The 57,671-nt window shown below is 69.6% G+C and carries 49 protein-coding genes and 1 pseudogene (1 of these 50 running past the window's edge); 40 read left to right on the top strand and 10 right to left on the bottom strand.

Annotated features, from left to right (window positions below; translation table 11 throughout):
* A protein-coding gene (locus D5S19_RS13975; protein ID WP_120023775.1) for a fibronectin type III domain-containing protein crosses the window boundary here: on the top strand, nt 1-51 show its end. It extends 1,608 nt beyond the left edge of the window; only the last 51 of its 1,659 coding nucleotides appear in the window; its start codon lies off the left edge, out of view; it ends in the stop codon at nt 49-51.
* Nucleotides 48-905, top strand: a complete 858-nt coding sequence (locus tag D5S19_RS13970) for an alkaline phosphatase family protein (protein ID WP_199730491.1) — start codon at nt 48-50, stop codon at nt 903-905. The genes D5S19_RS13975 and D5S19_RS13970 overlap by 4 nt, the downstream gene beginning before the upstream one ends.
* A gap of 25 nt (nt 906-930) precedes the next feature.
* On the opposite strand, the gene D5S19_RS13965 is transcribed toward D5S19_RS13970, so the two are convergent.
* From D5S19_RS13965 to D5S19_RS13955, 3 genes are all read right to left on the bottom strand, one after another.
* Nucleotides 931-1,587, bottom strand: a complete 657-nt coding sequence (locus D5S19_RS13965) for a LuxR C-terminal-related transcriptional regulator (protein ID WP_120023774.1) — start codon at nt 1,585-1,587, stop codon at nt 931-933.
* Nucleotides 1,584-2,240, bottom strand: coding sequence for a sensor histidine kinase (locus tag D5S19_RS13960; protein ID WP_120023773.1), 657 nt, complete (start codon nt 2,238-2,240; stop codon nt 1,584-1,586). Before D5S19_RS13960 ends, D5S19_RS13965 begins: the two co-directional genes overlap by 4 nt.
* A 177-nt stretch (nt 2,241-2,417) precedes the next feature.
* The gene (locus D5S19_RS13955) at nt 2,418-3,263 is read right to left on the bottom strand and encodes a hypothetical protein (RefSeq protein WP_120023772.1); all 846 of its coding nucleotides are present in this window, start codon (nt 3,261-3,263) and stop codon (nt 2,418-2,420) included.
* Between the two features lie 139 nt (nt 3,264-3,402).
* On the opposite strand from D5S19_RS13955, the gene D5S19_RS13950 reads away from it, so the two are divergent.
* From D5S19_RS13950 to D5S19_RS13885, 15 genes are read left to right on the top strand one after another with little or no spacing between them, the layout of a single operon-like run.
* Nucleotides 3,403-4,185: a response regulator transcription factor gene (locus D5S19_RS13950; RefSeq protein WP_120023796.1), complete on the top strand. Its 783-nt coding sequence runs from the start codon at nt 3,403-3,405 to the stop codon at nt 4,183-4,185.
* Between the two features lie 9 nt (nt 4,186-4,194).
* Nucleotides 4,195-5,550, top strand: coding sequence for a GumC domain-containing protein (locus tag D5S19_RS13945; RefSeq protein ID WP_120023771.1), 1,356 nt, complete (start codon nt 4,195-4,197; stop codon nt 5,548-5,550).
* Nucleotides 5,540-6,499 (top strand): glycosyltransferase, encoded by a 960-nt coding sequence (locus D5S19_RS13940; protein ID WP_120023770.1) that lies wholly within the window; start codon nt 5,540-5,542, stop codon nt 6,497-6,499. The genes D5S19_RS13945 and D5S19_RS13940 overlap by 11 nt, the downstream gene beginning before the upstream one ends.
* Nucleotides 6,496-7,671 carry a DegT/DnrJ/EryC1/StrS family aminotransferase gene (locus D5S19_RS32480; RefSeq protein WP_199730490.1) on the top strand — a complete coding sequence of 392 codons (1,176 nt, stop codon included), beginning with the start codon at nt 6,496-6,498 and terminating at the stop codon, nt 7,669-7,671. Before D5S19_RS13940 ends, D5S19_RS32480 begins: the two co-directional genes overlap by 4 nt.
* Nucleotides 7,672-7,674: 3 nt before the next feature.
* Nucleotides 7,675-9,168, top strand: a complete 1,494-nt coding sequence (locus tag D5S19_RS32475) for a nucleoside-diphosphate sugar epimerase/dehydratase (protein WP_199730489.1) — start codon at nt 7,675-7,677, stop codon at nt 9,166-9,168.
* Entirely contained in the window at nt 9,168-10,145 is a 978-nt protein-coding gene (locus tag D5S19_RS13930) for a hypothetical protein (protein ID WP_120023769.1), read from the top strand. The genes D5S19_RS32475 and D5S19_RS13930 overlap by 1 nt, the downstream gene beginning before the upstream one ends.
* The gene (locus D5S19_RS13925; protein WP_120023768.1) at nt 10,142-11,302 is read left to right on the top strand and encodes a glycosyltransferase; all 1,161 of its coding nucleotides are present in this window, start codon (nt 10,142-10,144) and stop codon (nt 11,300-11,302) included. Before D5S19_RS13930 ends, D5S19_RS13925 begins: the two co-directional genes overlap by 4 nt.
* Nucleotides 11,293-12,732 carry an RtcB family protein gene (locus D5S19_RS13920; protein ID WP_120023767.1) on the top strand — a complete coding sequence of 480 codons (1,440 nt, stop codon included), beginning with the start codon at nt 11,293-11,295 and terminating at the stop codon, nt 12,730-12,732. The genes D5S19_RS13925 and D5S19_RS13920 overlap by 10 nt, the downstream gene beginning before the upstream one ends.
* Complete coding sequence (locus tag D5S19_RS13915) at nt 12,729-13,958, top strand: phosphotransferase family protein (protein WP_120023766.1); 1,230 nt, start codon at nt 12,729-12,731, stop codon at nt 13,956-13,958. Before D5S19_RS13920 ends, D5S19_RS13915 begins: the two co-directional genes overlap by 4 nt.
* Nucleotides 13,958-15,268, top strand: coding sequence for an O-antigen ligase family protein (locus D5S19_RS13910; RefSeq protein WP_120023765.1), 1,311 nt, complete (start codon nt 13,958-13,960; stop codon nt 15,266-15,268). The genes D5S19_RS13915 and D5S19_RS13910 overlap by 1 nt, the downstream gene beginning before the upstream one ends.
* On the top strand, nt 15,265-16,581 hold the full coding sequence (locus D5S19_RS13905; protein ID WP_147397388.1) for a lipopolysaccharide biosynthesis protein: 1,317 nt from the start codon (nt 15,265-15,267) through the stop codon (nt 16,579-16,581). Before D5S19_RS13910 ends, D5S19_RS13905 begins: the two co-directional genes overlap by 4 nt.
* The gene (locus D5S19_RS13900; RefSeq protein ID WP_120023763.1) at nt 16,578-17,849 is read left to right on the top strand and encodes an Ig-like domain-containing protein; all 1,272 of its coding nucleotides are present in this window, start codon (nt 16,578-16,580) and stop codon (nt 17,847-17,849) included. Before D5S19_RS13905 ends, D5S19_RS13900 begins: the two co-directional genes overlap by 4 nt.
* A 17-nt stretch (nt 17,850-17,866) precedes the next feature.
* A complete protein-coding gene (locus D5S19_RS13895; protein WP_158605535.1) occupies nt 17,867-18,889 on the top strand; it encodes a methionyl-tRNA formyltransferase in 1,023 nt (340 codons plus the stop codon).
* Nucleotides 18,886-19,551, top strand: a complete 666-nt coding sequence (locus D5S19_RS13890; protein WP_158605534.1) for a PIG-L deacetylase family protein — start codon at nt 18,886-18,888, stop codon at nt 19,549-19,551. Before D5S19_RS13895 ends, D5S19_RS13890 begins: the two co-directional genes overlap by 4 nt.
* On the top strand, nt 19,552-20,184 hold the full coding sequence (locus D5S19_RS13885; protein ID WP_120023760.1) for a sugar transferase: 633 nt from the start codon (nt 19,552-19,554) through the stop codon (nt 20,182-20,184).
* Between the two features lie 93 nt (nt 20,185-20,277).
* On the opposite strand, the gene pcaD is transcribed toward D5S19_RS13885, so the two are convergent.
* Nucleotides 20,278-21,069, bottom strand: coding sequence for a 3-oxoadipate enol-lactonase (pcaD, locus tag D5S19_RS13880; RefSeq protein ID WP_120023759.1), 792 nt, complete (start codon nt 21,067-21,069; stop codon nt 20,278-20,280).
* A gap of 178 nt (nt 21,070-21,247) precedes the next feature.
* Here pcaD and D5S19_RS13875 point away from each other — a divergent pair, with 178 nt between their 5' ends.
* The 14 genes from D5S19_RS13875 (at nt 21,248) to D5S19_RS13810 (ending at nt 35,543) form a co-directional block, all read left to right on the top strand.
* Nucleotides 21,248-22,123, top strand: coding sequence for a LysR substrate-binding domain-containing protein (locus tag D5S19_RS13875; protein ID WP_120023758.1), 876 nt, complete (start codon nt 21,248-21,250; stop codon nt 22,121-22,123).
* On the top strand, nt 22,120-23,223 hold the full coding sequence (locus D5S19_RS13870; RefSeq protein ID WP_120023757.1) for a mandelate racemase/muconate lactonizing enzyme family protein: 1,104 nt from the start codon (nt 22,120-22,122) through the stop codon (nt 23,221-23,223). Before D5S19_RS13875 ends, D5S19_RS13870 begins: the two co-directional genes overlap by 4 nt.
* A gap of 22 nt (nt 23,224-23,245) precedes the next feature.
* Nucleotides 23,246-24,091 carry a catechol 1,2-dioxygenase gene (catA, locus tag D5S19_RS13865; RefSeq protein ID WP_120023756.1) on the top strand — a complete coding sequence of 282 codons (846 nt, stop codon included), beginning with the start codon at nt 23,246-23,248 and terminating at the stop codon, nt 24,089-24,091.
* Between the two features lie 5 nt (nt 24,092-24,096).
* Nucleotides 24,097-24,381 (top strand): muconolactone Delta-isomerase, encoded by a 285-nt coding sequence (gene catC / locus D5S19_RS13860; protein ID WP_120023795.1) that lies wholly within the window; start codon nt 24,097-24,099, stop codon nt 24,379-24,381.
* Nucleotides 24,382-24,611: 230 nt separating this feature from the next.
* Nucleotides 24,612-25,376 (top strand): IclR family transcriptional regulator, encoded by a 765-nt coding sequence (locus D5S19_RS13855; RefSeq protein ID WP_158605533.1) that lies wholly within the window; start codon nt 24,612-24,614, stop codon nt 25,374-25,376.
* Between the two features lie 38 nt (nt 25,377-25,414).
* Nucleotides 25,415-26,332, top strand: coding sequence for an acetamidase/formamidase family protein (locus D5S19_RS13850; RefSeq protein ID WP_158605532.1), 918 nt, complete (start codon nt 25,415-25,417; stop codon nt 26,330-26,332).
* Complete coding sequence (locus D5S19_RS13845; RefSeq protein WP_158605531.1) at nt 26,332-27,588, top strand: Rieske 2Fe-2S domain-containing protein; 1,257 nt, start codon at nt 26,332-26,334, stop codon at nt 27,586-27,588. Before D5S19_RS13850 ends, D5S19_RS13845 begins: the two co-directional genes overlap by 1 nt.
* On the top strand, nt 27,585-28,175 hold the full coding sequence (locus D5S19_RS13840; protein WP_120023752.1) for a nuclear transport factor 2 family protein: 591 nt from the start codon (nt 27,585-27,587) through the stop codon (nt 28,173-28,175). The genes D5S19_RS13845 and D5S19_RS13840 overlap by 4 nt, the downstream gene beginning before the upstream one ends.
* Before the next feature lie 6 nt (nt 28,176-28,181).
* On the top strand, nt 28,182-29,189 hold the full coding sequence (locus tag D5S19_RS13835; RefSeq protein WP_199730488.1) for an ABC transporter permease: 1,008 nt from the start codon (nt 28,182-28,184) through the stop codon (nt 29,187-29,189).
* Entirely contained in the window at nt 29,186-30,064 is an 879-nt protein-coding gene (locus D5S19_RS13830) for an ABC transporter permease (protein ID WP_120023751.1), read from the top strand. Before D5S19_RS13835 ends, D5S19_RS13830 begins: the two co-directional genes overlap by 4 nt.
* Nucleotides 30,061-31,923: a dipeptide ABC transporter ATP-binding protein gene (locus D5S19_RS13825; RefSeq protein WP_120023750.1), complete on the top strand. Its 1,863-nt coding sequence runs from the start codon at nt 30,061-30,063 to the stop codon at nt 31,921-31,923. Before D5S19_RS13830 ends, D5S19_RS13825 begins: the two co-directional genes overlap by 4 nt.
* 15 nt (nt 31,924-31,938) lie before the next feature.
* Nucleotides 31,939-33,552 carry an ABC transporter substrate-binding protein gene (locus tag D5S19_RS13820; protein ID WP_120023749.1) on the top strand — a complete coding sequence of 538 codons (1,614 nt, stop codon included), beginning with the start codon at nt 31,939-31,941 and terminating at the stop codon, nt 33,550-33,552.
* Nucleotides 33,553-33,586: 34 nt separating this feature from the next.
* The gene (locus D5S19_RS13815; RefSeq protein ID WP_120023748.1) at nt 33,587-34,549 is read left to right on the top strand and encodes an alcohol dehydrogenase catalytic domain-containing protein; all 963 of its coding nucleotides are present in this window, start codon (nt 33,587-33,589) and stop codon (nt 34,547-34,549) included.
* Between the two features lie 22 nt (nt 34,550-34,571).
* On the top strand, nt 34,572-35,543 hold the full coding sequence (locus D5S19_RS13810) for a PDR/VanB family oxidoreductase (RefSeq protein ID WP_120023747.1): 972 nt from the start codon (nt 34,572-34,574) through the stop codon (nt 35,541-35,543).
* A gap of 253 nt (nt 35,544-35,796) precedes the next feature.
* Here D5S19_RS13810 and D5S19_RS13805 read toward each other — a convergent pair whose 3' ends face one another.
* From D5S19_RS13805 to D5S19_RS33565, 3 genes and pseudogenes are all read right to left on the bottom strand, one after another.
* Complete coding sequence (locus D5S19_RS13805) at nt 35,797-36,624, bottom strand: class I SAM-dependent methyltransferase (RefSeq protein ID WP_120023793.1); 828 nt, start codon at nt 36,622-36,624, stop codon at nt 35,797-35,799.
* A 138-nt stretch (nt 36,625-36,762) separates the two neighbouring features.
* Nucleotides 36,763-36,990 (bottom strand): hypothetical protein, encoded by a 228-nt coding sequence (locus D5S19_RS13800; RefSeq protein WP_120023746.1) that lies wholly within the window; start codon nt 36,988-36,990, stop codon nt 36,763-36,765.
* Nucleotides 36,964-37,020: pseudogene (locus D5S19_RS33565) on the bottom strand (hypothetical protein); the annotation flags it as partial. The gene D5S19_RS13800 and the pseudogene D5S19_RS33565, both read right to left, overlap by 27 nt.
* Before the next feature lie 26 nt (nt 37,021-37,046).
* Here D5S19_RS33565 and D5S19_RS13795 point away from each other — a divergent pair.
* Nucleotides 37,047-37,697 carry an outer membrane protein assembly factor BamB family protein gene (locus tag D5S19_RS13795; protein WP_233573890.1) on the top strand — a complete coding sequence of 217 codons (651 nt, stop codon included), beginning with the start codon at nt 37,047-37,049 and terminating at the stop codon, nt 37,695-37,697.
* 67 nt (nt 37,698-37,764) lie between these two features.
* Here D5S19_RS13795 and D5S19_RS13790 read toward each other — a convergent pair whose 3' ends face one another.
* A complete protein-coding gene (locus D5S19_RS13790; RefSeq protein ID WP_120023744.1) occupies nt 37,765-39,975 on the bottom strand; it encodes a protein kinase domain-containing protein in 2,211 nt (736 codons plus the stop codon).
* 68 nt (nt 39,976-40,043) lie between these two features.
* The gene (locus D5S19_RS13785) at nt 40,044-41,762 is read right to left on the bottom strand and encodes a SulP family inorganic anion transporter (protein WP_120023743.1); all 1,719 of its coding nucleotides are present in this window, start codon (nt 41,760-41,762) and stop codon (nt 40,044-40,046) included.
* Between the two features lie 439 nt (nt 41,763-42,201).
* Between D5S19_RS13785 and D5S19_RS33125 the strand changes: the two genes are divergently transcribed.
* The 8 genes from D5S19_RS33125 to D5S19_RS13745 all read left to right on the top strand — a co-directional run bounded on the left by D5S19_RS33125 (nt 42,202) and on the right by D5S19_RS13745 (nt 56,886).
* Nucleotides 42,202-43,578, top strand: coding sequence for an MFS transporter (locus D5S19_RS33125; RefSeq protein ID WP_233573885.1), 1,377 nt, complete (start codon nt 42,202-42,204; stop codon nt 43,576-43,578).
* 320 nt (nt 43,579-43,898) lie between these two features.
* Nucleotides 43,899-44,306 (top strand): hypothetical protein, encoded by a 408-nt coding sequence (locus tag D5S19_RS31670; protein ID WP_147397387.1) that lies wholly within the window; start codon nt 43,899-43,901, stop codon nt 44,304-44,306.
* Nucleotides 44,306-44,911, top strand: coding sequence for a DUF3558 domain-containing protein (locus D5S19_RS34140; RefSeq protein WP_120023742.1), 606 nt, complete (start codon nt 44,306-44,308; stop codon nt 44,909-44,911). The genes D5S19_RS31670 and D5S19_RS34140 overlap by 1 nt, the downstream gene beginning before the upstream one ends.
* 1,070 nt (nt 44,912-45,981) lie before the next feature.
* Nucleotides 45,982-46,173, top strand: coding sequence for a hypothetical protein (locus D5S19_RS13765; RefSeq protein WP_120023741.1), 192 nt, complete (start codon nt 45,982-45,984; stop codon nt 46,171-46,173).
* A 13-nt stretch (nt 46,174-46,186) separates the two neighbouring features.
* Nucleotides 46,187-46,960, top strand: a complete 774-nt coding sequence (locus D5S19_RS13760) for an ESX secretion-associated protein EspG (protein WP_120023740.1) — start codon at nt 46,187-46,189, stop codon at nt 46,958-46,960.
* A gap of 173 nt (nt 46,961-47,133) precedes the next feature.
* Nucleotides 47,134-47,685, top strand: a complete 552-nt coding sequence (locus D5S19_RS13755; RefSeq protein ID WP_233573884.1) for an MFS transporter — start codon at nt 47,134-47,136, stop codon at nt 47,683-47,685.
* Between the two features lie 343 nt (nt 47,686-48,028).
* Nucleotides 48,029-55,273, top strand: a complete 7,245-nt coding sequence (locus D5S19_RS13750) for a type I polyketide synthase (protein WP_158605529.1) — start codon at nt 48,029-48,031, stop codon at nt 55,271-55,273.
* Between the two features lie 5 nt (nt 55,274-55,278).
* Entirely contained in the window at nt 55,279-56,886 is a 1,608-nt protein-coding gene (locus D5S19_RS13745) for an aldehyde dehydrogenase family protein (protein ID WP_147397386.1), read from the top strand.
* Here D5S19_RS13745 and D5S19_RS13740 read toward each other — a convergent pair.
* On the bottom strand, nt 56,883-57,527 hold the full coding sequence (locus D5S19_RS13740; RefSeq protein WP_120023737.1) for a hypothetical protein: 645 nt from the start codon (nt 57,525-57,527) through the stop codon (nt 56,883-56,885). The genes D5S19_RS13745 and D5S19_RS13740 overlap by 4 nt on opposite strands.
* Between the last annotated feature and the right edge of the window lie 144 nt (nt 57,528-57,671).

Below are 57,671 nucleotides of genomic sequence, written 5' to 3'. Positions count from 1 at the left end.
GCCACCGGATCGGACTGGTACGCACTGTGTGCCGTTTTCCAGTCCGGGTGACCGGCGGCCTGGCACTGGTCCTCGCCGGGGTGCTGATGGCGGCGTGCGCATCGCCGGCCGGGCCGGCGCCCGCGGCGCCCGGGCCGGCGCGGGCACTGCCGACCCCGGACCACGTGGTGGTCGTGGTGCTCGAGAACCACAACGCCGAGGAGATCATCGGTGCCCCGGACGCGCTCTATCTTACGTCGCTCGCCCGGCAGGGCGCCGTGTTCAGCGACTCGCACGCGATCACCCATCCGAGCCAGCCCAATTACCTCGCGCTGTTTTCCGGTGACACGCAGGGAATCGCCGACGACTCCTGCCCGCACTCCTTCGCCACGCCCAATCTCGGCACGGAACTGGCCGCCGCGCATCTCGGCTTCGCGGGTTACTCCGAGGACCTGCCCGGCACGGGGTACGCAGGGTGCTTTCCGGGTCACTACGACCGTGATCACGCCCCGTGGGCCGACTTCACGAATCTGCCGGGATCGGTGAACCTGCCGTACACGCAGTTCCCGGCCGACCCCGCGCGGCTGCCCACCGTCTCGTTCGTGATCCCCAACCTGTGCAACGACATGCACAGCTGCGATGTGTCCACTGGAGACGCGTGGCTGCGCACGAACATGGTCGGCTACGTCTCCTGGGCGCACGCACACAACAGCCTGCTCGTCATCACCTTCGACGAATCGGAGGACTCGCCGTCCAACCAGATCGCCACGATTGTGGCCGGCCCGATGGTGGTGCCCGGTGACTACGGCGAATACGTCGATCACTACCGGGTGCTGCGCACGCTGGAGGAGATGTATCGCCTGCCTCCGTTGGGGCAGAGCAGGCGGGCGGCCCCGATCGCCGATATCTGGGCGGGTCCACGGTAACTGTGCGAGCACGTGCTTCCGAGACTCATCCCCTTGACGCGCTCCGGTCCGGGCTGTCGACAAGATCGTGGCGGACGGCGCACGAGGCCGCTTCGAGGCGCGAGTGGACCCCGAGTTTGGTGAGCAGGGCCTGCACGTGACTGCGCACCGTCGTGGTGGAAACGCCGAGCCGGCGCGCCATATCCTCGGTCCGGAGGCCGTCGACGAGCAAGGCGAGGCATTGCCGCTCGCGCACGGTCAGGTAGCGCGCGAGCAGCCGTACGTCCCGGTCCGCTTCGGTATCGTCACGGCGTGACCGGGTGGGCAGGTCGGTCGCCAGTTCACCCCGCATGACCTTCTCGATCGCGGCCACCAGCCCGTCGCACCCGCGCGATTTGTGGACATAGGCCGCCGCCCCGTCCTCCACGGCCGCGACCATCGACTCGATCGTCGGATCGGCGGTGAGCACCACGATCTTGGTGTCCGGGCTCGCGGCTCGCACGGCCGCGATGCCGTCGTGGCGGTCGTCGCCGCCGAAGCGCAGGTCCAGCAGGCAGATATCCGGCCGGTGAGCCCGCACCGCCGCGAGAACATCGGGAAAGCGGTGCGCCGAGGCGACGACGTCGATGCCGTTGCGCTTGAGCTTCGGGACCAGCGCCTCGACGAGGATGGCGTGGTCGTCTCCGAACACCGCGGTGATCATGCGCCTTCCCTTCGTGCGGACCGCGCGGACGCGGGAACCACCACGCGCGCCACCGTGCCGGTGGGGGTCCGGCGCTGGAATCCCACGGCCACGTCGAAGGTCTCGCTCAACGTCTTCACGGTGGACAGGCCCAGCGATGCCCAGCCGGGTTCACCGGCACCGAATCCCGGCCCGTCGTCGGCGATCCCGATCACGATCGGCGCCACGTCGCTGATCGTGACCGTGACCGTGCCACCGCGCCCCGCGGCGCGGACCGCGTTGCCGAGGAGGTTGGACAGGATGCGCCACAGCACCGTGGAGTTGATCTCGGCGGTGGGCGAGGGTCCGTCCACGAGTACCACCCGCGCCTCGCCGGTCGCATCCGCTTGCGCGCACAGCTGGGCGAGCACCGGCCGCAACGCGACCGGTTCGCACCCGCCGGAAGGCTGGACCGCTCGCTCGAGCAGCGTGCTCAGCGTGCCGGTCTGGGACCTCGCCAGGTCGAGCTTTCGCCGCGCCGTCGCCGCGGAAGGTTCCGACAGTGCCGCATCCACCAGCATGCGCACCATCGCCATCGCGTGCCCGATGTCGTGCAGGAGTGCCCTGAGTTCGGCGCTGTCCCGGTCGGTATCTCGGCGGCCGGTGTTCCGCCGCCGCTCGGGAACCGTAGTCATGTCTGCTCCTCGTGCGCAAGGGCGGCCGAGCACCACGAGCGGCTCGCACGACAGTTCCCCGGCCGACCCTTCATTTGCCGTCACCCTGCTGTTCTGGTGGTCGAAAGAGACGGCGAAAGCGTTACACCCCGCGATCTCCCCGCAAGGCACGATAAATCGGACAAAGCGGGACGGATATCATGGTTGCGGGAAAGGGAAGCGCGGATCTTCATTGACTTGTCGCAGGACCGACAACAAATCGGGATGCTCGCTGAGATTTCCCCCCGCGTAGGTCCAGGAGAAGGTGATTTCGCCACTCCAGGACGATCTCTGCCATTGAGCGATCATGTTCTCCAGTTCGCCCGCGGTGGGCCAGCGCCACGGGCCCCCGCGGAAAGCCTGGAGCACCGGGATGTACCGCTGCACGCCGGCCGCCCGCAAAGCCGCGATGTATCGCGGAATCAGCGTCCAGTCGCACGGCCGGCCGGTCCGGCACGGGTAGGGATCGGTGCCGAGGACATCGACGGTGTCGCGGAAGGCCCGGAATTGGGTGGGGTCGTCGATGTTGGCGAAGGTGAAATGCCGGGTATCGGAATCAAGCGAACGGACGAGCCGGGCCCGGGCCCGCACCTGCCCGGCCGCGGCCGGGCAGGCGCGGGTTGTGTTCGGCTCGTCGGCGATGAAGTACCCGGCTGTCCGCGGGGTGGCGACGTGGTACTGCGAGAAAAGAGCGACGATCTGCGCGTCGCTCCACGACCAGCTGCAGGTGTTGTCGTCATAGCCACCGAGCCACACGAACGCCTGCTGCGCGCCGTGGACCGAGGCGATCTCGGCCGGGGTGACATCGACGAGCGCGTACCCGAACCGGGTGGTGTCCGCGACACCGGCGTTCAGCATGGCTGTGACGAAGGGGGCGGCCGGAGCCGGGGGCGCGGGAGGCGCGGGCGCGGGCGCCGCCGGGGTGCAGGCGCAGAGCGCCGCGGCGCCCAGGGCGCCGAGAAAACGTTTGCCACACAAGCGAAACATAGTGCTCACACGGTCCATGGCCGATCCACGCCGGGTAGTCGTTCGGTGCCGATGCCAGCATGCCGTCCGCGCCGGCGGTGGTACTCGTGCGTTCGGGGGAGACCGGCACCCTCAAATGCGGGAGGACAGCGGGGCGCCCGGTACCGACGATATTCCGATGGAGCGGATCCGCGTCTTCCTTGTGGACGACCATCAGATGCTCACCGAAGCGCTGGCCATTCTGCTGCGCGACGACCCGGCGGTGTCGGTGGTCGGCCGGGGGGCCAGCGACGACCCCCACCTGACGGCGACCGTTTCCCGCCTGCTGCCGGACGTGATCACCGTAGAGGTCGCCGCGGAGGGATCGCATTCCGGCAGGCTCGTCGAGCGGTTGATCGGTGCCGCGCGGGACACGCACGTCGTCGTGCTGACTTCCTCCCGCGATCCGCGGCAGGCCGCCGATGTGGTGCGCGCGGGCGCGGCCGCGTGGGTGAGCAAGCAGTGCTCCGCGCAGTATTTCGTCACGGTGGTGTGCGGAGTGTGCCGCGGTGAGGCGTTCTTTCCCGTGGACCTGCTCGGCGACGTCCTGCGCGAGCTGCGCGAGGACGCCGGCCTGGCGAGGCGGCACAATGTCCTGCTCGATGTCCTGACCACGCGCGAATGCGAAATTCTGACCGGCATGGTCGCCGGGTGGTCCAGCGCGCGGATCTCCGGCGAGCTGGCGCTGTCGCCGCACACCGTGCGCAGCCACATCCGCGACATTCTGGGCAAGCTCGACGTGCACAGCCGGCTCGAAGCGGTACAGAAGGCGCGGGCGGCCGGGGTCGCGCCGGCCGGGGCCGAGGCTGTCGATCCGCGGAATTGTCACCCGGCATCCGAGGTAACGCATCTACCAGTCGGGAAGAGCCGCGGCGCGAAACCGGCGCACCGCGGCAATCGCTCGAACCGGACTCCGAGTTGAGGTGCTCGAATGGAGCTGAACGAAGCCCTGCACCGCACGATAGCCGGCCATTGGCGGCTGCTGGTCTGCTGCCTCGCGCTGCCGTTGCTGGCCGTTGGCATCCTGCACGTCGTAGCCACGCCGACCTATGTGGCGACCGGACGCCTGCAGGCGTCGAGCACGCCGCCGGGCACGGACACCGAATCCGACGCCGTGCTCAACCGCGTCGCGGGGGTCGCGACAAGCCCCGGCGTGATCACCGACGCGCTACGGCAGGCCGGCATTACGAACCGCAACGCCGACCAGCTGGCGGGTAGAGACGTCGCGGTGGCGCGGCTGGGCAGCTCTGCCGTGTTCAACCTCAGCGTCACCGACCCCAGTCCCCAGATCGCTACCGGCCTCGCGGTCGCGCTGACCAATCGCGTGGTCACGTTCCTGAACGGTTCGGGGGATCCGCAGGCCAGCGCACTGATCGGTCAGCTCACGGCGCAGCAGAACAGCTTGCTGACCCAGCGCCAGCAGGTCGCGGCAAGACTGGGCGTGGCCTCCGGTTCGGCCGACACGGCGAGCCTTTCCGCCCAGTTGTCCACTTTGGATCAGCAACTCAACGATGTCAGCTCGGCGCTGCGCCAGTTGCAGAGCACCTTGATCACCAATGGCGGCTCCGCCGCGGTGATCTCGCTGCCGTCCGGCGCGACGCCCACGCCGTCCCGGCTGGCTACCGACCTCGGCCTCGCCGGTGTGGGCGGCCTCGTGGCCGGGCTGCTGGCCGCGACCGTGCTGGAACTGCTGCGGCCTCGGGTCGCCAACTCCCGGGCATTCGCGCGGGAGCTCGGCACGGCGTCCCTCGGCCGGCTGGTGCTTCCCGGGTCCGACGGTGCGGCCGCCCAGCCCACGATGGACGTCGGGACGTCGGTGCGGCTGCGTGAGACGCTCGCGCTGCGGGGTGTGGACGTGGCCGTGGTGGCCGGGCCGGTGCCCCAGGCGCAGCTCTCCGCGGTCGCGACGGTGCTGGCCGATCGCTTGTCCGTGGACGCTCGCCCGGTGGCGGAGCGGAGACCGTCGCCTGACGGCACGTCCGGGCCGGCCGGACCCGGTCGCGTGGTGCCGCTCGGCCCTGCCCTGGATGTGCTGCCGGACCACCGGTTCGCGACACTCCGGGTGCGGACTCTGTCCACTGTGGATGACCGGTCCGACGCCGGCCGCCGCGGCCTGCTCGTCGTCGTGCGCGACTTGACGCCTTACCGCGAGGTGGAGGAGATCCGCACGCTGGCCGCCGCGACCGGCTGGGTCCTGCTCGGTGTGCTCGGTGTGGCCACGCGAGGGTCCCGCCGGGGTGCCCAACCTCGCGAGAGGAGGTCGGGCGGTGACCGCAATGCCCGGTGACTCCCCCCAGGTCCGTCTCGAATGCGCGGCCACTGCCGACGGCTTCGCGACCGTCCTGGAAGGCGCACTCGAACTGCTGGCGGACGCGGGCCGGATCGGGCTGGCGGGTGCGGACGAGCCCGCGGACATCCTCCACACCGTCGGCGACGTCCCGCCGCTTCGCTACCCCCGCACCGCGCGTCGCGTGCACACTGTGGACCGCGTCGCCCTCGGCCGCAGGGGCCTCACCGCCGCGACCGGCTGGGCTCGTAGGCAACGGCGTTTGACGGGGGACGTCGTGACCTGGCTGGTCCACGGTCGTACCGCGGGGCAGGTCCTGGTCGCCTCGGGCGTAGTGCCGGGTGACCGGGTGCACGCATTGCCCGTCATGGCCCCGCCGCGCAGCGCGGCCGGCGGTGGCATGCACCGGTCGGCCGCCCGCGAACGGCTGGGAATCGCGCCCGGTGTCGGGCTGATCGTGGGCTGCGCACCGAACCGCGGGCAGGCCGTGCCGGGCTGGCCGGACGCGATCCGCGGTACCGGCCGGACCGACGTCGCGGTGATAACCTGCCCGGCGGGCCGGCCGGGTGAGGCCGGTCGCCAGGGGGAATTCTCGCTCGCCGACCTGCTGGCCGCCGCCGACCTCTTCGTGGCGGCCGGCCTCGGGCTTACCGCGTGCAATCCGGCCGCCGCTGCCGTGGCCGCGGGCGTACGGGTGATCGCGGCGGCGACCGACAGCGCGGCCGAACTGGTCCGATTCGGCCGCACTGGCCTGGTCGTCCCACCATCCCCTTCGGCCATCGCCGCCGCGGTCACGGCCGGGCTCGACGGCGTGCTGCCCCGGACGGACGGCCGCGCGGTGCCCCCGGGCGGCGAATCCCCGGCGCGTGTGCTGGCGCGCGGACTGCTGGGGGCCTACCGGCGGGCGGTCGTCAGCCCGAGGCCACGCCTCGCCCGGAGCGTGCGATGACCACCAAACTCGCCGCTCGCACCGTGCCTTACGCGCGGTGCCACATCGCCGACGAGGCCCGTGCGGCCGCGGCGGAGGTGTTGTCGAGCGGGTGGGTGACCACGGGACCGCAGACTCCGTTGTTCGAAGCCGAATTCGCTGCCTGGCTCGGCGCTCCGGAGGCCGTCGCCGTCAGCTCGTGCACGGCGGCCATCGAGCTGGCACTGCGGGCGTTGCGGTTGCCGCCGGGCTCGCCGGTGCTGACGCCGACCCTCACGTTCTGCGGTGCGGTGCACGCGATCGTCCACAGTGGACTTCAACCGGTGCTGCTGGACGCCGACGAGGAGACGCTGACCGTCACCCCGGCCACGGTCGCCGCGGCCGCCGAGCGCGTCCGGCCGAAGGCACTGGTCGTGCAGCACATGGCGGGCTACCCGGTGCCGGGCGGGGCGCTGGCGGAGGCCGCGCGCCTCGCGCCCGAGCGGATCGTCGAGGACGCCGCCCACGGGCTCGGCGCGGCGATCGGTGACCGGCGAGTGGGTTCGGCGTCCGAGGCCGCCTGCTTCAGCTTCTACGCCACCAAGAACCTGCCGATCGGCGAGGGCGGCGCGATCACCACTACCGATCACGATCGTGCCGAGCTGCTCCGGGAGATGCGCTTGCACGGCATGAGCCGCGACGCGTGGCGACGGTACGGTCCGGGCGCGGGCTGGCGTTACGACGTCCGAGTCGAGGGCTTGAAGGCCAACTTCACCGATCTGCAGGCGGCCATCGGGCGCGCCCAGCTGCACCACCTCTCGGGCTGGCAACGGCGGCGCGAAGAGCTGGCGGCTCGCTACGACCGGGCGTTGTCCACCGTGCCGGGCATCACGGCGCCGCCACGTCCGGCGCACGCTCGCCACGCCTGGCATCTGTATCCGATCCGGATCACCCCGGGCTACCGCCTGGGCCGTGACGCCCTGGCCGAGGCGTTGCGCTCGCGCGGGGTCGGCACGTCGGTGCATTTCATTCCGGTGCACCACTTCCCGTATTTCCGTGCGTTGCTCGGCGCGGCCGCCTGCCGGTCCTTGCCCGTGGCGGACCGGGTCTTCGCACAGTCGTTGTCGCTCCCGCTGCATCCCGGGCTGGCCGACGCCGATGTCGACTACGTGTGCGACCAGATCGCGGCTCTCGCCCGCGTGAACGTGAGGTGACCCATGTACCTGACTCATCGGCACACCCACCGCCACGGCACGACCCCACCGGGGGCGCGGACGCTGATCGTCGGCGCGGGCGACGCCGGGCGCACGCTCGCGCACGACCTTCAGCAAACCCCGTCCTACGGGTTGCTGCCGATCGGCTTTCTCGACGACGACGGGCGCAAGCGGCATGCCGGGCGCCTGCCGGTGCTCGGCCCGCTTTCGGAGCTGACGAACCTGGTGCGCACCGAAGCAGCGGACGTCGTCATCGTGGCGATCCCGTCGTTACCGCCCCTGGAGCTGGCCACCCTGGTACGGCAGGCCGCGACATCCGGCGCGCGGGTGCGCTACCTGCCCTCGTTCCACGCCGCGGTGCAACGCGGCAGCCGGGCCGACGACCTCTACGTGGTGTCACCCGCGGCCCTGCTCGGCCGCGAGGAGATCAACGTCGTCCGCGCGGTCACGCCGACCCTGATCCAGGGCCGGCGGGTGCTGGTGACCGGGGCGGGCGGCTCGATCGGCAGCGAACTCTGCCGCCAGATCCGCGCCTACCGGCCGGAAGCCCTGTTCATGCTGGATCATGACGAGTCCAACCTGCACCGGCTCCAGCTCGAGATCAGCGGCGAAGCCCTCCTGGACACCGACGAGCTGATCGTCGCCGATATCCGCGACCGATCCCGCGTGGAGCAGATCTTCGCGACCTTCCGCCCGGAAATCGTCTTCCACGCCGCCGCGCACAAGCACCTGCCCTTGCTGGAGCGGCATCCGTGCGAGGGCGTCAAGTCCAACGTGCTGGGCACCCAGCATCTCGTCGACGCGGCCACCGCGCACGGCACCCGGCGGTTCGTCCTCATCTCCACCGACAAGGCGGCGACGCCCACCTCGGTGCTGGGCGCGACAAAACGCCTCGCCGAACTCATCGTGCGCAGCCACGCGGCCAAGGGCACCGTCGGTGGTTCGGTGCGGTTCGGAAACGTCCTCGGCAGCCGCGGGTCGTTCCTGGAGGCGCTGGCGCACCAGATCGCCGCGCACGAGCCGGTGACCATCACCGATCCCGGCGCGGACCGGTTCTTCATGACCGTCGAGGAGGCGGTCGGGCTGGTCCTCGAAGCCGCCGCGATGGCCGAGTCCGGCGAGACCTTCGTGCTCGACATGGGCGCTCCCGTCCAGATCGTCTCGCTGGTCGAGGCCTATGCGGCCCAGATCGGGGCCGAGGACGTTGCGATCAGGTTCACCGGCCTTCGTCCGGGGGAGAAGCTGAGCGAAACGCTGGTCGGCGAAACCGAACAGAGCATCCCGACAGGGCACCCCCGGATCACCGCGATCCGAGGCGGATCGGTCTCACCCGACCTGGAGGCGGGGCTGCTGGACCTCTACGAGGTGGCCGAGCGCAACGACGCCGACGCGGTACGGCAGTTGCTGAGCACACTGGTCCCGGGCTATCAGCCCGCCACGCGCAGCGCGCCGACCGCCCGCGAACTGTTCGACACGCTGTACACGGACGACTTCTGATGCGCGCGATGCTGATCCAGGCCGGAGAGCGGCTGCTGGCCGACTGCCCGCCCGGCTGGGTCGCCGATCTCCTCGCCGAAGCCTGCCCGGGGCAGTGGAAACCTCCGGACGGACGGGCCGATATCGAGCTGTCGGTGACCCGGAACCAGGCCCCGTTCCGGCACGTCGGTGCGGAACCGCTGACCAGGGGCGCCTACCGGCGTGACAGAACCGTGGTGCTGATCAACGCCTGCGGCAGTGGATTCGATCTTGCGATGGAGGCAGCCGAAGATCAGCTGCGGGTGGCAGCCCGATGGCGGCCGCCATCACGAGAACGGCTGGCCGCACGCGTACTCAGGTCCCGGTTCCATCTGCTCGCTCGCGCCGCGCTGGTGCAGTATCCCGCGTTGTGGTGGGCGGGACGCCGCGGCCGAGTTCCGCTGCACGCGGCGGCGGTCACGGTGGGCGACGCGGTGCCGCTGCTGGCCGGGCCAGGCGGGATCGGCCGGTCGACGCTGTTGCTGGACGCCGTGGCGGCCGGCGAGCGCGCTTGCTCGGACAACCTCTGCGTGAGCGACGGCGAGCGGGTTTACGGCCTGGTCGAGCCGGTGCGCGTCGAGGGCGGCGGCGGACGCCGGATGGCCTACGGCCGCCGCGAACGCGAGCTGCCGGGCCAACTGGCCGCGCTGCGCCCGGACCGGTTGGTGGTGCTCAGCCGGGGCAGTGCCGGCGAGGCCGCGCTGCGACCGGCGTCTGCCGCGACGGCCGCTGAAACGCTCACCGCGGGCACCTACATGGCCGGCGAGTTGCGGCGCTATTGGGCATTCGCCGCGACGCTGGCGATGGGCACCGGGATCGGGCGTGCGCACCCGGCGATCCGCGAAGTAGCCGGTGCGCTGGCAACCCGGTTGCCCGCTTGGGAGATCGTGCTCGGCGCCACGCCGGGCCCCGGCCTCGCCGAGTTGCTGATGACGGGGCCGTCGGTGGTGACGCCATGACCGTCGATCGGCTACGGATCGCGACCGTCGTCACCCGCTTCCAGGCCGGCGCCGGCGTCGTCGCGCTGCGCGGCGCACAAGGGCTGGCCGCTCGCGGCCATGAGGTGACGATCATCGCCGGAAGCGGTGACCGGCTGCTCGACGAGGCTTCCGGGATGGAGGTGATCCTGGAACCTGCGCTGCGCTCGCCGATCGCACCGCGCGACGATGTTGCCGCCTTGCATCGGCTTACCGCCTTGTTCTCGCGGCGGTCCTTCGATGTCGTGCACACGCACAGCGCGAAGGCGGGGACGGTGGGCCGGCTCGCGGCCCGGCGCGCCGGGGTGCCCAGGATCGTGCACACCTATCACGGCTTCCCGTTTCACGAGTTCCAGTCGGCGGCGCGCCGGTGGGCGTACGTGGCGATCGAACGCCGCATGGGGCTCATCACCGACGTCGCGTTGTGCGTCGGCACGGCGGTGTCGGTCGAGGCGATCCGGCGTGGCTTGATCGCCCCGCAATGCGTGCGCACGATCGCGGTGCCGGTCCGCGCCGATTCACTCGCACCCGCGCCGTCGCGGCGAAATGCCCGCCGGGAATTGCGGTTACCCGATTCAGCGCCGGTCGTCGGGGCCGTGGGCAGGCTGTCGTACCAGAAGGCACCGGAACATTTCGTCGCCGCCATGGCGGCGCTTCATCGACCGGATGTGACCGGGGTCTGGATCGGGGACGGTGAACTGGCGGCGCGCGTGCACGACCTGGCGCGCCAGGTCCACCCGGGCACGCGCATAGTCCTTGCGGGGCAACGGGCCGACGTGCCGGCGTTGCTTCCCGCGTTCGACGTGTTCACGCTGCCCAGCCGGTACGAGGGTCTTCCGGTGGCGATCGTCGAGGCGATGGTGTGCGGGGTCCCGGTGGTGGCGACCGCGGTCAACTCGGTGCCGGACGTGGTCCGTCCCGGGGAGACCGGTCTGCTGGTGCCGCCACAACGTCCCGATCTGCTGGCGACCGCCATCGCGCACTTGCTTGACCGGCCGGATGAGGCGGCCCGCCTCGCCGGGGCGGCCCAGGCCCAGGTCGATCACCGTTATGGCCTGCGCGCCCTGGCCGACGCGCTCGAAGCCGCCTACCGGCCCGGCCCGGCCCCCATCGATCGCGAGGAGTCCCCATGCGCGTAGACGTCTTCACCCACCCGTCGGGCGGCCCGATGGCCGAGCTCACGGTGTTCGACAGTGCCGACGCGCCCGCCGATCCGGCACTGCTGGGACAGCTGCGCGAGGGCACGGCGACCGCGGACCTCGCGGCGCCTCCCGTGGTCCTGCCGGACTTCTGCCACAAGGAGAAGTCGGAGATGCCCTCCAGCATCGCGGTCGCGACCCGCGACGCGATCCGCCCAGCGCTGACCGACGCCGCGCTCAACTGCGGGATGGCCTTGGCCACTTTGGACATCGAGCGCCCGTCCGCCGGGGCGGTCGACGACTTCTACCGGCGGGTTCGCGAACGCTACCCGAACCCGCCCGGGTGGCGCTTCGAGCTCAGCCGGGACGAGGTGCTGCGGGCCGCCGTCGAGGGGGCCGATTTCGCGGCCCAGCGGTACGACCTGGATCGCCACGACCTCGACCGCGTCGAGGAGTTCGGGCGGCTCCCGGTCGAAGCCTACGGCGGCGCGGGCGCGGCGCGTCGCGAGCTGCCGTGGGTCTGCGTGCAGCTCGCGCGGCTGCGCTTCGGTTCGATCGGCCCGAGCACGCACTTCCTGGAACTGCAAGAGGTCGAGGAAGTCCTCGAACCCCGGATCGCCGAACGGCTTGGTGTCCATGTTGGACAGATCACGATGCAGTTCCACAACGGCGGCGGCGTCCTCACCGGGCAGATCGGCGAAATGTACGCCCGGCGCAAGGCCGCGTCGCGCCTGCTCCGGACCGAGATGGCGGTGCAGAAGCCGCTGACCCATTTACTCGGCGCCCACAGCATCGCGAGGGCGCGGAAGCGTTATGCCACCTACTTCTCGGTCGGCTGCCCATCCATTCCCATCGAGGGCGATGAGGGCCGCCGAGTCATGCTCGCGCAGCGCCTGTCGATGAACTACGGGTTCGCCTATCGGCTGGCGACCTACGCCACGTTGCGGCGCTTCGCCCAGGAGGCTTTCGGCGCCACATTGCGGCTCGTGGTCGACTCGCCGCACAACTCGGTCTACGAGGAGCCGGTCGACGGCCGGCCCGCGTTCGTGCACCGCCACAATGCTGCGCGAGCATGGCCGGCGCACATGATGGCCGGGCATCCCGCGTTCGCCGAAACGGGCCAGCCGTTGCTTGTCCCCGGCACCAACCGCACGTCCTCGTTCCTGTGCGTGCCGGCACCGCAAGCACATCGCAGCCTGTACACGGCCTGCCACGGCACCGGCAGCATCATCAGCTCATTCGTCCACAACGGACGCTCGGGTGCCGACCCGCTCGGGCGGCACACCCTGCGCTACGGCTACACCGACAGCGCACCGCGGGAGATCCCGCAACTGGACGACCTCGGGGTCGACGCCGCCGTGGGCATCCTGACCGGGAACGGCCTGGTCCGCCCCGTTGCACGGTTACGGCCGTTCGCGGTGCTGACATGATCGGCACCGAAGCGGCCCCGTGGCGCGCGTTGCTGCCGCAAGGCAGACGATTCGTCGCATTGCCGTCGCGCCGCCGGCCCGTCGTGATCGCCGAAGCCGAGCCGTCCGTGTTGCGGTACGTGCGAACGGCGTTGCTCGCCGTTCCGCCGGGCAGCTCCCTGCCGGGCTGGGCCTTCGTGGCCGCCCGGGGGGCCTTGCGCCTGCAGGTGCTGTGGCACGCCGCGCCGCACATCGAGAGCCCGCGTGGGCAAAGCCCGCAAGCGCGGCATTACGAACGGCTGGTTTCCGGCGGGCTGGTGCTGGTCCTGCGGCACAGTCGTGATCCCGACGGCCGGCTCATGGTGCTGGTGTTCGCGCCAGGGGAAAGCCGGCCACGCTTCGCGGTGAAGGTGCCGACGGAACCCGCGGGCGCCGCGCGGGTCGCACGGGAGTCGGCACGACTGGGCGAAATCAGCGCGCTGTCCCTGGGCCTGGTCCGAGCCACGGTGCCGCGGGTCGTTCCGATCGAGCCTGACGGCGATATGCCCGCGCTCGTGACGACCGCCGCGGCCGGAACGCCCATGCTGGTCGGCTATCACCGGCACGGGCACACCAGCCGCCCGGCGACCGTGGATGCGGACCTGGCGGCGGCCGGCGACTGGCTTGCGGCATTCCAGTCGGCGACGGCGGGTCCGCCGGCGCCGCTCGATGTCGCGCCCGCCGTGCCGGACATGCTCCGGCACCGGGCGGGCGGCAGCCAGGTGCTCGATCACCTGAGCCGGTTGCGTGCACGATTGCGTCGGTACCAAGCTCCCCGCACCGCCGTGCACGGCGATTTCTGGCCCGGTAACGTGCTCGTCGAACGCGGTGCCGTGTCGGGCGTGGTGGACTGGGAATGGGCCGAGCCGGCCGGCAGCCCCGTGCGTGACCTCGCGCGGTTTGTGCTCGCCTATTCGCACTACCTCGACCGGCATACCCGGCGAGGTCGCAGTGTGCGGGGACACCCGGGGTTGCGGTCGGGCCGTCCTGGCGGGGCACTGGTCTACGCCCTGGACGGCGACGGCTGGTATCCGCGGCTCGTCAGCCATTTCCTGTGCGCCGGATTGCGCCGGCTCGGCCTGCCACCCGCGTGCGCCCGGGACGCTGTCCTCGGTGAACTCGCCGCGATCGCCGCCGAAGCGTCCGATGGCGCCTTCGCGCAGGAGCAGTTGCGCGTGTTCGAGCGACTCGCCGGGGAGGTCCCGTAATGACCTCGACCGCCGTCACCGCACCGCCGGTCACCGAGTTCGTAGCGCCTGCGCGGCCCTGGCGTGGTACTGCCGAACGGGCCGCGGCGCTGGCCGCCTGCACCGCGATGGCCTTCCAGCCGATCCTGCGGCCGGCGGGACCGGGCAACAGCGCCCCGGTCGACCTGTTCACCGCGGCTACGGTTCTGCTCGTCGCCGTGTGGGCGGCCACGAGCGGACGCAAGCTGGGCGCTCCTTACGCGCTGCCCCTCGGAGTCCTGATCGTGGCGGGGGCCATCGCCGGCCTGGCCGGCCCGTTGCCCGGAACCTCCCTGCTGGAGCTGTCTCAGGATCTTGTGCTGCTGGCCTGGGGGGTCGCGCTGTACAACATCGCGCGCCGTCCTGGCGTGCTCCGGATGTTGACCACGACGTTCGCCTGGGCGTCGATCGGCTGGGCGACGCTCGTCGTGGTCGGCTGGCTGGCGAATATCACCGCCATTGAAGGACTTTCGCCGACCGAGGGCGACCGGGTGCTGTTCACCCTGGGAGACCCGAACTACGCTTCGGCCTACTGGGTGGTGTCGCTGCTGGTGGTGTTCGCGGCGAAACGACCGCGGCACTGGGCGTTGCGCTGGTTCGGTTACGCGATGCTGATCTGGGCGATCGCGCTGACCGAGTCCAACGGTGGCGTGCTGGAACTGCTCGTCGGTCTGGGCTTTCTCGGGGTGGTCGCTTGTTACCGGCGGCGAGGGATCGTGGGGGTTCTGGCGTTCGCGATGCTCGTCGCGTCCGTCGTCGGCGTCGGGACACAGGTACTGCCCTTCTCGCGGCTGCAGACCTGGGCGCTCCAATCAGGACAGTCCTATCTGGTCAACTCACTGGGTCGCAGCCAGGGCAGCAGCTCCCAGCGGGCCCTGCTCATCCAGGAGTCGCTGCAGCTGTACCAGTCCGACGGCTTGCTCGGCAGCGGGCCTCGGACCACGAAACAGTTGCTGATCGACCGGAACTACCCGTATGCCAAGGAAGCGCATGACGACTACCTCGCCGCCTTGACCGAACGAGGCGTGCTCGGCGTGGCCGGCATGGCCATGCTCGTGCTCGCCGCGGGCTGGCGGGCGGGCCGAGCGCTGCGCGCACCGCCGGGCCAGGGCTTCGCGGCCGAGGTGCCGCGCCCGGCCGGAATCGTCGCCGCACTGCTCGTGATGGCGCTGGCCGGGACCTACTACCAGGTATTGCATTTCCGGTTCGTGTGGATCGTGCTCGTCTTCGTGGCGGTGCTCGCGTCCCGTCCCGATGCCGGCTATGCGGAGAGCAGGCGAATGCCGTCGTGAAGATCAAGCTGTTCCCCGGAGCACGGCGATGGCGGGATGCGAGCGATCCCTTCGGCCGCCGCGGTGCTGTGCTGAACCTGACCGCGCAAGGAATCGCGCTGCTGATCGTGGCCGTGGCGAGCGTGCTTGTCGGCCGGCTCGGGGGCCTGGCGGTGCTGGGGGAGTACACCCTGCTGCGCGTGCTGCCGTGGTTGTTCGGCGTCGTGTTCAGCTGCGGTCTGCCGGTGGCGTCGACGTTCTTCCTCGCCGGCCCGCATCGCGACGATCCACGGCTGCGCCCCACGATCACGGGCCTGGCGGCTTTGGGCGCTGGTGCCGGGACGCTGCTGTGGCTCGCGGTGACACCGTTGTTGCACCGGGAATTGTTCACCGCGATGCCTTCGGGGCTGGTCGCGATCATGTCGGTCACGGTGCTCACGCAGCTGATCACGGTGTGGGGCAAGGCCTGCTGTCAGGGCGCGGCCGACATGCGCGGGGCGAATCTGGTGATCGTGTGCGAGGAGCTGCTGTTCCTGCCCGCCTACGGGATCGCGGGCCTCGTCGGGATGCGCGGCATCGACGCGGTGGTCGCCGGCATGATCGGCGGGGGCGGTGCCGCCGCGTTGACCGCGCTTGCCCGCCTGGCAGGTACCGGCTTCTTCCGCGGATGGTCGCACCCGTCAGGGTCGCTTTCGCGGGCAGTCCTGCGGTACGGCGCCCGTGGCCAGCTCGGCAATCTGCTGATGCTCGTCAACCTCCGGCTCGACTTCGTGATCCTGGGGGTGCTTGCCGGTCCCGCGACGGTCGGCGTCTACGCGGTCGCGTCGAAGTTCGCCGAGGTGATGCGCCTGCCCGCGACGGCAGTCAACTACGTGCTGTATCCCCGATTCGCGGGGCAGGACGCGGCGGCCGCCGATCGCGACGTGCGCCGTCTGCTGCCCAGGGCCCTGGCCGGCACGATCGCCATGACACCGCTGCTGGCAGCGGCATCGGTGGTCGTGTTGCCGCTGCTCTACGGGGCCGCCTTCCGGTCCGCGGTGCTCCCGTCGTGCATCCTGCTGGCCGGGCTTTCCGTGGAGGGCGCCGCCGCGGTGTCGTCGGCCTATCTGTGCGGCCGGGGAAGGCCGGGGGCGAACTCGGTGGGCATGGGCGTCGGTGCCCTCGTGACCATTGCCCTCGACATCGTGCTGATTCCCCGCGCCGGCGCGGTGGGTGCCGCGATCGCGTCAAGCATGGCCTACCTCGTGACCACCGGTCTGCTGACCACGATCACCCGGGGCATGATCAGGCGCTCGGTCACGGTCGCCGTGCCGCAAGGCGGCGAGCCGGCATGAGAGCCGGCGCCTCGGTGGCCGGTGGTGTGACCGCCGTGATCGCGCTCGTGTTCGGGCTGGTCGGCGCGGACACCCCGGCCGCGCTCGGTGTCCCGCCCGTCTGCACAAATTCCCTTGCGCCGCTGGGCTTTCGGACGTCGTTGTGCGTCACCGCGCCGGCTACGGGCGCGACGGTTACCGGCGCGACCACCGTGCGAGCCACCGTTTCGGTCTCCGGTGCGGCTCCCGCGGTCAACGGCGTCACCTACACCCTCGACGGTGCGTACCTCTTGTTCGACGCGGAATCGCCGTACACCTTCACCTTGCATACCTACCTGTTCACTCCGGGGCGGCACACACTGTCCGCGAGCACGGCGTTCAGCGGCGGATACGATTCGCCGCCGCTTTCGATGCCGCTGAACTTCGCCGCCTCGGCAGCGCCCCCGCCGCCGCCTGCGTTCGCCCCGGCGACGGGCACCGCACCGGGTCCCGGGATGCCACTGGTGGTGGCCGCGGGTGGGGACGGCGCGTCGGGGATGGCCAGGGAGCACAAGGTCGCCGACTTGATCGCCGGCTGGAGCCCGAACCTGTTCCTGTATCTCGGCGATGTCTACGAGAACGCCTCGAAGGAGGAACTCCTGAACTGGTACGGGGAGAACGGCTCGTTCTTCTCCCGGTTCCGATCGATCACGGATCCGGCCGTCGGTAACCATGAATACACCCTGAGCCCGACCGCGCAACCGTATGTCGACTATTGGGGCGGGGTTCCGCACTATTACAGTTTCGACGCCGGCGGCTGGCATTTCGTCAGCCTGGACGACACCGCCGAGTACGGGCAGGGCGCCGTGACCTCGCCCCAGTACCGGTGGCTCGCCGACGACCTCGCCCGGAACACGGCGCCCTGCACCTTGGTGTTCTTTCACCGGCCGGTCTTCAGCGTCGACGCCGATCCGGAAGCAACGGAGTACCGCGCGTACTGGCAACTGCTCAGCACCCACCGGGTGACGCTGACCCTCACCGGGCACGCACACAACTATCAACGCTGGCAACCACTGGACGGGCGCGGTGACGTCAACGCCGGCGGCGTCATCGAAATCGTGGCCGGCACCACCGGGCAATGGCTCAGCCCATTCGCACGGACCGATCCACGCCTGGCCGCAGGTTTCGACAGCACCACAACCGGGCCCGGCGCGCTGCAGTTGCGGCTGTCCGGCGGCGGCGCAACCTTCTCCTTCCAGAACGTGTCGCGGCAGGTGCTGGACCAAAGCGAGGTTACCTGCAAGGGGTGACCGAAAGGGAGATGCCCATGAGCCGTCCACCATCGACTCCAGGCCGAATCGTGTTCATCGGCGCCGTACATGAAGCGCGCCCGGCTTTGGCCGCGCTGCTCGGTGACCCACGCGCGCGGGTGGTCACCGTCGTGACACCTTCGGCCGAGCGGGCGAGGGGGCTGTCCGGCGCGGTCGATCTGACCGAGCTGGCCGGACAGCACGGCGTACCGGTACTGCGCTCCGACGACATCAACGAGCCCGCATTCGTGGCGGCAGTACGCTCACTCGAACCGGACCTGCTGGTCGTGGTGGGCTGGACGCGCCTGCTGGGTCCAGAGCTGCTGTCGGTCCCACCCCGCGGGTGCGTCGGGTTCCACGCCTCCCTGTTGCCGCGACACCGAGGGCGGGCCCCGGTCAACTGGGCCATTCTTCGCGGCGAGACGCGGACCGGCAACACCATGATGTTCCTCGACCCGGGAGTCGACACCGGCGACATCATCGACCAGCACGCGGTGCCCATCAGCGACGACGACACCTGTGGCACCGTGTATGACCGGATCGGGACCGCGGGCGGCGAGATGCTCGTCAAACATCTGCTCGCGCTGCTGGCCGGCACGGCTCCGCGGCACCGGCAGGATTCGGGCAACGGGCAGATGTTGCCTCGCCGGACGCCCGAGATGGGCATCCTCGACTGGAACCGTCCCGCCCGCGCGGTGCACGACTGGGTGCGTGCGCTCACCAAGCCATACCCCGGCGCATTCAGCACGCTCGACGGCCTGCGGGTGATGATCTGGCGGACACTACCGCCGGCCGAAGCCAAGCCGAGCGGCCCGCCGGGGACGATCCTCGCCGTGCGCCACAACGGCATCACCGTCGCGACCGGCCCAGGCACCGTGGTCGTCACCAGTATGTCCGAACCGGACCAAGCCCCGGACTCGGCCGCCGCGTGGTGTGACCGGCGGGGCATCCGCCCGGGCGCCCGGTTCTCCCCGGTGGCGCCCGCCGTCGCGCGCTGGGCCCGTGGGGAAGGCGCGTTACCGGAGGTGATCGTGTCGTGACCACGGTACTCGTTGTTGCCGCCCATCCCGATGACGAATTGCTCGGCGCAGGGGGCACCCTGGCGCGTCATGTCCACTGTGGAGACGAAGTGCACGCCGTTGTGGTCGCAGACGGTGCGACGAGCCGATATGGCGAGGGCATGGCGGATGTGCTCGCGAAGAGTGCTCAGCGCGCGGCAGACGTGCTGGGGCTCGCGTCGGTCGACCTGCTTTCGCTGCCGGACCAGAAGCTCGACACGGTGTCAGTGCTGGAGGTGACCCGCGCGGTGGAGGCAGTCGTCGCCCGGGTGCGCCCCGCCGTCGTGTACACGCATTTCCCGGGCGACGTGAACGTCGATCACGGACAGGTCGCGCGCGCCGCATGGACCGCCTGCCGACCGTACGTACTCCCGCGCCTGCGCCGGTTCGCGGTGTTCGAAACGCCCTCGTCCACGGAATGGGCCTGGCCGCTCGAAGGCAGCACCTTCGCCCCCACGCTTTTCGTGGACATCACGTCTACTGTGGATGACAAGCTCGATGCGATGGCTTGCTACGAAAGCGAGTTGCGAGACTACCCGCACCCGCGCTCGCTCCGTGCGCTGCGCGAGCGAGCCGCCTGCTGGGGCAGCCGGGTGGGCCGGCCGGCCGCGGAAGCGTTCCAGGTGTTGCGGGAGGTGACCTGAATGACGCACATCGTCGCGGACAGCGCGAAGCGGCGCGGTTGCGACATCGTCGTCGCGGTGGCGGCGCTCATCCTCCTGCTCCCGTTCCTCGTGGTGATCGCCGTGGGCATCCGGCTGACCAGCCCCGGGCCCGCGATCTACCGGCAGCGCCGGATGGGCCGGGACACCCACCCGTTCACCATCTGGAAGTTCCGTACCATGGTCGCGAACGCCGACCGCATCGGACCGGCGGTCAGTGGTGGCCGGGATGCCCGGATCACCACCATGGGCCGGTGGTTGCGAAGAATGCGTCTCGACGAGCTGCCGCAGCTGGTCAACCTGGCGCGCGGGGACATGACGCTGATCGGGCCGCGGCCCGAGGTCGGAAAGTTCCTCGGGTACTACACCCCGGCCGAACGACGCCTGTTCGCCGTCCGGCCGGGTATTCTCGGCCCCGGCGCGCTTTTGTTCGCCGCTGAGCAAAGCCGGGAACTGACCGCCGCCGACGATCCCGAGTCCTGCTACGTGACCCATCACCTGCACGCCAAACTGGCGCTGGACCTGGCGTATCTGGAGCGGCGGGGACTTCGCGCCGATCTGGACCTGCTGGCTCGGACCGCGCGGCTCCTGTGCCGCCCGGCCGGAGTCCGGTGAAGCCTGGCATGGGTAACGCACGAGCCGGGACGAATTCGGCAAGCTCCGGCCGTATCCACGCTCTGGGCACCGAAGAACGCAACCCCACCGTGTTCAGCGGCGAAGAGGGAATGCCCGAAGATGGTGGAGAACCAGGTCGTTGAACCGGTCGGCCTGCTCGTAGCTGCCCAGGTGGGCGGCGGGGCTGAGGACCTCGAAGCGAGCGCCCGCAACGCCGTCCGCGATCAGCTTGCCGTGCTCGGGCGGTAGCGACTTGTCCTGCGCACCGGCGATGACCAACGTCGGCGCGGTGACCTTCGCCAGGTCGGGTACCAGGTCCAGCCGGGCCAGCAGCCGGCAGCACGCGATGTACCCTTCGGCGGGCGTCGAGGCGGTCATCTCCCGCATTTCCTTTGTCAGAAGGGGATTCGCCTCGATCCAAGGCTGGGTGAACCAGCGGTCGATGCTGCCGTCCGCGATCGCGGCCATGCCTTGCGTGCGGACCTGCTCGATCCTGGCGCGCCACGCCTGTTCGTTGCCCGGACGTGCCGAGGTGAACGTGGCGGCGAGGGTACGGACGCGGCTGGGCTGGTGCTGTGCAAGCCAAAGGCCGGTCATTCCGCCCAGTGACAGACCGATGATGTGCGCGGCGGGCACATCGAGTCTGTCCAGCAGGGCGATCACGTCACCGCCGAGGTCGGAGATGGTGTACGGCGCGCGTGGTACCGGTGAGCGGCCATGGCCGCGCGTGTCGTACCGGATCACACGAAAACCGTGGTCCGTCAATGGTTTCAGCTGTGGATCCCACATGCGGAGGGTGCTGCCGATGGAGTTGGACAGCACCACGACCGGCCCGTCCGACGGGCCGTCGACTTCATGGTGCACGGCGCAGCTCATGACTGTCATCCTGTTCGCATTGCGCACAAAAGTTCTCTCCGGGAATCTACTTCGGGGTAGCAGCCGGCGCAAGCAGGCAACGGTCCCAGCCGATTCATTGGTCGTGCGTATCAATTGGGCGGAAACCCATCCTTGTCCTGACTCAATATCCGGTCGTACGGTGGCCGCAGCAGACGGAGGTGCGGCGATGGAGCTGCGTCACTTGCGGTACTTCGCAACCGTGGCGGAGACGTGTCATTTCGGCCGTGCGGCCCAGCGGTTGCACATGGCGCAGCCCGCACTCTCCCAGGCGATTCGTCAGCTGGAGGCGGAGTTGGGTGTCTCACTGTTCGCGCGCACGACACGGCAGGTGTCGCTGACGCCGGCGGGGGAGTTCCTCCTCGCGGAGACGCACCGGATCCTCGGTGCTCTCGACGAGAGTGTGCGCGGAGTGCGCCGCATCGCCGACGGCCGGCTCGGCCTGGTGCGGATCGGGTTCACCGGGACGGCGGCGTTCTCGCATCTGCCCGGTATCGCGCGCGCCGTCCGGCGGGAGCTTCCCGGCGTCGTGCTGGGCGTCCAGGGGGACCTGCTCACCCCGGAGCAATGCGACGGGCTGCGGGCCGGCCGTCTGGACCTCGGCGTGCTGCGCTCGCCCGCTCGTGGCGAGGACATCGAGTTGCGCACGATCGAGATCGAGCCGCTGATCCTGGCCGTAGCGGCGGACCACCCGCTCGCCACCGCGCACCACGTGTCCATAGTGGACCTTCAGGGCGCGGACTTCATCGGGTATACCAGCCGGGATTCGGTGGTCAACGACGCGGTTCTGCGTGCGTGCCAGGCGGCCGGGTTCGCGCCCCATCGGACGCAGGAGGCGGCCGGGACGGCGGTGTTGCTGGCACTGGTCGCGGGTGGGCTGGGCGTCGCGGTGGTCCCGGCCTCCGCGCGGGCGCTGCCGCTGGCGGGAGTGGTGTTCCGTGATCTGGCCGGCGCCGGGCAGGTGGAGCTGGCGCTCGCCTGGCATCGCGGTAACGACTCGCCGCTCGTGCGGGCGGTGCGCGACGTGATCGAGGCCGGCTCGTGAAGATCACCAGGATCGAGGCGATTCCGTTCGCCATCCCGTACCGCAAACCGCTGCGGTTCGCTTCGGGGGAGGTGCGCACCGCCGAGCATGTGCTGGTGCGAGTGCACACCGATGACGGGGTCATCGGTGTCGCGGAGGCGCCGCCACGGCCGTTCACCTATGGCGAGACGCAGGTCGGGATCGTGGCGGTGATCGGGCAGATCTTCGCTCCTCAGCTGGTCGGGCTGAGCCTCACCGATCGAGAGGTGGTGGCGGCGCGGCTCGGCCGGACCGTGGGCAACCCGGCCGCGAAGGCGGCACTGGACATGGCTGTCTGGGACGCCCTCGGCCGCACGCTGGACCTGCACGTCACCGAACTGCTCGGTGGCTATACCGACCGGATGCGCGTGTCGCACATGCTCGGTTTCGACGAACCCCCGGCGATGGTCGAGGAGGCCGAGCGGATGCGCGGTGAATACGGCATCACCACGTTCAAGGTGAAAGTCGGCCGCCATCCGGTCGGGCTCGACGTGGCCGTCGTGCGTGCCCTTCGGGAGGTGCTGGGTGCCGAAGCAGAGCTCTACATCGACGGCAACCGCGGATGGACCGCCACCGAGTCGGCCGTGGCGATGAACCAGATGGCCGATCTCGACCTGCTGTTCGCGGAGGAGCTGTGCCCAGCGGATGAGGTGCTGGGCCGTCGCCGGCTGGTATCGCGCCTCGACGTGCCGTTCATAGCGGACGAGTCGGCGGTCACCCCGGCCGACGTCACGCGAGAGATCCTGGGCGGATCGGCGACCGCGATCAGCATCAAGGTCGCCCGCACCGGGTTCACCGGTTCGCAGCGTATCCACCATCTCGCCGAGGGCCTTGGCCTGGAAGCCGTGATGGGAAACCAGATCGACGGGCAGCTCGGGACACTGTGCACTGTCACTTTCGGATCTTCGTACCGGCTCACCTCGCGGCGTGCCGGCGAGTTGTCGAACTTCCTCGACATGAGCGACGACCTGCTCACCGAACCACTGACCATTCAGGGCGGGGAACTGGCCGTCCGTCCGGGCGCCGGCCTCGGCGCCGAGGTCGATCCGGACAAGCTCGCGTACTACCGCCTGGACACCTGAACACGAGATCAAGGAGGATCCCATGACCGCCGCCCACCACCTACCCACCGCGGCCGGTTCCGGCGCCAGCGCCACCGAGCGGTTCAAGACCGATAAGTCCGGGAATGCCGGGGACACCCCGGCGGAGCGGGTCGATCTTCTTGCCCGCGAGGTCCTCGAAGCCGTGCACGCCACCATCCGCCGGCAGAAGGTCACCTACGACGAGTACAACGCGCTCAAGGCGTGGCTGATCGAGGTCGGTGAGGCCGGGGAATGGCCGCTGTTCCTCGACGTGTGGGTCGAACACGTCGTCGAGGAGGTGGCGACCGAACACCGTCAGGGCAACAAGGGCACCATCGAAGGCCCGTACTACGCACCTGATGCGCCGGACCAAGGGCACCGCGGGGTGGTGCCCATGCGGGAGAACGAACCCGGCACGCCCCTGACCTGGACCGGCCGGGTCATGTCTGTCGACGGCGAGGCGCTTCCCGGGGCAACGGTCGAGCTGTGGCAGGCCGACGCGGACGGGCTCTACTCACAGTTCGCCCCCGGCATCCCGGAATGGAACCTGCGCGCCACGTTCACCGCCGACGCCGATGGTCGGTTCGAGATCCGTACGATTCGCCCCGCGCCGTACCAGATCCCGACGGACGGGCCCTGCGGCAAGCTCATCGCGGCCGCAGGCTGGCACGCGTGGCGGCCCGCACATCTGCACGTCAAGGTGTCCGCGCCGGGGCACGAGCGACTCACGGCGCAGCTGTACTTCCCCGGTGACCAGCACAACGACGACGACATCGCGTCCGCGGTCAAACCGGAGCTCATGCTCGACCCACGGTCCCACGGTGACGGCGAGACCGTCAGCTACGACTTCCTCCTCGACAGGGCCTGATGCCGATGCTGTTCCACGTACGGATGGACGTGCACCTTCCGCCCGATCTGGACGAGGCTGTGCGTGCGGATCTCATCGCGCGGGAGAAGGCCTACAGTCAGCGGCTCCAACGCGCCGGGTGCTGGCCGCATTTGTGGCGCATCGCCGGAGAATACGCCAACTATTCGGTGTTCGACGTCGGGTCCATCGACGAGCTGCACGATCTTCTGGCCGGTCTCCCGCTGTTTCCCTACCTGACCGTCAAGGTGACCGCACTGGCCACACATCCCTCGAAAGTCGTTGCCGGATAACAGATTCTGTGTACAGCGGGGTGAGCCAGGGTGTCCTGGCGCGCCCCGCTTCGTCTATCGTGGACCGTTTACCGGAAAGATCGAAATGGTGGCCTGCGGTCGCGGCCGAAAATCTTCAATGAGTGTTGGCCATACTGTTGACTGGCCGTTTCGCAGCGCTCATACTCTTCACGTTACGTAAGTCAACTTTCACTATACGAAAGTAGAAGATGAACGCGAAGCCTCCTGTCGTGAGCTCGGCCCTCAAGGTGTTCGAGGCGCTGGAGCTGATCTGTCAAGCGCAGCAACCCATCTCGCTCGACCAGCTCGCTCGGTCACTCGAAGTGTCGGGGCCGACGGCGTACCGGATCGTCAATACGTTGATCGAGACGAACTTCGTGAAACCCCATGGCTATCGCCAGGGCTACTCGGCGACGATGAAGATCTTCGGCCTCGGCGCCCAGTACGCGGGTTCCTTCGAGTTTCGTGACGCGGCACGGCGCGCGTTCCGGCCCGTCGGCATGCGGTTCGCGGAAACGATCACGGTCGCGAAGGCGGACGGCTTCGAGGCGGTCTTCATCGACAAGATCCGGGCCGGCGCCAGCCTGGTGTTCTACTGCGACATCGGCCGGAGCCTCCCGCTGCACGTGGGCGCGGCCCCGCGCAGCATCCTGGCGCACCTCGGTGACGAAGAGTTCGAAAGCTACCTGCAGACCGACCTTCTCGCGCGTACCACCGAAACCCTGACCGACCCGGACGAGCTCCGGGCGGCGCGGGACCGGGCGCGCGCTGACGGGTTCGTGCTCAGCGTGGACGAGGTCGATCGCGGCGTGAGCGGCATCGCGGTCCCGATCCTCGACCCGGCCGGGCAGATCCTGGGCGCGGTGGCCATCGCGAACACCTCCAGCGCGTGGTCCGCGGCGGATCGCGCGGCGCGCGCGGAGGCGATGAAGGCGGCCGCGGCCGGTATGGCCGAGGCGATGGGCGGCGGCATGGCGAAGTCGGCGATCGGATGAGTACCGTGCCCCATGTCGTCAGTGTGGACGGTGCAGCCGTGGCAGCGCCGTACCTCTACCGCGTCGGCCCGCACGTTCCGATGGCCACCGCGGTGGACACCTGGCAGCCGTTCACACTGCGCACCCTCGACGCCTCCGGCGACCAGGTCCGGCCGGGCACCACGGCCGACGGTCTCGACGTCGACCGGCTGTTCCCGGTGTCCGGTCCGATCGAAATCTCCGATGTTCGCGCGGGCGACCGCGTCGGCATCGGTATCGCGGACATCCGCTGCGCGCCCGTCGGTCACGTGTGGACGCGCCCGGGACTGGGCTTCGGCAACCCCGGATGGTTCGACGTGCGGGAGCTGAAGATCCAGCCCCCGCTCGTCCTCGACGGCGCCGGGCTCGAACTGCCCTACCGTGTCCACGCGGGAACGCTGGGCGTGCTGCCGGCGGCGCTCGCTCCCGCCCGGACCCTCGGGCCCTATGGCGGCAACGTCGACATCCCCGAGCTGGGACCCCGTTCCATGCTGTGGGTGAGCGCCGCCGTCGACGGCGGCGGAGTGTTCGCCGGTGACGTGCACGCGGCGATCGGCGACGCCGAGGTCTGCGGTACCGGTGTCGAGACATCCGCCGAACTCGACCTCGTCGCGGTGCGCGGCGATTGGCAGGCCGTGAATCCCGCGGTGATGACCGAGGACAAGATCTGGCTGCTCGGTATCGGCACGACCTTCGAGGACGCACTCTCGGTGGTGCTCCCGGAGGTGACGGTGGCACTCGCGGCCGAGCTGAACGTGCCGGAGAGCCAGGCCTACCTCTTGTCCTCGCTCATGCTCGACATCCGGCCCTGCCAGGTCGTCAACCCGCTCACCAGTGTCGCGGTGTCCCTGCGCGGGGACCTCGACAAATGCCTGGTGCCGCCCCAGGCGCACCGGCTTTTCCACCAGTTCCTCGAATCGACTGTGAAGGGGCATTGATGCTGACCGCCGAACAGAACGGGCTGCTGACGCAGACCGATGCCGGTACGCCGATGGGCGAGCTGATGCGCCGCTACTGGATTCCGATCACGATCGCCGACCGGATCGTCGCGGGCGGGGCGCCGCTGCCGATCAAGATTCTCGGCGAAGCACTTGTCGTGTTCCGCAGCCCGAGCGGCGAGGCCGGGCTGATGGCCGAGTCGTGCCCGCACCGCAACGCCTCGCTTGCCTTGGCGCGCAACGAGGATTGCGGACTGCGCTGTCTCTACCACGCCTGGCTCGTCGCACCCGACGGCCGCGTGCTCGAAACGCCGCCGGAGCCGCCGGAGGTGAACCTGTCGGACAAGTTCAAGCATCCGGCGTACCCGTGCCGCGAGGCCGGCGGCATCGTGTGGGCCTACCTGGGCCGGGAAGAGGCGATGCCCGAATTCCCCGAGTGGATCTTCGAGCCGTACGACGACGACAAGATCTATGCCACGAATGCCTTCCAGGACTGCAACTGGCTGCAAGGCCTGGAAGGAGATCTCGACGCCCAGCACGGCCCGTACCTGCACTACACCGACGACGAGGCACACACCCAGGACGGCCTGCAGAACCGCGCCAACGAGTACATCCACGACCAGCGCCCGAAGGTCGCGGCCGCCCGCCGGCCGTGGGGCCTGCAGACGGTGTTCCGGTACCTGCACAAGGACGGCAAGGCCGCGACCTACTGGATCCACCCGTTCGTCATGCCGTTCTTCACCTTCTTCGAGAGCAACCTGCTCGACACCGAGGGCGCGCTGATGCACGCCTGGGTGCCGGCCACCGACGAGTCGCACTGGGTCTGGTCGGTGCTGTTCTCCGAGAGTGCGATGACCGACGACTACCTGGAGTTCGTCGACCGCACTCGCGGGTACGGGATGACGGACCCGGCGAACAACTGGCGCGTCACGGCGTTCACCGGTGAGGGCGTCGGGTACGAGCAGGACCGCGCGCTGATGGCCAGCGGCAGGAGCTTCTCCGGGATCGAAGGCATCCTGCAGCAGGACCTCGCGATCCAGTACAGCATGGGTCCGGTCTCGGACCGGACCCGCGAGCACCTGACCTCCGGCGACATCGCGATCGTGCAGGTGCGCAAGTACCTGCTCGACACCCTGGCCGCCGTCGGGGACGGCGAGCCCGCGCCGGGCACGAAACCCGGTTCCCAGGAGGGAATCGTGTTCGAAGCGCTCACCGCGGAGCCGGACGCCTCGATGCGGGAGCTGGCCGCGCGATGACCACCCAGGTTCCTTCGGCACGCGAACTGGTGATGCTCACGACCCGCCTCGAACGACTCGAGGCGGAGTCGGAGATCCGCCGGCTCGTGTCCACGTATCACTGGGTCAACGACACCGGATCCGCGTCCGGTGCCATGCCCGGCTGGACGGACCTGACGGTTCCCGCGGGCGACGGAACCGGCCAGGCCCGGCTGAAGGACCTGCAGGTGACCAATGGCGCGGCATGGTCAGGGCTGGGACTGTCCGCGGCTTGGCCGTCGTCGGCAGGCATAGCAGCCGATGACGGCACCCCCCGGCCCGGGTACATGCCGCGCATGATGCACTTTCTCACCAACGAATGGCTCGAAGTGGACGGAGACACCGCCTGCGGCCGCTGGTACTGCTGGGAACCCGCGATCGTCCACATCGGAGGGGAGCTCACCCCGATCCTGATCGCGGGCCGCCTCCGGTGCGAGTTCCGGCGGGAGAGCGGAATCTGGCGATACGCCGCGACCGAGTTCGAGGAAGTGTTCTCGACGCCGTATCCCGCTCCGGGCTGGGACCACGTTCCCTATGGTCCGGCGAATACGCGGAAGGCAGGGAGCTGAATGTCCATGACGATGACAGGTCCGGCCGCACGGATCCGCGAGCGGAAGAGGCCTTCGCAGAACCTCGGCCGGTTCGTGCTCCGAAGGCTGCTCGCCGCACTGCTGACGCTGTTCGGCCTTTCCGTGGCGGTCTTCGCGCTCGTTCAGCTCCTGCCGGGCAACCTCGGCCGCAGCATTCTCGGCCAGTACGCCACGGACCAGCAGGTCGCGGCGCTGAACGCGAGCCTCGGCGTGGACCGGCCGTTCGTCACGCGCTACTTCGACTGGCTGTCTGGTTTCCTCACGGGCAACTGGGGGATGTCCCAGCGTCTCGGGGTGCCCGCCCGCGAGATCGTCCTCGAACGGCTGGCGCACTCGATCGTGCTCGCCGTGGCCGCGCTCGTGGTGGTGGTGCCGGTGGCGATCGCGGCCGGTGCGTTCGCCGCCCTGCGCCGCGGCCGGTTCGCCGACCGGACCATCTCGATCCTCGGTGTGTCGCTGATGGCGATCCCCGAGTTCGTCAGCGGCGTGCTGCTGCTGGTGATCTTCGGGGTCTACCTGAAATGGTTCCCGGTGCAGTCGGCCGTTCCGTCGTGGAACCCGGTCGATATCGTGCACCAGCTGGCGCTCCCGGTGATCCCGCTCTGTTTCATCCTGTTCGGCTACATCGCACGCATGATGCGGGCCACCACGATCGATGTGCTCGACCAGAACTACACGCGTACGGCGACGCTCAAAGGCATGCCGATGCGCCAGGTGTTCTTCCGGCACGTGCTGCGCAACGCGATCCTGCCGGCGATCACGGTGATCGCGGGTCAGGCGGGCTACCTCGTCGGTGGGCTGGTCATCGTCGAAACCTTGTTCTCCTATCCGGGAATCGGGAACTTCGCGTACGAGTCGGCCAAATTCCACGACGTCCAGCCGCTCACCGACAGCGTCGTGCTCATCGGCGCGACCGTGCTGGTGATCAACCTGATCGGCGACGTGCTCGCGGTGTGGGTGAACCCGCGGATCAGGCGAGGAGGCAACCGATGAGCGTCACCGCGATTCCCCCGGCCGCGGATGAGGTCACCGCGGACGGCGGCCCGGGATCACCGGGCCTGGCGCGTCGTCTGTTCGGCAAGGCCACGGTCGTGGCCGGCGGGCTGTTCGTCGTGTTCTGGACACTGATGGCGGTCGCATGGCCACTGGTGGCGCCTTACGACCCGGGCGCGACCGACGCCGGCGCCGTGCTCGCGCAACCCTCGGGCGCGCACTGGCTCGGCACCGACAACCTCGGCCGGGACGTGCTGTCCCGGATGCTCGCCGGCGCGACCAGCGTGCTCACCGTCGCCCCCGCCGCCACGCTCGTGGGCCTGGTGCTGGGCACGGCGATCGGGCTGACCGCGGCCTATTTCGGCGGCTGGTGGGACCAGGTCATCATGCGGCTGCTGGAATCGGTGCTCGTGGTGCCGGTCATCCTCATCGCGATGACCGTGCTGGCCCTGTTCGGCACCGCCCAGCTCAACGTGATCATCACGGTGGGCATCCTGTTCACGCCCCATGTGGCGCGCACCGTGCGCTCGGCCGCCGTGGTGGAACGCAACCACGACTACGTTGCGGCGGCATGGCTGCAGGGCCTGCGCGCCACGCCGATCATGTTCGGCGAGATCCTGCGCAACATCACCAGCCCGATCATCGTCGAGGCCACCGTCCGGCTGGGCTACGCGATCTTCGTCGCGGCCGGGCTCGCGTTCCTCTCCCTCGGCGTCCAGGAGCCCTCGCCCGACTGGGGCCTCACGATCTCACTCGGCCGCCCCTATCTGCAGACCGCGCCGTGGATGGTGCTCGCACCGGCGATCGCACTCGCCACGCTCGTCGTCGCGGTGAATCTGCTCGCGGACGGAATCAAGGAGGTGCTCGAGGGATGAACGCCGCATTGACGGTGTCCGGTCTGACCGTCGGCTACTCGAGCCGCGGCCGGCTCACCGAGGCTGTCACCGACATCGGCTTCGAGATCCCCGCCGGGGGCCGGGTCGGGCTCGTCGGTGAGTCCGGCAGCGGCAAGACCACGGTCGCCATGGCGATCCTGAACTACCTGCCGCGCAACGCGACGATCCTCGGTGGTGCCATCGAGTTCGACGGCCGGAACCTGCTCGAGGTGTCCACAGCGGAACTCACCGCGATGCGCGGGCGCCGGATCGCGGCCGTGTACCAGGACCCGGGATCCTCGCTCAACCCGACCATCCCGATCGGGCGCCAGGTCGGTGAGGTGTTCGAACTGCATCTGGGCATGGACCGCCGGGAGTCCCGGCAGGCGGCCGTTGCGGCCCTGGACCGAGTCCAGCTGCCGTCGCCGGAACGAGTGGCCACGCGCTACCCGCACGAGCTCTCCGGTGGGCAGCAGCAACGCGTGATGATCGCGATGGCACTCGCCGCGTCCCCGTCGCTGCTGCTGCTCGACGAGCCGACGACCGGACTGGACGCCACCGTGGAAGCCGGGGTCATCGAGCTCATCGAAGAGCTCTCGCGCGACACCGGGACGGCGCTGCTGATGGTCAGCCACAACCTGCCGCTGGTGCGGCATCTGTGCGAGGACGCGGTGGTCATGCGGGCCGGGCGGGTCGTGGAGGCCGGGCCGACGGCGACGCTGCTGCGGACACCGGGCGAGGAGTACACGCGCGGGCTCGTGGCGTCCGTGCCCACCAGGAGCCATCGGAAGTTCACGAACGTCGTCCGTGCCGCGGGCGAAGCCGCCCGGGAGGTACCGCCGCGCCGGCTGGACGAGATCGCGGCGCTGGCGGATTCGGAGGACATCGTGTTGTCCATCAAGGACCTGGTGAAGAAGTACGACACGAACGAGGGTGTTGTGCACGCGATCCGCGGTGTGGATCTGGACATGCGCCGCGGCGAGATCCTGGCCATCGTCGGGGAATCCGGCAGTGGGAAGTCCACATTGGCCAAATGTGTGGTCGGGCTCGAGTCGTTCTCCTCGGGCTCGATCGTCCTCGACGGCACCGAGATGCCCCGCAATCACCGTCGCCGCGACCGGTCGGCCGCGGCCCGTCGTCCGACGCTCGTCTTCCAGAATCCGGAGACCTCGCTCAACCCGACGAAGACGGCGCGCGCGGTGCTGCGGCAGGCCTTGCGCCTCGGCGGCGAGGACCCGGCGAAGGTCGACGCGATCGGGGCCGAGACCCAGCTGACCGAGCGGCATCTGGACTCGAAGACACGCCGGCTCTCGGGCGGGCTGAAGCAGCGGGTCGCGATCGCGCGAGCCTCGGCCGGCGGGCCGGCCATCGTGGTGTGCGACGAACCGGTGTCCGCATTGGACGTTTCCGTGCAGGCGGGCATCCTCAACCTGCTCGCCCAGCGACAGGCCGAGGCCGGCGCCTCGTACCTGTTTATTTCCCACGACCTCGACGTCGTGCATTACCTCGCCGATTCGGTGGCGGTGATGTACATGGGCGAGATCGTCGAACGGGGCACCGCCGAGGCGGTCTTCGCCGCGCCACATCACCCGTATACGGCCGCCCTCATGTCCGCGTCCGTCTCGGCCGAGGGGGAGCGGATCAGGCTCCAGGGGCAGGCGCCCAGCGCTTACCGCGAATCTGCCGGCTGCATCTTCGCCGGCCGGTGTCCCGTCGCACTCGACGACGGCAGCTGCAGCACCACGACGCCACCATGGCGCGAAGGACCGGGGGAGAAGCAATACCGGTGTCACCGCACACCCGAGGAGCTCGTCCTCGAACCTGCTGTGCACCCCGCGGTTCCGTCCGGCTCCTTGTGATCAAAGGAATCAAGCATGAGTGACACTCCCTTCCGGGCCTCGTTCACCTCGCGGTTCGACCGTCGTGGTTTCCTGCAGCTGAGCGCGCTGTTCGGTGCCGGTGTGGCCCTTGCCGCCTGCGCACCCGGCGGCACGGCCCCGACCGGCGCCCCGCCGGCCGTCGCCCGCCGGGGCGGCACCATGACGGTCGGCATGCCGAACCCGACCGGGCCGGTCGACCCGGTGACCATGACCGATATCGGCGCCGTGGACACGGTGCTCGTCGCGGCCGAGTACCTGACGTTCCCGAAGGCCGACGGCACACTGGAAGGACGACTCGCCACCGAGTGGACGGCACAGGACGCGCGCACCTGGGTGTTCAAGCTCCGGCCGGGCGTGACCTTCCACGACGGCTCCCCGATGACCGCCGACGACGTGGTGGCGACGTTCGACCGGATCACCGATCCGCACGGCGGTTCCGCCGGTCTGCAGAGCCTCGGCGGCATCCTCAGCCCTGGTGGCACCACGAAGGTGGACGACCACACGATCCGGTTCAAGCTGGACCGCGGCTACGCGGAGTTCCCGTACCTGGTGTCCGCCTTCGCCTACAACACCGCGATCCTGCCGAAGAGCTACCGGTCCGGTGACTTCGTCAAGGGCGGCATCGGGACCGGCCCGTACGTGCTGACCTCGTACCAGCCGAACGGCCGGGCGCAGTTCAGGCGCAACGAGAAGTACTGGAACCCCGACGCCGCCTACCTCGACACCATCACCGTTCAGTACTTCTCGGACAGCAACGCGCAGGTGCTGGCGATCCAGACCGGCGAGGTCGACCTTGTGCCGTCCGTCGAGCCCTCGGCGTTGCGCACGCTCAAGGGCGCGGCCGGCCTGGTCCAGCAGCAAGCGCAGTCGGCGTCGTTCCAGACGCTGCAGATGCGCACGGACATCAAGCCGTTCAACGACAAGCGGGTCCGGCAGGCCCTGGCGCTGTCGCTGGATCGTACCCAGTTGATGACCGCGCTGATGGACAACAAGGCGACCCTGGGCAACGACCATCTGTTCGCGCCGACCTTCCCGTCCGCGAACCAGATCGCCGCACAGGTCGAGCAGCGCAAGCGGGACTTGGCCCAGGCGAAGCGGCTGCTCGCCGACGCGGGGCATCCGAACGGCCTGCAGGTCACGCTGACCACCGCGCGGGTCTTCGAATGCGTCGACCACGCCACACTGGTCAAGGACATGGCCAAGGAGGCCGGCTTCGACATCGCCTTGAACATCATGACCGCCGAGCAGTACTTCGCCTCCGGCGACAACTCGCCGTGGCTGACCGTTCCGCTCGGGATCACCAACTGGGGTTCGCGCGGCAGTGCCTCGCAGATCCTCGAAGCCATCATCGTGTCCGGCGCGCCGTACAACTCGGCCCACTACTCGAACCGGGCGCTGGACGACCTCATCGCGCAGTACGACAACACCACCGACCCCGCCGCCCGCACGAAGGTCGGCGCCTCCATCGCGCAGGTGCTGCACGACGACGTGCCCAACTGCGTCTCCTACTTCAAGAACCAGGTGCGGGTGTCTGCCCCGAAGGTCGGCGGCGTGCCGGCCGGACCTGGCGATTTCCCTGATTTCACCAAGGTTTTCGTGACGGCCTGACCTTCCCGGCACAGTAAGGAACCCGAGTTTTCCGATGCGATTCATTCGATTCAACGGACATGGCGGCAACGAGATCGTGAGCCTGGAGGAGGGCCCGGACCCGGTGCCCGAACCCGGCCAGATCCTGGTCGCCGCCCGGTACGCCGGCGTCAACCCGGCCGACGTGCTGCAGCGAAACGGCGGCTACCCGGTGCCCCCGGACGCCCCGCAGGACATTCCCGGTCTGGAGGTCTCCGGCGAGGTCGTCGCGGTCGGCTCGCGGGTGCGCAGGTGGGAGGTCGGTGACCGGGTGATCGGCATCGTCGGTGGCGGCGGCCTCGCCGACCGGGTCCTTGCGCAGGACCAGCATGTCTGGCGTTCGCCTGCCGCCCTCGGCCCGGCGCAAGCGGCGGCGTTGCCGGAGGCGGTCCTCACCGCGTTCGACGCGCTCCGCCGCGCACGCGTGGGCCTCGGCGACGTGGTCGTCGTGCGCGGGGTCAACGGCGGCGTCGGGATCGCGGCCTGCCATCTCGTCCGCGAGCTCGGCGGCCGGGCCATCGGGATCGGCCGGTCGGAGGCCGCGCTGCAGCAGGTCGCCGCCCTCGGCATCACGGTAGCGCTCGCCGCCGGGGCCGCCGAGGTCGTGGCCTCGCTGGGTAACGCGTCCGCGATCATCGACCTCGTCGGGGGAGAAGGGGTCGCCGAGGACTTGTCGTTGCTCCGGCCCGGTGGCCGGATCGTGGTGGTCAGCACTGCGGGCGGGCTCACCGCGCAGGTGCCGCTGAACCTGTTGATGGGCAAGCGGGCCGACCTGATGGGAACCGTGCTGCGCGGTCGCTCGAACGCCGAGAAGGCGCTTCTCGTGGGCGATCTCGAGCACCGCCTGTCCGCTGTGCTCGGCGACCGCGTCTCGATTCCCGTCGACCGGGTCTACCAGGCCGAAGAGGCCACCGCCGCGTTCGACCGGCTCGGTGAGCCCGGCAAGTTCGGCAAGGTGCTGCTCGACTTCGGTGCCTGACGTGCCGGAAGGGAGAACTGTCATGCCAACCGCACCACGCCGGCTTCCGGTCCTGGTCCGCGGTGCCACCTGGCTGGCCGACCGGGTGATCGGACTGGACCTGGTCCCGGTCGGCGGCACGTCGCTGCCGCCGTGGGAGCCCGGTGCCCACATCGACGTCGTGCTGCCATCCGGCTTGGTGCGGCAATACTCGTTGTACGGCAGCGGTGACGACCCGGCGCTGTACCAGATCGCGGTGCTGCTGGAGCCGAACGGGCGTGGCGGGTCCAAGGAGGTCCACGGCACCGCGCTCGTGGGCAGGCAGCTGGAGATCCGGCCGCCCCGCAACCATTTCGGGCTCGTCGAGGCACCCGCGTATGTGTTCGTCGCCGGCGGTATCGGGATCACCCCCATCCTGCCGATGATCAGCGCGGTCGCGAAGGCGGGCAAGCCGTGGACACTGGTCTACGGCGGCCGGACGCGAACGAGCATGGCGTTGCTGCCCGAGCTCGCCTTGGTGCCCGGTGGCGCGGTGGATGTCCGGCCGCAGGACGAACGGGGCCTGCCCGACCTCGCGGCGCAGGTCGCGCGGGCCCCGGACGGTGCGGCCTTCTATTGCTGCGGACCCGAAGGTCTGCTGCGCGCCATGTCCGAGGTGACGGGGGCCGCGGGCCTGGCCAAGCACTTGCATGTCGAACGCTTCGGCGCCCCCGCCAGCACACCCCCGGCGGCCACGCCGGGGGACTCCGCCCAGTTCGAGGTCGAACTGCGGACCAGCGGGATCACCGTGACCGTGCCGCCCGACCGGTCCGTGCTCGACGTGGTGTCCGAAGTGGTCCCCACGGTGATGTCGTCGTGTTCCGAAGGGTATTGCGGCACCTGCGAAACCCGGGTGCTGGAAGGTACCCCGGACCATCGTGACTCGCTGCTCTCCGACAGCGACAAGGCGACCAATGAGACGATGCTGATCTGCGTGAGCAGATCACGCTCGCCGAAACTGGTACTCGACCTTTGATGTGGATCGGGATGACAAGTCAGCGCGGGGCGCATTCCCCGGTCCGATCGCTGCGCAGTCGTCCTTGTCCCACAGCAGGACTGATCGACGGTGGCCCACTCGACCGGGACGATCTCTGAGACCGGGGTGTGCGGCCATCTCACCGGAGTGCACCCCGGATGCTGTGGGTGTCCGCCTCGCGCGGCCGGGTGGAGCCAGCGGGGAAAGAATTTCCCCCTACGAACGAGGGCGTCCGGCCGGACCGGTGCGGCGGTCACCGCGTGGCGGTCACCGAGTAGACCGGCAATGCCTCGTTGTTCGACGTGACGGTCTCCAGCATGTCGACATGGCTCTGGATGAGGTCACGCATCGGGGCCGGCACGGTGTGCAGGCGTTCTTCGACCACGTCGTGGCACACGGTGATTTCCCAGGCCGCGTCGTGCATGCCCGTGGTGTCGATGGTGCGCGGGCCGGACGCCTGCCACCCGGTCTCTTCGAGGACGGCGAGCAGCCGCTGGCAGGAAAAGGGGGTACGGACGTTGCCGTCGCCGCGTTCGCCGGTCGCCTCGATCATGCCCTGGATCTGGACCGCGAGCAGGTGCGCGAGCTGGCCGTGCGACGTGGGACGCAGGTCCCACTCGGCGAAGCCCAGCTGCCGCGCCCAGGGGCGGACCCGGGCGAGTATGGCGCGCAGCTGGTCGAGCGAGGCGAAGTACCAGGAACACTGCGAGAGCACGACGTGGTCGAACGTGTCGTCCGGGAAGGTCTCGGTGAGCACGTCGAAACCGAAGCGCATGTCGATACGGTCGCCGAACGGGGTGGCGCGCAGAAACTCGGCGGACTCGCCGAGCGTGATCGGGGCGCCGTAAGCCGGATCGGCGATGTCGACACCGGTGACCTGGCCGCGCTCGCCGACGGCGGCGGCGAGCACGGCGGTCATGTCGCCCTGCCCGCAGCCGATCTCCAGCACGCGGTCGCCCGGCCGGATGTCCCAGCTCTCGACGAGTCCGGCGCGGAAGCGGGTCTGTACGAGCTGAATGCCGGGGCTGGCCACGCCGGCGGCCATGGCGTGCGCGACCGCCGCCACGTCGATCAGGTTCATGATCATCACTGTAGTGGGACTGGCCAGTGATTTAAGGTCAGCGTCGCGAACCAGCCGGTCTTGGATCACGACTGCCGAGCTGTGATCGGTGCCCAGGATCCCTCTGCTCGCAACCCGGCCCCCAGAGCAGCGCGCCGCTCACCCGTCCAGCAACGCACGGACCGTCGCTGCCTCGTGTGCGCCGATCCGGGACAGGTCCGCCCACGCCTTCTCCCACGCCGCGCGGGCGCCCGGCAGGTCGCCGGCCGCGGCCAGGTGGCGGCCCAGGCTGAGTACGGACTTTCCGCGCCACCGAGGGTCGCCTGAGGCGTCGAGGTAGGCCACGCCCAGGTCCAGGTGGGCGCGTCCGGTCGCTGGGTCGCCCAAGGCGAGGTGGATGTCGCCGAGCAGGACTTCCGCGCGGGGACCACCTCACCGTCGCGCTGGACCCGGCCACCGGCAAGACGCTCTGGACACGCAAGGCCTACAGCGGCGCAAGCGTCCACGGGGACACGCTGGTCGGCGTCGACTACACCACGGCCGAGAGTTACAAGGTCCAGGCCCTCGCGCTCGACGTCGTGACCGGGCAGCAGAAATGGATCGTCCAGTCCTCCCGTTCGCTCGCCTTCGTGTCCGCGGACCCCGCCCTGGTCGTGATCAAGCAGAAGAACAATGAGCACGGCGACTCGTTCCTGGTGTTCCTGGACCCCGCCACCGGCGCCGAGAAGGCCAGGCTCGCCGGCCCGCAGAGCGTCTTCGGTTCCTCTCCCGACTACGGGGACTGCTTCTACGACGAGCAGTCCGCGCTGATCTGCGGCTCGGACGGCGTGCTGACCGGCTATGACGCCGCGACCGGGCAGAAGCTCTGGAGCCTGCCGGACAAGGCCACCAACCGCGTCGCGCCCGACGTCACGGTCGCCTGGCACGGCCTCCTCTACGGCGATACCCAGGGCGGCAAGCCGATCGCGCTCGACGCCAAGACCGGCAAGGACGTGTCCACTGAGGTCGGTGTCACGCCGTGGTGGGTGAGCAAGTACGCGGCCATCGGTGTTTCCGACAGCGGCGAGCCCATGGCCTACCCCGTCACGAAGTAGCGGCGTGAAAGCGAGTCGAGGCTGAACGCCGCGTTCAGCCTCGACTCGCGGTCCGCGGGCACCCGCGTCAGTGGGGCTGGGTGAGGTCTCCGGGGCGGAAGGCGCCGACGGTGGCCTCGACCGGCGCGTCGAGTTCGGCTTTGTGCGTCCGGGGATAGCTCCAGCGGATGCGGGCGAGCGAGCCCGGCCCGGTGTAACCGCGTTCGTAGAAGATCTGACCGCTGGAGTCGTAGCCGGAGATGGCGTACGTGGTCCCTTCGACCTGTTGATGGGTCACCTGGCCGCCCTTGGCGGCGGTGTCCCGCGCCGTCTCGCCGAGGATGTCCTGCGCGGTCCGGGAGATGTTGCTGCCCCACACGGTGAGCGTCGCACCCAAGCCGGCGTTGGTGTACTGGATGCCCTCACCGTTCGCCGGGCGATACGGGGCGGCGGCGTAGCCTTCGGGCACGAGCGTGCTGAAACCGAAGCGGGGATCGGTATACGTCTTCCCGCTCGGCCGGGGCGGAGCCGACGACGAAGGCGGCTGCCGGTCGAGCATCGTCAGCAGTTGCGGCTGGAGGAGGTCCTCGGCCTCGGCATAGGGGAGTGTCACCGTTTCCTGTCCGGACGCCATGTCGCACCCGAGTTCGTACCACTTGATCACGAAATCGACCCCGGTCGTGGTGAACCCGATGTCCGCGCGCGGCACGTGGTCGCCACCGCCGGGACGCTTGGCCGCGTCGATGGAGACCTGGTCGCCCCCGTAACTGCCGATGGCCGGCGTGCGGCAGAAGCCGTTTCCGGTGTGGGGGCTCAGCCGGGAGGTCAGCGTGTCCATTCCGGACGCTGTGCGGATCCCGGGCCGGAACACGTCCTGTGGCCCGAGCACCTTGCCGGTGGCCAGGTCGACGGTGACCGTCTCGGCGAACTGCCAGCTCGAATGCGCGATCACGGCCGAGTCGAGCGTGTGCTCGTAGCGGACGGACAGCAGGCGCGGCGTCTGCAGCAGCACTTTCGCCGTCGTGTTCGCCTTCAGTACGTCACCCCGGTCCCGCACCATGCCCAGGATGTCGCGGTCCGCCAGTTCTTGCCGCAGGCTCTGCAGCCGCTTGTCGATGGGTGCGCGCAGCGTGCCGTTGAGGCGTTGTTGCGCCGCGGCGTCCGCGTGGCCGGAAACCTGGGGATACTGCAGCGAGTAGGTGATGGGCAGCGCGGAATCCTGCCCGGCCGCCGTCTGCATCGTGACGGACAGCGCGGCTTGCGGTGGCGGGTCGTCGTTGCCGGAGAAGATCCAGAGCCCGCCGGTGACCAAGGCGGCGATCGCGAGGACCGCGACGAGGATCTTGCCCACGGTCGCCGCCACCACGCCCGTTCCGGTTGTGCCCGCCGCGGTGACCGGTGCGGCGGCAACGCCCCCGGTGGCCAGCAGCGCGAGTGGAGTCAGCGCGGTCAGGGCGCCGACCGCGGTGGCGAGCCGCTTCCAGCCGCGCCGCTCCCAGTCCTTTCCATACGCTGCGCGGGCGGTCGCTTCGAGTTCGGCCACGAACGCCTCCGCGCCGGCCGGCCGCCACGCCGGATCCTTGGCCATGCCCCGGGCGATGAGCGGACGCAGTTGCCCGGGCACGGCGTCGAGCGGCACGAAGGCACGCTCGTGCAGGGACCGGAGCTGCTCGGTGGTCTCGGCTTCGAACGGCAGATGTCCGGTGATGCACTGGAAGAACACCGCCGTCGCCGCGTACACATCGGTCGCGGGGATGCCCGGCCGGCCCGCCCACTGCTCCGGGGCCATATAGGACGGCGAGCCCGCCGTCAGTCCGCTTTGGCCGTCCAATGTGGCCAGACCGAAGTCCACCAGCTTCGACTCGCCCTCGCGGGAGACCAGCACGTTGCCGGGTTTGTAGTCGCGGTGCACGACCCCGGCCCCGTGCGCCGCGGCGAGCCCGAGCAGCGAGCCTTTCAGGATCGCCAGCGCCGACTCCGGCGCCAGCGTCTTCTCCGCGGCCAGCAACGCTCGCAGCGACACTCCCGGGACGGCCTCCATCACCAGGGCCGCGCCCTGCGGCGCTTCGATGAACTCGAACAGCCGCACCACGTGCGGGCTCACGACCCCGTGCAGCAGCCACGCTTCCCGCCGGAACCCGTCCAGGATCCGTGCCTCGGTCAGAAACTCACCATGCAGGTACTTGATTGCGACAAGCCGTCCCGAGCCCTCGTGCTTCGCGAGCACGACCCGGCCGAACCCGCCGGTGCCGAGTACGTCGACCTCGCTGAATCCCGGCACCTGCCACGTTGCGCTCACAGCGCATCATCAGATCACCAACCGGGGACCCGTGCCACCGAAAAGGACGATCTCGCCTAGCAATCGCCTCACACTCGCTTGTGCTCCGGATCGCGCGCGCGGCCGGGCAGCAGCCCGGCGTCGTAGAGGCGGTCGCGGGCCGAGGTGATCGCCTCGGGCGTGGTGGCGTACACGCGGCCGTCCTCGCGCAGCCGGTCGATCACGCCGACCGCGTCCAGCGCCCGTTCGTGACCCGGGCGGATGCCGGACAGCAGCACGGTGATGCCGCGGTGTTCCAGGCGCTCGATCGCGTCTCGCAGAACCAGCGCGCCGGTGCCGTCGACCGCCGACACCCGCGACATCCGCAGGATCACGACACGGACGTCGGCGACTTCGGACAGTTCCAGCAGGAACTGGTGCGCCGCGGCGAACAGCAGTGGCCCGTCCAGGCGGTAGGCCACGATGTGCTCGGCCAGCAGCGCCTGCTCTTCTTCGTGGTGGTCGCCCACCTCCAGCGGGACTTCCTGGACCCGGGCGGCGCGGGCGACCGCGCGCAGTGCCAGTGCCCCGGCGACCACCAGGCCGACGATGACGGCGGTGACCAGGTCCAGCGCCAGCGTCGCCGCGGCGGTCAGCGCCAGGACCAGCGCGTCCCCGCGTCCGGCGCGGATCAGTGCGCGGACCGACCCGGCCTCGATCATGCGGATCGCGGTGGCCAGCAGCACTCCGGCCAGTGCGGCCAAGGGAATCCGGCTGACCAGGGGCGCGGCGATCAGGACGATCAGCGCGAGCACGACGGCGTGGGTGAAGGCCGCGAGCCGGGAGCGCGCGCCGGAGCGGACGTTGACGGCGGTGCGGGCGATCGCGGCCGTGGCGGGGACTCCGCCGAACAACGGCGTGACAACGTTGGCCAAGCCCTGCCCGAACAGTTCGCGGTCGGGGTCGTGGCGTTCGTTGACGCTCATCGCGTCGGCCACGGTGGCCGACAGCAGGCTCTCCAGGGCGGCCAGGGCCGCGACAGCGACCGCAGAGGGCGCCAGCGTACCCAGATCGCCCAGGTGCAGGAAGGTCAGTGACGGTGCGGGCAGCCCGGCGGGCAGCGCCCCGATGCGTGTCACGGGCAGCGACGCCACCGCCGTGACGATCGTTGCCAGGGCAACCGCGATCAGCGAGAACGGGATCGCCGGCCGCCACCGCGCGCCGAGCAGCATCACCGCCGCGACCCCCACGGCCAGCCCGATCGCCGGCCAGTTCGGGTGGTCGGCGAAGGCCTCGAGCGCGCGGGCGGCGACCACCACGACCTTCTCGCCTTCGGGCGTCGGGACGCCGAGCGCGGCGGGGACCTGCTGGAGGGCGATCACCCCGGCGATGCCCAGCGTGAAGCCCTCGACAACCGGGGCCGGCACGTACCGCATGTACCGGCCGGCCTTGGCCACGGCGAGCACGATCAGCAGCAGCCCCGCCAGCAGCCCGACGGTGAGCACGCCGCCGGGGCCGTAGGTGTGCACAATCGGCACCAGCACCACGGTCATCGCGCCGGTCGGCCCGGACACCTGCAGGTTCGACCCGCCGAAGACCGCGGCCAGGACCCCCGCCACGATCGCGGTGACCAGCCCCGCTTCCGCCCCCAGGCCCGAGGACACGCCGAACCCCAGCGCGAGCGGCAACGCCACGATGGCCACGGTCACCCCGGCCACCAGATCCCGCCGCGGCGAGCGCCGCACCGTGTGCCAGTCCGCCCGCGAGGGCAGGAGCCCGCGCACCCGCCCTGCCACCGCCCGACGTCCACGGGGTGATGCCGCGGTCATCGGGCCGCCCCGTCCGGCGTCGCGGGGCCGTTTGCCGTGGTCAGGCCGGCGCCGCGCTCGACGGCCTCGGCCGCGCGGGGGACCGCTCTCTGTGCCTGTGCCGCTCGTGCGCTCGACCCGGCCACGAAAGCACCCACGGCTCACTCCTTACTTGCCACAAACCTTGCTTGACAATGTAATAAATTTCGCAACTCCTTAACTATCGGGGGTGGGCGTGGGACTGCTCACACCCGCCCCGGGTGGAACGGGCGTCGGCGGGGGAACGACCGTGGCGCGGCTGCCGCAGCCGGTGCGGACGCCGGCGAACCGAATGAAGCGCTCGGCCTTATCAGCGCGGTCTGGGGCATCGGAAAGATCGTCTGGTGCCTCTTCGCGCGGTACGGTCCGCCGCGGTGATCGTCGTCGGAGTCTGTCGTGAACGGCCGGAGGAATTCTCGAAGTGCCCACCAAGGAATCCGACGAGGTCAAGGTGCGGCTGGGAAGTCGCTTCCACCGGCTCTTCGGCGCCACGCTCGTGTCGGCGATCGGCACAGGCATGCACGCCGCCGCGTTGCCTCTGCTGGCGCTGCAGAGCACCAGCAGCCCGGTGGCGCTGGGCTTCGTCACCATCGCCGCCGAGATTCCCTGGGTGCTGTTCTCGCTGCACGCCGGTGTCGTGGTGGACCGGCTGGACCGTCGGCGGGTGATGGTGGGGGCCGATCTGGGCCGGTTCGCCGTCCTGGTCGGGCTCGCGGTGCTGATTCTGGCCGCGCAGGTGAACCTGGCATGGCTGGTAACTGCGGCATTCCTGCTGGGTACGGGCCAGGTCTTCTTCGACATCGCCGCGCAGTCGGCCATTCCCGGCCTTGTGTCGCGGGATCCGCGGAGTCTGGCGACAGCGAACGGGCGGATCGTCGCGGCGGAGAGCAACGGTGAGGATTTCGCGGGGCCTCCGCTCGGCTCCGCGCTGTTCGGCGTGGGGACTTTCCTGCCATTCCTCGGCAACGCTCTCTCGTTCGCCGCCAGCGGCCTGCTGATCTTCTCGATCCGGACCGACGTCCGGGCGAAGGAAGTGTCGCGCAAGAGCGTGCGGAGCGAGATCGTCGAGGGCGTTCGGTGGTTGTTCGGGAACCGGACCCTGCGGGCGTTGGCGACACGGGTCCGTTTACCTACTGTGGTGCGGCAGCCGGTGTTGGACTCGTATGGCCGGTTGTCGAGGGTGCCGGATACGGGTGAGTTGGAGAAGATCGACGTCCAGTGGGCGGACAACCGGAAGGTAATCGACCGGGTGGGTGCCTGTCTGGGTGTGGAGTTGCAGGATGGGTTGTCGGCGTGGAAGTGGGGGGTGCGTCGGCCGGGGTGGGAGCGGTTGCTGGAGCGGGTGGAGTCGGGTGCGTCGGACGGGATTGTGGTCTGGCACACCGATCGCCTGTTCCGGCAGCCGCGTGACCTGGAAACGTTGATTGAGCTGGGTGAGCGCGGGTTCAAGGTGTATTCCGCCCATGGTGAGCGGGACCTGGCCGATCCGGACGACCGGTTCATCCTGCGGATCGAGGTCGCGCACGCGGCCCGCTCGTCGGACGACACCTCCCGGCGGCTCAAGCGGCGGTTCGCGACGTATCGGGAACAGGGCAAGGACACCGGGGGCAAGCGCCGGTTCGGGTTCCCGGGCCGGGACACCCGGTGGGAGCCGGGGCCGGGTGAGACGAACGCGGATCGGCCCCATGTCAGCGCTGAGCAGGTCGAGCGGGCGGGAGGACGAGGTGATGCGGAAGCTACGACGACCGTGCGGCCACTCCTGAGAGGCGTAACGACCGTTGGCGACGGCATTAAATAGCCCTCTGACCAGCGGGTGATAAGCGCAGCCGGCGGCTAATCACCGGGGCGGTCGCCCTTGGTCAAGGCGGCGGGATGCGCGCTCATCGCCGCCCCTGTGCCCCCGTCCCTGCGTACCGCCTGTCCAGCCGTCACCAGATGAACAAACCTCGCTAGAACCTCTCTCCCGCTGGTTGCCGGTGGAAGCACATGTGGCCCAGCTCACGGCGGGTGCGGACGCTCACAGGGGCAATCTCTGCATTGAGCGGACAGTTTGTCGCCGAGTGGCTACTGTCGGTGCGAAGCTAGACGCCCACGGTTTGCGTGTAAGGGGAGGCTGTAGTGGCAGGGCAGGACGGCGCGTTGAACGCCGCGAAATTCGTCGTAGCCGACGCGGGAAGCGGAGGCGCCTCCGGCGGCGGGTCGGCTGGCGGCGCTTTCACGCTTGACCGGGACGCCATGACAACCGAACTCGGCAATCTCCGCAAATTGCGGGGACGAATCCAAGACCAGCTGAGTGCTGCAGCTCCCATGTGGTCGATTCAATCTCCGGGCAACGATCCAGCTTCTCTGCGCAACACCGACGCCTGCAACAAGTCCGGCCTTGCCTATAGGGATTCCCTGGTTCGACAGCGCGACTTCGTTGGCATCTTCATTGAAAAGATCGAAAAGGCGCTCGGATTACACGAAACAAACGATGAGCAAGCTGCGCATACCGTGAATGCCAAGGGTGATGGAGGCCGCTTCTGATGGCGGGGGTCTCCAGGTTTGGCGGTGTTGCGGCATTGCTCGTCGTCACGTGCGCGATGGCAGCGTGTTCAACAACCACGGCCGGTATACCTGAGCCAGGTGCGACGTCGTCGCCAGCAAGTGCCGACCCAGCGGTCCCGAAGGTCGATCACCCTCTGCCCTCGTCGCTCATACAGGGTGATCCATGCGCCGTCCTTACCTCTGCACAGGTCGATAGTCTATTCTCGAACACACCCACGCGTAGTCCGCAAAAGGATACTGGGGTCGCCAAATTCTGTTCTTGGCACGATCTCGAACGTGGCTCGCAGGTCGCGATTCAGCTGGTGTATGCGTGGAAGCGCGGCCTCACCGACGTATACGCAACTCAGGGGCGGGGCGGGTTATTCAAAGTACTGGCCCCGGTTCAGGGTTATCCAGTGGTGGCTTACGGTCCGCGCGACGACCGCTCAAAGGGGTCATGTGGCGTCGCAGTGGGAATTGCGGACAACGCGGCTTTTGAAGCCGACGCAACGGTTGCCAGCTCTGCAGTAGGTACGGGCGATCCGTGCGAAGACGCGCGGAAGGTTGCGAATTTGGCGGTCACGACGTTGAAGGGGACCGCGTGATGTCTGGTGGTCCTGCTGAGGGTTTGAAGTTGTGGATGGAGTTGCAGCAGAAGGAGGGCAAGCTGATTCTGCCTGGTGAGCTTGTGCGTCGGGTGAAGAACGGTCCAGGTCTGGGCAGTTTGGGGCATGCCCAACAGGTGAGCATGTCGCAGGCTTCGGAGCAGCAGGGGATCGAGTCGGATACGAGGGCGATCGTGGCCCGGTTGGAAGCTGCGTGGTCCGGGCAGAGTGGCGACGCGGCCCGGGGCGGGCTGCAGCCGCTGGCTGACGTGTCGATCTCGTCATCGTCGGCGCTGGGCGCAGGCCAGAACACGCTGACAGATCAGAGTCATGCGTTCCAGTCCGCTCGTGACTCGTTGCAGGAGGTGTCCGACTTTCCTCCGACGCGGGATATCGTCGACCGGGCGACCCCGTGGGACACCGACGCTGAAGACCAGATCAACCAGCGCAACGCGGCAGTCGAGCAGAACAAGCGGATCTATCAGGGCTTTACTTCGACCAGCGATGGGCACGCGCAGGTCATGCCGACCAAGTACGGCCAAATGCCAGATGCGCAAGGTGACTTCACGGTCGGGAACCCATCTACCGCAGCAAATCAGCAGGCGACGAGCGGTGGGCACTCGACGTTCCAGCCTCACTCGCCCGGCCAGGATGGTCGGCCACAGCAGCCTGGCCAGGGCAGTTCGTTCGTCTCGCCGCCCGCGCCGGGCCAAGGCGGAAGCAGTCACGGGCCGGTCGGCACGCAGGTACCTGCTGCGCGGGGAATCGGCGGCGACGGCACGCACTCGGCGGGCTTTGTCCCTCCAACTCCGCCCGGCGCGGGTGGTGGTGACCCGACGCGATTGACGCCTGTCGGTCCGGGCGGGGGCGGGTCGTCCTACGGTCTCGGGACCGGACCTGGTGCGGGTTCTGGCTTCGGCGGCGGTTTCGCCGGTGGCGTGCCCGGTTCGGGAGAACGGGGGACCGGTGGACGAGGACCGGGGACGCCCGGGGCAGGTCCGCGTGCTGGCAGCCCTGGTGGGCCGGGACGGTCGACGGGTTCGGGCCGGTTCGGCGCGGCGGAGGAGCCAGTGTCACGGGGCGGGGCAGGCGCGGCCGGTGCGCGTGGCGCGAACGGCATGCCGATGGGTGCCGCTGGGGCCGGGAAGGCCAGCAAGGAGGAGGACAAGGAGAAGAAGTCCGCCTCGTATCTGCTGGAACCGGACCCGAACGCGTTGTTCGGCTACGACGGTAAAGCCGTCCCGCCGGTGATCGGCAAGTAGCGGGCTACCGCGCATGCTCATTGAGGAACCGGTGACGGTGCCGCGCGTGGCGCTGGCCAGGGCGTGGGAGTGGGAACAGATCGGTGCGGCGCATCCCGTGCTCGGTGTGGTCGAGTGGTGGATGGAGGACGGTGCCGCACGCACGTTCGATGATCTGGTGCGGCAAGTCCTGGCCGAGCCAGGGTTCTACGACTTGCGTCGGCAGCGGCTGACCGGGGATTTCCGTGACGTGCTGTGGGGAATCTCGACTGCGGACGCGGAGTGCTACCGCCTCTCCGGTGCTCGGGACGGACACACTTCCGCCGCGTTGGCGGTCCTGACCGGACGCGCAGGGTTGCTGATCACTGTGGACGATGACCGGGCCACCTTGGTGCGCATTCCGGCCAGGCGGTTGTGTCGTGCGGTTGTTGACACCTTGCCGAACGCCCGTCCGGCCGCGATCGGAGAGATCAAGGTACCTCGCGCGGAGTACGGCGCGGGGCCGGTGTCCGAGTCCTACGACTTGGACACGACCAGCGATTACACCGCCCCCGACGGGGCCGAGCAGGTCCGCGCGTTGATGGCCGCACCCCGCAGCGCGATGCACCAGTTCTACGTGGCCAGCCGCGCGCGCCGGAAACGCTCGTCAAGCTACCCACTGACTGCGGTGGACACGGTCGACCACGGCCGGGTCCTGACGATGCTTCAGAACGGCAGCGACGGTCACGACATCATCTCCTGCGGGCCAGGCAGCCGCGACTACATCACCTCTGCCCTTGACAACACGATGCGCGGACTGGACGACTGACCTCAGCAGCCAGGCATGCTTACCCGAGCAAGGCGCGCTAGCCGCCGCAACTAGCGCGCCAAGCCGGATTTCCGGAGCAACCGAGCCTGTGGGAACGGCTGCGGGCTCAACCCGCTGGAACAGCCAGGCGACTTCCTGCACATCACAAGTAGGTAAACAATCCAGCTGTCGCCTTGGCGACGGTCACCTGTCTCAGCAACGTCGCTGTCACGGCTCAGTTCGCGATGCTCGCGCTGCTGGCCAAGGAGGTTCTCGAACTTCCGGATTTCGGTTTCGGCCTGTTGCTGACGGCCACCGCGGTCGGCTCGACGGCCGGGGGACTGGCCGCCGCAGCCGCCAGCAGGCGATTCGGTCCCGGTGCGGTGATGCTCGCGGGCAAAGCCGGCGTGGGTGTGGCCATTCTGGTTCTGGGACTTGTCGCCGATGCGTGGGTCGCGGCCGCGATGATGATGGCGACCGGTGCGCTGATGACGGCGGAGAAAGTCGTGGTGAGCACCTTGCGCCAGCGGATCGTGCCGGAGGAACTCCTGGGACGGGTGCTTTCCGCCAGCAGGATGGTGGTCATGATCGGCGGGCCGGCCGGTGCGGCACTCGGCGGTGTGCTCGCCGGCTCGTTCGGGGTTCAGGTCTCGTTCGCCGTCGCCGGTGTCTTTCTCATCCTGGTGGCGCTGGTCTTCTCGCCCGTGCTGAACAACCGTGCTCTGGCGACTGCGGCATCCGGGTAGATGAGAGTATTTCTCAGTTTGTGGTGTGGGGCTCGGGAATCAGGGACAACGGTCCCCGATGAGTGTCCCTCGAATCGGTTGATTACGGCGACGGTCCGGGTGGGGATCCCTGTGCCCCAAGGGAGTTACGCGGCGCCTCGCTGGGATGGCCGCATGTCACTGAGGATGTGCGGGTTCGCGGCATTCGGGAATGGTCGATTCGGGAAATGCGGGATCGAGCGGAATAATCCGATGGTGCGACGGCGGTGCGATTATCGGTATCCGGCCTTCGGGAATTGGTGATTCGGGTGAATCTGCCGTGGGCGCCTCGACAGGCGACCGGCGCCGCGGGCAGCATCCGAGTGTGCCCAACAAGATCGCGATCGTCGGTGCGGCGTGCCGGTTTCCCGGTGGGGCTGCCGATCTGGACGGCCTGTGGGCGTTGCTGTCCGAGGGGCGCGAGGCCGTCGGCCCGCCACCGCCGGACCGGTTCGATCTGGCGCAATACCAGGACACCAACCAGATGCGGCCGGGCAAGTCCTACACCTTCGCGGGCGGCTACCTCGACGATGTCGCCGGGTTCGACGCGGACTTTTTCGGGATCAGTCCGCGCGAGGCGCTGAACATCGACCCGCAGCAGCGGCTGCTGCTGGAACTCGGGACGGAGGCGCTGGATGACGCCGGTATCGATCCGCGGTCGCTGGCGGGATCGGACACCGGGGTGTTCGTCGGGGCCTCCGTGATGGACTACGCGGGGCAGATGATGGTGCCGCCGTCGATGATCGGACCGTACTCGAATTCCGGGCTGGCGCTGTCCAATACGGCGAACCGGTTGTCGTATCAGCTCGATCTGTGCGGGCCGAGCCTGAAGGTGGACACCGCGTGTGCGTCGGCGCTGAACGCCGTCCATCTGGCGTGCGAGCATCTGCGGCACGGCGGGGGCCGGGTCGCGTTCGCGGCGGGGGTGAACATCCTGCTCAGCCCGATGTCGTTCATCGGGTTCGCCAAGGCCGGTTTTCTGTCGCCGACCGGGCATTGCCGTCCGTTCTCGGCCAACGCCGACGGGTACGTCCGTGCCGAGGGCGCGGGGTTGCTGGTCCTCAAGCGGCTGGCCGACGCGGTCGCCGACGGCGACCGGGTGCACGCCGTGATCGAGGGCTCGGGCACCAACAGCGACGGGCACACGAACGGGCTGGTGCTGCCGAGCGGCGAGGCGCAGGAAGCCTTGCTCCGGGAGGTGTACGAGCGGTTCGCGCTCGATCCGGACGACCTCGCGTACGTCGAGGCGCACGGGACGGGGACACCGATCGGCGACCCCGCCGAGTGCCGCGCGATCGGGCAGGCGCTGGGCCAGCGTCGGACGGGCGCGCCGTTGCCGGTCGGATCGGTCAAGGCGAACCTGGGGCATCTGGAGCCCGCGTCGGGAATGGCGGGGCTGTGCAAGGCGATGCTGGTGCTGCGGCACCGGGAGATACCGCCGACGCCGCACGCGAGTCCACGCAGCACGGAGATCGATTTCGACGGCCTGGCCCTGACCCCGGTGGAACAGGCACGGCCGGTCGGCGCCGGCCGGCTGGTGGGGGTCAGTTCGTTCGGCTTCGGCGGGACGAACGTGCATGTGGTGCTGGCCGCGCCGCCCGCCCCGCCGCCGAGCGCGCCGGGCGGGTCGCCGGTGCCGGTCGTGGTGTCCGCGCACACCGAGTCGGGGCTGGCCGAAGCGGTGTCCCGCATGGACGCGCGGCTGAAGGACTGTCCGGATTTCCCGGATCTGGCCTACACCAGCTGGCTGCGCCGGGGCCGCCACGCATACCGGCGCGTGGTCCTTGCCGCCACCGCGGAGCAGGCACGGAGCCGTCTGGCCGGCAAGGTCGCGCCGCAACGCGGTACCGAGCGGGGCCGGGTGGCGTTCGTCTTCTCCGGGCACGGGTCGACGTGGCCGGGCATGGCCGTCGATCTGCTCGACGCCGACCCGGTGTTCGCCAGGACCATCGGCGAGATCGACGCCGAGCTGGAGTCCGCGGCGGGGTGGCGGGTGGCCGACGAACTGCGCGCTGCCGAGCCACGGCTGCAGGACACCAGGGTGGTTCAGCCGGTTCTGTTCGCGGTGCAGGCAGGCCTCGCCGCGACGTTGGCTGGGCACGGCGTGGTACCGGAGGCGGTGTACGGGCACAGCGTCGGCGAGATCGCCGCCGCGTTCGTCTCGGGCGTGTACGACGTCGACGAGGCCGTGCGGCTGGTGGTCGCCCGCAGCCAGGCCCAGGCGAGCACGGCGGGCACCGGCACCATGGCTGCGGTCAACCTCGCCTCAGCCGAGGTCGCGGAGCTGCTCGCGCGCTACGACGGGCGCGTGGAGATCGCCGGCGTCAACAGCGCCACCGACGTCACGGTCGCCGGTCCCCGAGAGGACCTGCGGGATCTGGCCGATCGGCTCGCCGAACGCGAGGTTTTCTGCCGGGTGCTGGACCTCGATTATCCGTTCCACAGCGCGGCGATGGACCCGCTGTGGCCCGCGTTGCCGACGGCGCTGGCCGACCTGACGCCCAAGCCGTCTTCGGTCGAGTTCGTCTCCACGGTCACCGGCCGGCCGCTGGAGGGCGATCGGCTGGACGCGGAGTACTGGTGGCGCAATGTCCGCGAGCCGGTCCGGTTCGCCGCCGCGACCGATCACCTGGTGAGCACCGGGTACGACACGATCATCGAGATCGGGCCACGCCCGGTGCTGCAGACCTACCTGAAGCGGGCCGCGAAGGACGACGCCGTGCTCGCGGTACTGCCGACGCTGACCATGACCGCCCCCGGGCCGCAGGCCCTGCGTACGACGATCGAGTCCGTGCTGGCGGCGGGCGGGGTGGGGCTCGGCGAGGATTATTTCCCGCACCGTGGCCGGGTGGTGTCCCTGCCCGCGTACCCGTGGCAGCGCGAGCGTTTCTTCCAGGGCGACCGCTACAGCTGGAGCAGCGTGACCGGTGCGCCCGACCACGTGCTGCTCGGCACCCGTGCCATGGTCTCCGACCCGACCTGGCATTCGACCGTGGATCCCGCGCGGTTGCCCTGGCTGACCGGGCACCGGGCGCTCGGGACGCCCATCATGCCCGCGGTCGGATACCTCGAAATGGGCTGGGCCGCCGGCCGGCTCGCCCTGGACGGGCCGGTGGAGGTGCACGAACTCCAGATCCTCAAACCGCTGCCCGCGCCGGACGACGAGGACGTGCTGCCGGTGCTCCAAGTGTCACTGTCCGAAGAGGACGGTGTGCTCCGGGTGGCGACCCGGGCCGCGGACGGCGCGCTGTGGCAGACCCACGCGCGGGCCCGGGTGCGGCGCCGGGTGGCACCCGCGCCGCCGCCGCTGGATCTGGCGGCGTTGCGTGCCAGGTTCGCCGAGGACGGCGAACACGTCGACCACGCCACGCACTACGCCGACTGCGAACGGCTCGGCCTCGGCTACGGGCCGGAATTCCTGGTGATCACCCAGCTCTGGTCGCACGGAATGGAGATCCTGGCCGAGGTGGACGGCAGCCACCTGGATTTCACCGGCTTCCACGCGCATCCCGCCTGGACCGACGCGGCGCCGCAGCTGGCGGTGCAGCTCGGCCGGCTGGTCGCGGACCTCGTCTCGACCGAACATGCCTACCTGCCCATCGGGATCGGCACGGCGCGGCTGTGGTCCGAGCCCACGGCGACCGGCGCCGTCCACTGGCGCTGTCGCACCGTCTCGGACATCTCGGCCACTGCCGACATCACCATCACCGACGACGCCGGCACCGTCCTGGTCGAGCTGCTTGACGTCCGCTACGTGCGGATCACCCTGCCTGGCCGGCACACCGTCCAGCGGCAGCGGGTCGAGCTTCGCGCCGCCGCGCGTGGCCCCGCCCCACGAGGGAAGGTGGTTTACGCGCCGCCACAGGTCACGGTCCGGGTCGATCCGCGCCATGCGGAGTTCAGGCCACGACGTGTGGCGGCGACGGCCGCGTACGCGGCACGTGCGTTCGCGACCATCCTCGGCGATGCCGGTGCGTTCTTCACCGAGGACTTGTTCGCGGCCGGTGTGCGGCCGGAATTCACCCAGCTCCTCGACCTGCTGATGAACTTGGCCGCCGAGCACGGTCACCTGCAGTGGTGCGGTGAGTTCCAAGGCCGGTCCCGGTGGCTGTTACGGCCCGGCGCCGACCCCGCGTTCGCCGCCCTGATCACCGACTTTCCGGAGTTCGTCCCCGAACTCACCCTGTTCGGGCGCTGCGGGCTGCACCTGGCCGAGCTGCTGCGCGGCGAGCGGAAGGCGTGGGACATCGTCGTTCCGCCGCACGGCAGCGACAGCTTCGCCCACTTCCTCGGCCTGTCACCGATCCTGCGTCCCTACCACCAGGCCGTGGCCGAACTGCTCCGCCCGCTCGTGGACGCGTGGCCCGCCGACCGTCCACTGAGGATCCTGGAACTCGGTGCCCGTACCGGAGAGCTGACCGCCGAGGTGCTGCCGCTGCTGCCGCCGGAGCGCACCCAGTACCTGTTCACCGACGTCCTGCCGTCCTTCCTCACGCCCGCGGCGGCCCGGTTCGCCGCGTACGACTGGGTCGAGTACCGGGCGCTTGACCTGGACGCGCCGGACATCGAGCCCGGCAGCTTCGATGTGGTGATCGCCGGAAACGCGCTGCACCCGGTCAAGGACGTGCGGGCAGCGCTGGCCGCGATCTCCGACATGCTCGCCGACCACGGACGGCTGCTCGTCGTCGAGACCCACGACGCGCCGTGGATGGCGCTGCTGTTCGGTGTGGTCCCCGAGTACTGGTCGATGACCGATCGGCGATCCCCTCTGCTGACCGTGCAGGAGTGCCGGGAACTCCTTGCCGACGCGGGCTTTCTCCAGACACGGACCTGGTCGGAGGAGGGACCGTGCTCGGTGACGACGGCCACGCGCCCGGCCAGGACGGCGTCGCTGCCGCCACCGCAGCCCGCCACGCTGGGGGGCCGGGTGCTGGTCGTCGCGGAGAACGAGACCGAGGCCGGGCAGGCCGACACCCTGACCACCAGCCTGACGGAGCTGGGCGCCGACGCGGTCCGCGTCGCGCAGGACACCGGTCCCGACGGCTGGTTCACCGCGCCCGCGACCGACGTGGTGTTCCTGCTCGCCAACGCCGGAACCGACCCGGCCGACGCCGTCGCGGCGACCAGCCGCCGGTTCGAGTTCGCCCGAAGTCTCGCGGTCAGCGTCGCCCAGCTGCCCGCCGACACGACGGTGCGATTGTGGGTGATCAGCCGTCCCAGCGGCGTCAACCCCGCCCCGGAACGGCCGATCGCCCCGGTCGACGCGGCGTTCTGGGGTGCCACGCGCACGGTCGCCGCCGAATGCGGCACGCTGGGGCTGCGGCGGATCTCGCGGGAACGCGAGGTACCGATCGAGGACGTCGCCCGGGAAATACTGGACCCCGCCGCCGAGGACGAGGTGGTGCTCACCCGATCGGGTCGGTTCGTTCCCCGCCTTGGCGATCTGCGCCCCCGCCTGGAGGCGGACCCGTCCACTCCGTACCGGCTGGTCGTGGCGGACAAGGGAGCGTCGTACCGATTGGCGTGGGAAGCCGCGACGGCACCGGAGCCCGGCCCGGGCGAGGTGGTGGTCAACGTCCGCGCGACCGGGATCAACTATCGCGATCCGCTGATCGCGATCGGGATGCTGCCGGACTGGGTCGTGGCGGACGGGATCGCCGGCACCCGGCTCGGCCTGGAAGGCGCGGGTGTGGTCACCGCCGTCGGGCCGGACGTGACCCGGGTCCGCCCGGGCGACGAGGTCGCGGGCATGTTCCCCGGAACGTTCGACTCGCACGTGGTCGTCGACGAGGACCTGGTGGGAAAGATCCCGGCCGGGATCGGGTTCCTCGTCGCCGGCGGCGCGCTGATGGCGTTCGTCAGCGCCCAGTACGGCCTGATCCACCTCGCCCGGCTCGCACGGGGCGAGGTGGTGCTGGTGCACGGCGCGGCGGGCGGCGTCGGGCTGGCGGCACTCGAGAGTGCCCGCGTCGCCGGTGCCACGACCATCGCCACGGCGGGGACCGAGGAGAAGCGGGACTTCCTGCGGCTGCTGGGGGTCGAGCACGTCTTCGACTCCCGCAGCCTCGGCTTCGCCGCCGACGTGCTCGCGGCCACCGGAGGGCGGGGCGTCGACGTGGTGCTCAACTCGCTCGGCGGCGCGTTCATCGGCCGCAGCCTCGAAGTACTGCGCTTCGGCGGCCGGTTCGTCGAGCTGGGCAAGCGCGACATCTTCAGCGACCGGAACATCTCGCTGTACCCGTTCCGGAACAACATCAGCTACTTCGCGGTGGACGTCGATCAGCTGGGCCGGCATCGGCACGAGCTGGTACGCGGAGACTACGAACAGCTGGCCCGGAATGCCATCAGTACCTATCGGATGATTCCGCACCGGGCGTTCCCGGCCGGCCAGATCACCGAGGCGTTCCGGTCGATCCAGCATTCCCGCCACATCGGCAAGCTGATCGTCGACCACGCGCAGCGGCCACCGGTGCAGCAGGCGCCGCCGCCGGTCCCTGCGTTCGACCCGGACGGCACCTACCTGATCACCGGCGGCGCGAGCGGTATCGGCGCCGAGATCGCGCGCTGGCTGGCCGATCGCGGCGCGCGCCACCTCGCGCTGGTCAACCGCCGCGGCACGGACGTTCCCGGCGCCGTCGAACTCGTCGCCGAGCTGGCCGCGCACGGCGTCGAGGCGTCCGTGCATGCGGCCGACTGCACCGACGAATCCGCGATGCGGGCGGTGGTGGAAGCGATCGACGGCGCCCCGCTCCGGGGCGTCGTGCACGCGGCGATGGTGCTCGACGACGTCCTGATCTCCGACTTGACCCCCGAACGGTTCCAGGCGGTACTCGCGCCGAAGATGGCCGGCGCGCTGGTCCTCGACCGCGTCACCCGCGGCCATGACCTCGACCTGTTCCTGATGTTCTCCTCGGCCACCGCGCTGTTCGGCAACGCCGGGCAGGCCGCCTACTGCGCGGGAAACCTGTTCCTGGAAGCGTTCGCCCGCGCCCGCCGGGCCCGGGGGCTGGCCGGGCAGACGATCGCGTGGGGTGTGCTCGGCGAAGCCGGATACGTCGCGCGGAACGAGGAAGTCGCGCGGACCATGGTCCGCAGCGGCCAGGCGTTCCTGCCGCTGCGCCAGGTCCGGCAGGCACTGGACGAACTGGTCGGCGGCCCGGATGTCGCGGTGGTCTGGAGCCACGACGGGGAATTCCTGCGCAGGCTCTTCCCGCACTTGCGCAGCCCGCGGCTGGGCGAACTCGTCGGCGACGAGTGCACCGAGCGCGACGAGTACGACGACCTGGCCGAGACCCTTCGCCGCGCGTCGACCGAGGAGGCGATCGCGATCACCGCCGACACGATCGTCTCGACGCTCGCGGATGTGCTCAGCGTCGATCCGGAGCGGATCGATCGCAACCGGCCGCTGGACCAGCTCGGCGTGGATTCGCTGATGGCCGCCGAACTGCTCAGCAAAATGCGGCGCCGCATCGGGCGGGAGATTCCGGTCATGCGGCTGATCGCCAGCACCGGAATCGACGACCTGGCCCGCTCGCTGGTCACCTACTTCAAGGCCGAGGAGTCACCGTGACACCGATGTCCACCGCCATCCGGCATTTTCCGCTCTACATCGGCGGTGAACGGATCGATACCGAGGAACGGGCCTACGGCCTGAGCGTCCGCACGGTCCTGGACCCCGGCAGCCCCGACACGGTGCGGCTGCTGCACTTGCTGCGTGAGGGCAGTGAAGAGGAACTGCACGCGAATCCCCACGTGCTGTGCTCGGCCGCGCTGGCGGCACCGGAACACGGACAGGACGCGCTCCGCGCCGCCGCGGCGGCGGTACCGCGGCTGCGGGAGATCCCGCTGGAGGCCCGGATCGGCTGCGTCGAGGACCTGCACCAGGCCTTCCTGGACCATCGCGAGGAACTCTCGCACATCCTGCGGATGGAAGGCTGCCCGAAGCGACTGGCCGAGGCACAGTCGCACGTGCTGCTCGACCTCGTGCGGCCGGAGAGCCTGGCGCACGCGCGGTCCTTGCTGCGCCAGGAGATCACCACGCCCCGGCACACGATCGTGTTGCAGCGCCAGCCCGACGGCGTGGTCTGCATCGACCCACCGGCCAACACCCCGGGCACCGGGCTAATCGCCGCGCTCGCCCTGCTGGCGGGGAACGCGCTGGTCATCCGCGTACCGCGAAGCTGCGCCGGCTCGTTGAGCTACGCCCTCCACGAGATCCTCATCCCGGTGCTCGAAGCACACGGCCTCCCGGCCGGCGCGCTCAATGTGCTCTGCGGCGACTACGAGGTGCTGATGGAGCAGTGGCTGGAGAGCCCCCTGGTGAACTCCATCTACTACTTCGGCTCCAGCGAGCGCGGTCTCGCCCTCGAACGCAAGTGCGTGGCGCTGGGGAAAAAGGCGATCCTGGAACTCTCCGGCAACGACGGCGTGCTGGTGTGGGAGGACGCCGACCTCGACCACGCCACCGCGGCGCTGGTGGAGTCGTTCTACGGTTCCGGTCAGGGCTGCATCATCCCGAAATACGCCATCGCCCACCCGGCCATCGCCGACCGGCTTCTCGATCGGCTCCGTGCTGCCGCGTCGGCGTTGCGCCCCGGCGACCCCGAGCGTTCCGACACGGTGCTCAGCCCCGTCCTGCGCGCGACCGCGTTCCACCGCTGCCTGAGGGAGTCACTGGCCGCGGGGGCGGTGAAGATCTGCGGCGGCATCCAGATCGATCTGCGCGGCGAACCCGATCCGCAGGGGCTGTTCATCGAACCGACCGTGGTGCGCGTCGACGGCTTCGAACAGGCGGAGAACGTCGCGGCGGTCCGTGAGGAGACCTTCTTCCCGCTGCTGTCGGTGGTCGTGCCCGACGACGCCCCCGACTTGCTCGACCGCTGCATCGCGTTCCTCAACGCCAACAAGTACGGATTGCGCAACTCGCTGTGGACCGAAGACCCGAAGGTGATCGAACGCTTTTCCGTCGCCGTGGCCAACGGCGGACTGCTCAAGGTCAACGACTCGCACGTGGGCCATGTCAGCTGCCTGCCCGACTTCGGCGGCACCGGCCACAGCGGCGGTACCCACGGCGAACTCGCCTACCCGTTCCTGCGCACCAGCCGTCTGCAAGCGGTCGCGACCGCGACCTCCCGCACACACCCCTGGGAGGCCGCGGTCGGCGCGCCTTCCACGGAGTACTAGGCAACGCTCGGCAGATACGGCAACGGCCACACGAGGCCGTTCGCGGAAGCGGTGAACACGATGTCCTTCGGGGTGAACAGCGCGATCCCGAAGGCCTTGGTGAACGCGTCCACGCCCTCCTGGGTGGGCGTCACCGGGATATCGCTGGCCGTCATCTTCACAGGCTGGCTCGGCACCCCCGGCTCGATCGCCAGCTGCACCTTGCTCGGGTCGGTCGAATACAGCGGCACCTCGCCCAGCCACTGATCGTTCACCTTCAGGAACGCGTAAATCTTGCCGTCCGGCACTGAGCCGCGGATGCCCGCGATCTCCATCCGCGCCTTCGAGTTGGTCAGGACGGCACCACCGCGGGCGCGGCCCGAACCCTTCAACGGCCGCCCTGTCGTCGTACTGAGCAGATCGACCGTACCTGTGCCGTACTCGGGTTTCGTCTGGATGCCGACCACGGTCTTCTTGCCGGTTCCACCCATGACGGCGGTGGCCGGAGGGACCGCCTGCAGCACAATCTGCTCCTTCGCGAGCTGCTTGAGCGCGGAATCGGTCACCTGGAGCGTGCCGGAGCCATCAAGGTAAGTGAACGTCTGCTCGCCCAGCTTCGTGACCGCATCGCGGCCAGGCGTCGAGAAGAGAGACGTCGCCATTGCTCCACTGGCAAATATACGTCGAATGATCGCCATACACCCAGTGTCCGCCATTCTGCCGGATTTCCACCACAATTACCTCGAACGAAGGAGCCTGCCCACCCACCCACCCGGTGTGGCTGTGAAGGTTCCCTTCACGGCCTC

This window comes from Amycolatopsis panacis (assembly GCF_003600245.1).
GTDB lineage: Bacteria > Actinomycetota > Actinomycetes > Mycobacteriales > Pseudonocardiaceae > Amycolatopsis > Amycolatopsis sulphurea.
This window is presented reverse-complemented; position numbering and strand designations above follow the sequence as displayed.

Bases quoted from the DNA above. Each gene is read 5' to 3' on its own strand.
- D5S19_RS13965 (WP_120023774.1), bottom strand. From the start codon at position 1,587: ATGATCACCGCGGTGTTCGGAGACGACCACGCCATCCTCGTCGAGGCG.
- D5S19_RS13960 (WP_120023773.1), bottom strand. From the start codon at position 2,240: ATGACTACGGTTCCCGAGCGGCGGCGGAACACCGGCCGCCGAGATACC.
- D5S19_RS13955 (WP_120023772.1), bottom strand. From the start codon at position 3,263: ATGGACCGTGTGAGCACTATGTTTCGCTTGTGTGGCAAACGTTTTCTC.
- D5S19_RS13950 (WP_120023796.1), top strand. From the start codon at position 3,403: ATGGAGCGGATCCGCGTCTTCCTTGTGGACGACCATCAGATGCTCACC.
- D5S19_RS13945 (WP_120023771.1), top strand. From the start codon at position 4,195: ATGGAGCTGAACGAAGCCCTGCACCGCACGATAGCCGGCCATTGGCGG.
- D5S19_RS13940 (WP_120023770.1), top strand. From the start codon at position 5,540: ATGCCCGGTGACTCCCCCCAGGTCCGTCTCGAATGCGCGGCCACTGCC.
- D5S19_RS32480 (WP_199730490.1), top strand. From the start codon at position 6,496: ATGACCACCAAACTCGCCGCTCGCACCGTGCCTTACGCGCGGTGCCAC.
- D5S19_RS32475 (WP_199730489.1), top strand. From the start codon at position 7,675: ATGTACCTGACTCATCGGCACACCCACCGCCACGGCACGACCCCACCG.
- D5S19_RS13930 (WP_120023769.1), top strand. From the start codon at position 9,168: ATGCGCGCGATGCTGATCCAGGCCGGAGAGCGGCTGCTGGCCGACTGC.
- D5S19_RS13925 (WP_120023768.1), top strand. From the start codon at position 10,142: ATGACCGTCGATCGGCTACGGATCGCGACCGTCGTCACCCGCTTCCAG.
- D5S19_RS13920 (WP_120023767.1), top strand. From the start codon at position 11,293: ATGCGCGTAGACGTCTTCACCCACCCGTCGGGCGGCCCGATGGCCGAG.
- D5S19_RS13915 (WP_120023766.1), top strand. From the start codon at position 12,729: ATGATCGGCACCGAAGCGGCCCCGTGGCGCGCGTTGCTGCCGCAAGGC.
- D5S19_RS13910 (WP_120023765.1), top strand. From the start codon at position 13,958: ATGACCTCGACCGCCGTCACCGCACCGCCGGTCACCGAGTTCGTAGCG.
- D5S19_RS13900 (WP_120023763.1), top strand. From the start codon at position 16,578: ATGAGAGCCGGCGCCTCGGTGGCCGGTGGTGTGACCGCCGTGATCGCG.
- D5S19_RS13895 (WP_158605535.1), top strand. From the start codon at position 17,867: ATGAGCCGTCCACCATCGACTCCAGGCCGAATCGTGTTCATCGGCGCC.
- D5S19_RS13885 (WP_120023760.1), top strand. From the start codon at position 19,552: ATGACGCACATCGTCGCGGACAGCGCGAAGCGGCGCGGTTGCGACATC.
- pcaD (WP_120023759.1), bottom strand. From the start codon at position 21,069: ATGACAGTCATGAGCTGCGCCGTGCACCATGAAGTCGACGGCCCGTCG.
- D5S19_RS13875 (WP_120023758.1), top strand. From the start codon at position 21,248: ATGGAGCTGCGTCACTTGCGGTACTTCGCAACCGTGGCGGAGACGTGT.
- catA (WP_120023756.1), top strand. From the start codon at position 23,246: ATGACCGCCGCCCACCACCTACCCACCGCGGCCGGTTCCGGCGCCAGC.
- catC (WP_120023795.1), top strand. From the start codon at position 24,097: ATGCTGTTCCACGTACGGATGGACGTGCACCTTCCGCCCGATCTGGAC.
- D5S19_RS13845 (WP_158605531.1), top strand. From the start codon at position 26,332: ATGCTGACCGCCGAACAGAACGGGCTGCTGACGCAGACCGATGCCGGT.
- D5S19_RS13840 (WP_120023752.1), top strand. From the start codon at position 27,585: ATGACCACCCAGGTTCCTTCGGCACGCGAACTGGTGATGCTCACGACC.
- D5S19_RS13835 (WP_199730488.1), top strand. From the start codon at position 28,182: ATGACGATGACAGGTCCGGCCGCACGGATCCGCGAGCGGAAGAGGCCT.
- D5S19_RS13830 (WP_120023751.1), top strand. From the start codon at position 29,186: ATGAGCGTCACCGCGATTCCCCCGGCCGCGGATGAGGTCACCGCGGAC.
- D5S19_RS13825 (WP_120023750.1), top strand. From the start codon at position 30,061: ATGAACGCCGCATTGACGGTGTCCGGTCTGACCGTCGGCTACTCGAGC.
- D5S19_RS13820 (WP_120023749.1), top strand. From the start codon at position 31,939: ATGAGTGACACTCCCTTCCGGGCCTCGTTCACCTCGCGGTTCGACCGT.
- D5S19_RS13815 (WP_120023748.1), top strand. From the start codon at position 33,587: ATGCGATTCATTCGATTCAACGGACATGGCGGCAACGAGATCGTGAGC.
- D5S19_RS13810 (WP_120023747.1), top strand. From the start codon at position 34,572: ATGCCAACCGCACCACGCCGGCTTCCGGTCCTGGTCCGCGGTGCCACC.
- D5S19_RS13805 (WP_120023793.1), bottom strand. From the start codon at position 36,624: ATGAACCTGATCGACGTGGCGGCGGTCGCGCACGCCATGGCCGCCGGC.
- D5S19_RS13785 (WP_120023743.1), bottom strand. From the start codon at position 41,762: ATGACCGCGGCATCACCCCGTGGACGTCGGGCGGTGGCAGGGCGGGTG.
- D5S19_RS34140 (WP_120023742.1), top strand. From the start codon at position 44,306: ATGGCGGGGGTCTCCAGGTTTGGCGGTGTTGCGGCATTGCTCGTCGTC.
- D5S19_RS13760 (WP_120023740.1), top strand. From the start codon at position 46,187: ATGCTCATTGAGGAACCGGTGACGGTGCCGCGCGTGGCGCTGGCCAGG.
- D5S19_RS13745 (WP_147397386.1), top strand. From the start codon at position 55,279: ATGTCCACCGCCATCCGGCATTTTCCGCTCTACATCGGCGGTGAACGG.
- D5S19_RS13740 (WP_120023737.1), bottom strand. From the start codon at position 57,527: ATGGCGACGTCTCTCTTCTCGACGCCTGGCCGCGATGCGGTCACGAAG.